The following is a 55,053-nucleotide window of genomic DNA, read 5'->3' on the forward strand; positions in this document are numbered from 1 at the left end:
CGTGTTCAAATCCGGCTTCGGCATGCGACGCCATCCGATCCTCGGTTTTGCGCGCATGCATACGGGCGTCGATTGGGCTGCGCCCCGCGGCACGCCGATCATCTCCGCCGGCAACGGCATTGTCGAAAAGGCCGGCTGGGATTCAAGCGGCTTCGGCAATCAGACGCTGATCCGTCATGCCAATGGCTACGTCTCCTCCTATAACCATCAGAGCGCCATCGCCAAGGGCATCGTGCCGGGCGCGAAGGTGGTTCAAGGACAAGTCATCGGCTTCATCGGCTCGACCGGCCTCGCGACCGGCCCGCACCTCCACTATGAACTGATCGTCAACGGGACGAAGGTCGACCCGCTGCGCATCCGCCTTCCCGGCGGCAAGTCCCTCGAGGGCGAGGCTCTCGCCAAATTCCAGGAAGAGCGCAAGCGCATCGATACGCTGCTCAGCGACGACAAGTCGAAACAGGTCGCAAGCAAGTAGCCCTGAAGGCTGGGACATCCCCGTCAGCGGGCAACCAGTTAGGCTCGAACAGATCCCATCCGAACAACCAGTTCCGCCATGAGCTCATCCACCGCCTTGAAAGCCGTATCGACGACGATAGGCCCCGAGCTCCAGCTATCATAGTTTCGCGTAACGACCTCGTCCCAGGTCGGGTTCACAAGGCCTTCGATATCGGCCTCGCGCGTTTCCACGCGCCGGCGATGCTCGGTCCTGTCGGAACAGATGACCTCCACCTCGATTGACGGCACACCCGCCCGCTGCGCGACGTGCCTCCAGGCTTCGCGCGTCACCGAAATGGGATTGACTGTATCCGCAATCACGGTTCTCCCCAGTTTCAGATTGTCTTCGGCGACCCCATAGGCAACCATATATCCGGCAGGTCCGACATCAGCTCTCAACATACCGGAATTCCGCAACGCCTGCTCGATCGTGTCGAGCCGGACGTGCACACCGCCCAACCGCTGCGCCAGCGCGCGCGCAATGGTGGTTTTTCCGCTGCCCGGCAGGCCACCGAAGATAACAAGCATGGTTTCCTCCGTCCCTCTCCAAACCCGCGCCAGCATCACAGAGGAGGCAAGGTCAGGCAAGCAGGCTCTCAAAAGCAAGATGGCGGCCGAAAGGCCGCCATCCGCATTTCATCAAACATTCTCGACCTTATGCCGCCTCGTTCACCGCATGGCGCGGGCGGAACAACAGCCTGTCGGAACCGCTGGTGACCTTGACCAGCGAGCCATCCGGAATCTGCCCGGAGAGGATCTGTTCGGCGAGCGGATCCTGGACATATTTCTGGATCACCCGCTTCAGCGGCCTTGCACCATAGGCGGGGTCGTAGCCCTTGTTGGCGAGCCAGTTGCGGGCATCGTCGTCGAGCTCGAGCGTGATCTTGCGTTCCGACAAAAGCTTCAGCAGCCGCTCCAGCTGGATATCGACGATCGCGCCCATCTCCTCGCGCTTCAGGCGATGGAACAGGATGATCTCGTCGACACGGTTCAGGAATTCCGGGCGGAAATGCGACCGCACCACATCCATCACCTGTTCGCGCACCAGATCGCTGTCATCGCCTTCCTTCAGCTGGGTCAGATATTCGGCGCCCAGGTTGGAGGTCATGATGATCATGGTGTTGCGGAAGTCGACCGTGCGGCCCTGGCCATCCGTCAAACGCCCGTCGTCCAGAACCTGGAGCAGGACGTTGAAGACATCGGGATGCGCCTTCTCGATCTCGTCGAACAACACGACCTGATAGGGTCGGCGACGGACGGCTTCGGTCAGCGCACCGCCTTCCTCATAGCCGACATAGCCGGGAGGGGCGCCGATCAGCCGGGCCACGGAGTGCTTCTCCATGTACTCGGACATATCCATGCGCACCATGGCCGTATCGTCATCGAAGAGGAAGCGGGCGAGCGCCTTAGTCAGCTCCGTCTTGCCGACGCCGGTGGGGCCGAGGAAGATGAACGAGCCGATCGGCCGGTTCGGATCCTGCAGCCCGGCGCGCGACCGGCGGACGGCACGCGATACCGCTTGAACGGCATCGCCCTGGCCGACGACCCACTTCGCCAGTTCGTCTTCCATCCGGAGCAGCTTGTCGCGTTCACCTTCCAGCATCTTGTCGACCGGAATCCCGGTCCAGCGGGAAACGATCTGGGCGATATTGTCGGCGGTGACCACTTCCTGCACCATGGAATCGCGGGCACTGTCCCGCTCTTCCGCAGTTTGCAGCTCCTTCTCCAGCTTCGGGATCACGCCGTAGGCGAGCTCGCCGGCACGCTGGAATTCACCCTTGCGTTGGGCGGTTGCCAGCTCGTTGCGGGCTTCGTCAAGCTGCTTCTTCAGATCGGCGGCAAGACCCAGCTTCTGCTTTTCGGCTTGCCAGCGCGCCGTGAGCGCATCGGCTTCCTCTTCCAGCGAGATAAGCTCGGTCTCCAGCCGCTTCAGCCGGTCGGCCGAGGCCTGGTCGGTTTCCTTCTTCAGCGCTTCACGCTCGATCTTCAGCTGGATGATGCGGCGATCGAGTTCGTCGAGTTCTTCCGGCTTCGAGTCCACCTGCATGCGCAGGCGGGCCGCAGCTTCGTCCATCAGGTCGATGGCCTTGTCCGGCAGGAAACGATCGGTGATATAGCGGTTCGACAGCATGGCGGCGGCCACCAGGGCGGCATCGGCGATGCGGACCTTGTGGTGCTGCTCATACTTTTCCTTCAAGCCGCGCAGGATCGAAATCGTATCCTCGACTGTGGGCTCCTCGACCATGACGGGCTGGAAGCGTCGTGCGAGAGCCGGATCCTTTTCGACATGCTTGCGATATTCGTCGAGCGTGGTCGCGCCGACGCAATGCAGCTCACCGCGGGCGAGCGCAGGCTTCAACAGGTTGGAAGCATCCATGGCGCCATCCGCCTTGCCCGCGCCGACCAGCGTGTGCATTTCGTCGATGAACAGGATGATCTCGCCGTTTTCCGACTGGACCTCGTTGAGCACGGCCTTCAGCCGCTCTTCGAACTCGCCGCGGAATTTCGCGCCGGCGATCAAGGCGCCCATGTCGAGCGCCATCAGCTTTTTGTCTTTCAGCGATTCAGGCACGTCGCCATTGACGATGCGGAGCGCCAGGCCCTCGACGATCGCCGTCTTGCCGACGCCGGGCTCGCCGATCAGCACGGGGTTGTTTTTCGTGCGGCGGGAAAGAACCTGAATGGTGCGGCGAATTTCGTCGTCACGGCCGATGACCGGGTCGAGCCTGCCTTCGCGAGCCTCGGCGGTGAGGTCGCGTGCATATTTCTTCAGTGAATCGAAGCCCTGCTCCGCATTGGCGGAATCGGCGGTACGACCCTTGCGGATATCATTGATGACTTGATTGAGTGTAACAGGCGTCACGCCGGCTTTCTTCAGCGTCGCGGAAGTGGAAGCGGACGACTCGATCGCCAGTGCCTGCAAGAGGCGCTCGACGGTGACGAAGCTGTCGCCCGCCTTCTTTGCCGCATCCTCGGCGGTGGCAAATACCTTGGCGAGCGGCTGTGCGAGATAGACCTGGCCATCGCCGCCGGAAACCTTCGGCAACTTGGCAAGCGCGGCGTCATTGGCAAGACGGGCAGCCTTGGCATCGCCGCCGGCGCGTTCGATCAACGACGCGGCCATGCCTTGGTCGTCGTCCAAAAGCACTTTCAGAACATGTTCGGGTGTGAACTGCTGATTACCCTGCGCAAGCGCATAGGTTTGGGCGGATTGCAGGAAACCGCGCACCCGCTCGGAGTATTTTTCAATATTCATACTGGACCTCCATGGATCGGCCTGCCCTAACCGGCGCAGATCGATGATTGAGATTGAGCCCCCTCAAGAGGCGGACCCCGCCTTGTCGCTGTTGGGATTTGCAGCAAGGCAACTGAGGAGAATATGGGAGGGTATCTGAGGAGTTTAAAGGGCGGCAAAAGCGAAAAAAGTGAGGGATTTGCCGGGTTGAGCCGCGTTGACCCAAAGGCGGAAGATTGCAGCGACGTCGGCCTCTGCAAAGCAGGAAGGACATGTCATCCGCGAACGATGGCGCGGATTCCCATACCCGCGTTGCTCTCATCGGCAAAACGGGCAACCACGTGCAAATGAACATGAAACACGTGCTGCCCTGCAACGGCTCCGACATTCCAGCCGAGAGTGAAGCCATCCGGGTCGCAATGTTCCAGGTGAGCCTTTGCCATTGTCAGCATTTCGCCCAACCCGGCCCACTCCTCGGAGCGGATATCGAAAGGGCTTTCCGCATGCCGACGCAGGATGATCATGACGGCATGCGGCATTTCCGGACCGATACTGCCAAGCATATAGAAGGAGCGGTTGCCACCCAGAGGCTCATCGGCGAGCAATTCATTCCCCAGACAGAAACGGCAGCCGGCTTTATCAGTCGAAAGCATCAAATTTCTCCACTCGATAGGCCGGAGAAGGACAAGTTCCGTTTCGGAAGCGAATGATAACGGCTCCGGAAACTTCTGGCCGTACTCTGAGAAAAAAAGGAACCGAAAGCAGAAATGGGAACGGCGGCACTTTCAGCACCGCCGTTCCCATTTCAGTATTTTGACCGGCTTCCCCTGACGGGAGGTCGTCTTATTCCGATGCAGCGTCGGCCAAAGCCGGGGCGTCGCCCGCGGCGGCCTCGTCCTTCCCTTCCGCATCAGCCGCGCGGCGGGGCTGGCGACGCGGGCGGTTTCCGGCATTGCGGCGGCGCGGCTGGCGCTCGGCGGCTCCGCCGGGAGGCGTCTCTTCCTCGATTGCCACCTCGGCCGGGATGCCTTCAATCACCGGCTGCGGGCCGGTGCCGTCGATAACCTCGGGTTCGGGAGCCGGAGCGGGCGCAACGACGGGAGCATGCTGACGAACCGGAGGCGGAGCCATCTGCGGCTGGTCGTCCATGTCGTTTCCGTCGATATCGTCCATATCACGGTCGCCCGCATCGCGGTCGTTATAATTATTCTGATCGTCGCGCTGAAAGCGCTCCTGCATCTGCGCCTGGGCGCTGGCGATAATCCGATTGTAATGCTCGGCATGCTGAAGGTAGTTTTCAGCCATGACGCGGTCGCCGGAGCTGTGTGCGTCGCGAGCCAGAGCCGCGTACTTCTCGGCGATATGCTGAGCGGTTCCGCGAATCTTCACATCGGGACCGGAGCTGTCATAAGTCCTGGTCAGCGGATTCGAGCCTTTGCGGTTGAAGTTGTTATTGTTGTTGTTATTTCCGCCGCCGCCGCCGTTGTTGTTACCACGCCCCCGACCGCGCTTGTTCTGCTGTCCTGGCCTCATAGATCCTTCACCTGAATTCTCTTCGTTGGGATAAAATCATACACGACACCTGCCGCCGCGGCTCGGATACTTCCGAGCCAGGGCCTGCGTGCCGCAAGCAAACTGCGCTTTAGCGCCGGTCTGCCGCTCGACTACGTCAGATTAACTGATCACGCATTGGGTTATCTTCAACCTTTGACACTCTTACCAAAGAGCGGATCCCCGAGGCCTGTCCAAGATAGACGAATCGTCCCGTCTATTCCCAGCCGCCCAACGCGTGAGCGCAACCTATATCGCTTCCTCAGGAAATCCAAGCTTTTTATTTGCGATAACAACAGGGGGCCTACAAACCTGCAGCAACGTGTCGCGTTACCGATGAAATTGAAACACAAGCACCCGGTCGTTCTGGCCGTAGTCACGAACCGCCTCGACAAGGAGAAATCCTGCTCCTTCAAAAACCGAAGTCACCGTTTCACGCTGATCGTAACCGATCTCTACCCCTATCTTGCCGTCCGGGTATAGAAACCGCGCCGCATCCTTTGCGATCGCCCTATATGCATCCAGCCCATCAAGGCCCCCGTCAAGGGCCCCGGGAGGATCGAAATCCTTTACTTCTGGAGCGAGAGTAGAAACGACACTGGACGCAATATAGGGCGGATTTGAGACAATCACGTGAAATCGTTCGTGGATGGCACCAAACCAGCTTCCTTGCGCAGTCTCGAACCGCGCCGCCAAGCCATTTCGCTCCGCGTTCCCGCGGGCAGTCTCCAGCGCCTCAGCGGAGATATCGGAACCGACGCCCGTCGCTTGCGGGCATTCACGCAGCAGGGCCAGACAAATGGCCCCCGTTCCCGTTCCCAGATCCAAAATGTGGACATTCCCAAGCTCGGATTGAAGGCACCGCACATGCGGCAGCATGGTATCGACGAGGATTTCGGTGTCGGGACGCGGCTCGAGCGTGGCGGGCGACAACCGCAACGGCAGACCGTAGAATTCCCGCTCACCGAGGATTCGGTAAACCGGCTCATGGTTCAAACGGCGGGCGACCGCCGCCCGCGCCGTCGTCACATCATCCGGCAGCACCGCCTCGGAACCCCGTGTCACAAGCTCCGTCGATGAAAGGCGGAGAAGCCCTCCGACCAGGATGCGCGCCTCGGTGGCGGGATCATCGAGGGTGGCCGCCGCAAAGCTGGCGCGCACCTCCTGCAGGAGCCCGGCTACGGTCGACCCCTGCCCGCCGCTCATGCCTGTTCGCCAAGCTGGGCGAGCTGGCTCGCCTGGTAATCCGCCAGAAGCGCATCGACCACCTCGTCGATCTCGCCTTCCATCATCCGGTCGAGCTTGTAGAGCGTCAGGTTGATGCGGTGATCGGTAACCCGTCCCTGCGGGAAATTATAGGTGCGGATGCGTTCGGATCGGTCGCCGGAGCCGACCTGACTCTTGCGATCGGCCGAGCGTTCGCTGTCGGCGCGCTGGCGCTCCATGTCGAAGAGACGCGAGCGCAGCACCTGCATCGCCTTGGCGCGGTTCTGATGCTGCGACTTTTCCGAGCTCGTTACCACGATGCCGGAGGGAATATGAGTGATGCGCACCGCCGAGTCCGTGGTGTTGACGTGCTGGCCGCCGGCACCCGAAGAGCGCATCGTGTCGATGCGGATATCCTCGGCGCGGATCTCGATATCGATTTCCTCGGCTTCCGGCAGCACGGCGACGGTTGCCGCCGAGGTATGAATTCGGCCGCCCGCTTCGGTCTCCGGCACGCGCTGCACGCGATGCACGCCGGATTCGAACTTCAGCCGCGAGAACACGCCCTTGCCGCTGATGGTCGCGATGATTTCCTTGTAGCCGCCCGCCTCGCCTTCGCTCGCCGAGAGAACTTCGACTTTCCAGCCATTGTTCGCGGCGAAGCGCTCATACATGCGGAAGAGATCGCCGCCGAAAAGCGCGGCTTCCGAGCCGCCGGTCCCGGCGCGGATTTCTAGGATCGCGCTCTTCTCGTCGGCGGCGTCCTTCGGCAGCAGCAGGATCTGGATTTCCTGTTCCAGCACCTCGATCCGCTCCTTGACCTCGGGCAATTCCATATCGGCAAGATCGCGCATCTCGCGGTCGACGGACTTGTCGGTGAGCATGGCTTCCAGATCCGAAGCCTCGGCAATCGCCTTCTCATAGTCGCGGATCTTGGCGACGACCGGCTGCAATTCGGAATATTCGGAAGCAAGCTTCACATAGACATCCGCGGCGGGACCGGCGGACATGCGCGCCTCGATTTCACCGAAACGGCGCTCCAGCTCGCGCATTTTTTCAACGGGAAGCTTGGCCACCCTAGACTCCAATTCTTCTTATTATATCTGCTGTGATGTGATGCGCATGATCTCGTCCGGACACCGCTTACGGTCTTTCGGGATCACACGCTAAAGCGGAATATTGTGACTTTCGGCGAAACGCACAAGGATATCGCGCATCGAGGTCGTCGGACGCTTATCGTTCAGTGCCTCCTCCATGACGGTCGAGAGGGCCTGAAGATCGAGCCCCAGAAGCATCGCCTTGACCGGACCGATCGAGGCCGGCGACATCGATACCGAACGGAAGCCGAGGCCGAGCAGTGCCATGGCCGAAATCGTCTTGCCGGCCAGTTCGCCGCAAAGCGTCACCGGCGTCTTGTTGCGCTCGCCGGCCCGCACGATATCCCGAAGAATACGCAGGAACGGCCGGTCGAGCGGATCGAAGCGATCCGACACGCGGGCATTGCCGCGATCCACCGCCATCGAGAACTGGAACAGATCGTTGGAACCGACCGAGACGAAATCGACTTCCGCCATCAGCTCGTCCAGTTGCCAGAGCAGCGCCGGCACTTCCAGCATGGCGCCGAACTGCAGCTTGCGCGGCAGGCTATGCCCGAAACGGGAGAGATGCTGCACTTCCTTCTGCAACAGCTCGCGCACCGCCTTGATCTCGGAGACCTCCGTGACCATCGGCACCATCAACTTCAACTCGCCGTCGGCCGCCGCCTTCAGCATGGCCCGCAGCTGCATGCGCAGCAAGCCCGGGCGATCCAGGGAGAGACGAATGGCGCGCCAGCCGAGAGCCGGATTCTCTTCCTCATGCGCGCGGAAATAGGACACGACCTTGTCGCCGCCGATATCAAGCGTTCTGAAGGTGACGACGCGCCCGTCCGCCTGCTTTAACACATTGCGGTAGAACGCCTCCTGCTCATCCGCCTTCGGCATGGTGGAAGCGATCATGAACTGCAGTTCCGTGCGGAACAGGCCGATGCCTTCGGCACCGGATTCGGCAAGCTGCGGCAGATCGACCAGCAGGCCGGCATTCATCTGCAATGAAATGCGCTGTCCGTCCTTGGTGACCGGCTCGACCGAGCGCAACGCGCGGAACTGCTCCTGCCGACGGGCGCGAAAACGCACCTTTTCCTCGTAGGAACGCTGATGATCGGCCATCGGCCGGAGATGCACATGGCCACCATCGCCATCGATGATGACCGAATCGCCGTTTTCCGCAAGGGCGACGATCCCGGTCGCCTGGCCGATGACTGGAATGCCCATGGCACGGGCGACGATGACGACGTGGCTCGTGACGGCGCCCTCTTCGAGCACCAGGCCGCGAATATTGGCACGGGGATAGTCGAGCAGCTCGGCAGCACCCATGGCGCGCGCGAAGATGATCGCATCGTTCGGGAAACCTTCGGCGCTTGTGCGGCCCGAATGGCCGATAAGCTGCCTGAGCAGCCGATTCGCCAGGTCCTCGAAATCGTGCATGCGCTCGCGCAGATAAGGATCGGTCAGGCGCATCATGCGCGCCTTGGTATCGCTCTGCACTTTTTCGACAGCGGCTTCCGCCGTCAGGCCGTTGCGCACGGCTTCTTCGAGCTTGCGCACCCAGCCCTGGTCATGCGCGAACATGCGATAGGTTTCGAGCACCTCGCGATGCTCGCCCTCCATCGAGACGTCGCGGCGCGACAGCATGTCGTCGATCGAAATACGCAGCGAACCGAGCGCTTCGGCCAGCCGGCGGATTTCCTTGTCGGCATCCTCGTTCAAGAGGTTGGTGACGACGATGCGCGGCTCGTGCAGCACGACATAGCCGAGGCCGATGCCTTCATTGTAGCAGTCGCCGTCGATGGTGACCGAGCGGGTGAGATCGAGTTCCAGTCCCGGTTTGGTGATCTTCTTCAGCTCGCCGGTGGCGATCATTTCGGCGAGCACCATCGCCGTGGTTTCGAGCGCTTCCAGCTCTTCTTCGCGATAGTTCCGGCTTGCCTTGTTCTGAACGACGAGAACGCCGAGCGACCGGCCGGTGCGCAGGATCGGCACGCCGAGGAAGGAATGGTAGATCTCTTCGCCCGTTTCCGGCAGGTAGCGGAAGGCGGGATGCGATTGCGCGTCGGACAGGTTGAGCGGCTGGGCGGAGGCGGCGATCGTGCCGACCAGGCCTTGCCCCATCTTCAGTTGCGAAAGGTGGACGGCTTCCTTGTTGAGGCCCTCTGTAGCATAGAGCTCGAGTACCCCGTCGGCGCGCAGCACATAGACCGAGCAGACTTCGGCGACCATGTTGCTGGCGATCTGGCGAACGATCCGGTCAAGACGCTCCTGCGGCTCCAGCGGCTCCGCCATCAATTCGCGCAGCCGCTTGAGCAGAACGCGTGGACCGCCGGATAGGTCTCTCATTGCGTCTCTAGCTCCCGAATCAAGATGTCATGCCATTCTTGCCCGCGTCTGAGCCGGCCGAAGCTTGCCTCCGTCGCGGTCCGTCGTCAGCAGTCCTGTATCAACTCTTATCCAGACCGTAGCAGGAATGCAAAGTCCTGACTGCCAGTTCCGCATAAGGACCGTCGATCAGAATGGAAATCTTGATTTCTGACGTCGTAATGGCCTTGATGTTGATACCTTTTTCGGCAAGTGCCCGGAAAGCGGTCGCGGCAACGCCAGCGTGCGAACGCATGCCGACGCCGATGACCGAAACCTTGACCAGACCTGATTCGTTTTGGATCACGTCGTAGCCGATCTTTTCCTTGTTCTCGCCGAGAACGCGCAGCGCCTTGTCGACATCGCCCGAGGGAACCGTGAAGGTCATGTCGGTCTTGGAGCCGTCCTCGGAAATATTCTGGACGATCATGTCGACATTGATGTGGTTTTCGGCCAGCGGCCCGAAGATGGCGGCGGAAACGCCCGGCCGGTCGGCAAGACGGCGCAGCGAGATCTGGGCCTCATCCTTGGCATAGGCAATGCCGGTGACTACTTCCTGTTCCACGATTTCTTCCTCGTCACAAATCAGCGTTCCGGGCGGGTTCAAGAGATCGCCCATGCCCGGAGCATCGGGATCTTCAAAAGAGGAGCGCACGAAGGTGCGAACCTTAAAGACCATTGCCAGCTCGACCGAGCGCACTTGCAGCACCTTGGCGCCGAGCGAGGCCATTTCGAGCATTTCCTCGAAGGCGATCTTCTTCAGGCGGCGTGCCTTCGGCTCGATGCGCGGATCGGTCGTGTAGACGCCGTCGACATCGGTATAGATATCACAGCGATCGGCCTTGACGGCAGCGGCGATCGCCACCGCCGATGTATCGGAACCGCCGCGGCCGAGCGTCGAGAGGCGGTTGTCCGGGCCAAGCCCCTGGAAGCCGGCGACGACAGCCACCTGGCCTTCTCCCATGCGGCGGATCATTTCGCCGCCGTCGATTTCGAGAATGCGCGCCGCGCCATGCGCATTGTCGGTGCGGATCGGGATCTGCCAGCCCTGCCAGGAGCGGGCGTTGATGCCCATGGCCTGCAGCGCGATCGCCAGCAGGCCCGATGTCACCTGCTCGCCGGAAGCCACCACCGCGTCATATTCGCGCGCATCATAGATCGAATGATCGGCACCGGCGACCTTCGGCATGTTCTGGACCCAGCCGACCAGCTCGTTGGTCTTACCGGACATGGCGGAAACGACGACCGCGACCTCATGGCCGGCGTCGACTTCACGTTTCACATGGCGTGCGACATTCTTGATACGGTCCAGATCCGCGACGGACGTTCCGCCGAATTTCATCACGATGCGTGCCATGTGCCTCTACCAGTACCCGGCGCCGGGCGGCCGAAATGCGATAAGCCCGGCATGCAAAATCGCCCTTCCGGTTTGGTAGCCGGAAAAGCTTGATCTCAATGGGGGCGTCTCTTAGCGAGTTTGGCAGGCGGGTGCAATAGCTTGGCACGGCCGGCGCCCCTAAAACTAATCCCTAATACTCCACTTTTAAGCTCGACCACATCTTGTCGAGGATAGTCCCTTCCTTGGGGATATTTTCCTTGTTGGAGAAGGTGGCAACGAGTACGCCGCCATCCGGACGCCCTGTAGCCACGATCTCATACTCCATGACATCATTTTCCGTTGAGGTTTCCGCCTTGACGCCTTTCAGCACGACCCCGCCGGTAATTGAGCGCTGCGTGGCCTGCTTCGTCATCTTGGCACCGGCGTTGATGCTTTCCTGAACCATCTGCTGCAGCACGAAATCCGTGATGCTTGAAGGATTGAGTCCCTTGTATTCCTGCACGATGATGCCGGTGCCAATCGGCGTTATCAGCGCATATTGCTGCACGGTGCCGCCAAGGTCAGTCTTGGCGACAGAGAACTGGCCATCGTGATCGAAAGAGAATTTGGTACCGGTGAACGTCACCGTTTCGCTGCGCTGCAGCGCCACCGAGAGCTTGCGTCCATCCTTCATCGTCATGTCGAGCGTGTCGCCGGGATTGATTCCCACTTCGACGCCATCGATGGTCAGGCGATAACCCTTCCCGTCTCCGGCCTTCGCCGGCGCGACCGCGAGACAGGCAATTGCAATTGCCGCCGCAAAACATAGTGGTCTCATAAGGAACTCCTCCATAAGTCGGCCGATCGAAATCGATCCGGCTCTGCAAGTCCATTTGACAGCCCCGGCGATTGATCGGCCATGCGACGGTTCACTGTCAACCACCGTCCAGCCGCTCTCACCGATCGGGACAGCCGGCGGACAGCATCTAAGGCCCGGCCCTTGACATCGGCCGCCGATCGTCCGACTTCACATCCGACAGATTATTCCTCGCAACCGTCCGAACGAGTGGCGCGGCACAGACCAGGGAGTGAGCCATGACCGAAGCGGCGAAAAGCACGATCGACCAGAGCGAAGTGGACCGTTTCTCCGCCATGGCGGCCGAATGGTGGAGCCCGACCGGCAAGTTCAAGCCGCTGCACAAATTCAATCCTGTTCGCCTTGCCTATATCCGCGATAACGCTTGCGAAAACTTCGGCCGTGATCCGAAGAGCGGCCGGCCTCTGGAGGGCCTGCGCGTGCTCGATATCGGTTGCGGCGGCGGATTGCTGTCGGAGCCGATGGCGCGCATGGGTGCCTCCGTCGTCGGCGCCGACCCCTCCGAAAAGAATATCGGCATCGCCTCGACTCATGCGAAGTCCTCCGGCGTTGCCGTCGACTATCGCGCCGTCACCGCCGAGCAGCTGGCCGAAGCCGGCGAGACCTTCGATGTCGTGCTGAACATGGAAGTGGTCGAGCATGTTGCCGACGTCGAGTTCTTCCTGTCGACCTGCGCGAAAATGGTGCGGCCCGGCGGCCTGATGTTCGTCGCCACCATCAACCGTACGATGAAGGCGGCAGCGCTTGCGATCTTCGCCGCCGAAAACGTCCTGCGCTGGCTGCCGCGCGGCACGCACCAGTATGAAAAGCTCGTTCGCCCGGAGGAGATCGAAAAGCCGCTCGCCGCCGATGGGATGGACATCATAGCCCGCACCGGCGTGTTCTATTCGCCGCTGCAGGACCGATGGAACCTGTCGAAGGACATGGATGTGAACTACATGCTGCTGGCGAAGCGGCCGGGCTAAAGCCACTATCTGCCGAAAGCAGGCAATTTGGCCTAGACTTTCAGCGCCCTGACATGCGCCAGCAGGTCGCCCTGGCCTATGGCATTCAGGGCAGCGATTTCCTTCACCCGGCCACGGTCGATCTCTGCGGGATGGCCGTCAGGGCCGTAGGGGTGCTTGAACGAGAAGGCGCGAGCGCTCGGCCCGTTGTCGTGAAGTTGTTCCAGCCGCTCGACACCGTCTTTCCATGCCGGAACCGTATCGGCATCCAACCACCAGAGAACCAGCGGCGGCCAGCTTTGCCTGACATTCCAATGCCGAGCATGTTTCAAGGCATCCGCATGCACACCGCTATAGCTAAACGCCATCAGCGATTCGATATCCGCCCAGAGCGATAGCGACGACGGAGCGGTCGCAAAGCCGCTACCTGCGATGAAGCGCGGAAAGATCTGTTCGCCCCAACAGGCTATGCCAGGCTCACCTGCATAACCGGAGCGGCCGATGAAGCCATAGGCCCGAGCCACCGCCTCGAAATTCGCCGCTTCCCGCAGGCGAAATCCTTCCACGGCGGGACTTTCATAAGCCGCGACATGCAGCCCGAAATTATACATGGCGAGATGCCTGCGGCCGTCTGCCGGCATCAATTGGTATCGTCGGGCAGGACGGGGATGGCGGCGATTTCGATACCCTCGTCGACAAGAGCCTTCGCCTCGTCCGGCGTCGCCTTGCCGATAATCCCGCGTGCATCCGCCTCACCATAATGGATCTTGCGGGCCTCTTCGGGAAATTTCGTGCCGACATCCTCGGCATTGGCTTTGATGGCTTCGACCGCTTCCTTGAGCTTGGCCATCGCTTCCTTACGGGCAGCATCCATGGCAAGCGTCTGCGTCTCGGTCTTCTTGCGCGCGGTGGATACAGACGGCGCCATCAGTAGCTTTGAAATCGCGGCCGAGTTGCAGACCGGGCACGTCAGGAAACCGCTTTCGACCTGCCGGTCGAAATCGGCACTTTCCGAAAACCAGCCCTCGAACTCGTGGGCATTGTCACAACTAAGGGAGTAGCGGATCAAGCAGCGACGCCTCCAGCCGCCGGCGTCGCGATCTTTTCCAGCGAAAATTCACGCGCATTCTTCAGGTTTGGAATTTTGTCATGCGCTGCTTTCACCGCCGCGATATCGATCTCGGCGATAACCACCGCCTCGCCTGTGCCGCCGGCGGATGCCAGCACCTTGCCCCAGGGGTCGATGATCATCGAGTGACCGAAGGTCTCACGGCCGTCCTCATGCTTGCCGGCCTGCGCGGCGGCGATGACGAACATGCCGTTCTCGATGGCGCGGGCGCGCAAGAGGATTTCCCAATGCGCCTCGCCGGTCTGCCTGGTGAAAGCGGCGGGGACCGTCATTACTTCGGCGCCGGCAACAGCCTGGGCGCGGAAGAGCTGCGGAAAGCGCACGTCGTAGCAGATGGAAAAGCCGAGCTCGGCAAAGGGCAACGACGTGATCCGTGCCTCCGATCCAGGCCGATAGACCGCGCTCTCGCGCCAGCTTTCGCCATTGTCGAGATCGACGTCGAACATATGGATCTTGTCGTAACGGTTGACGAGCTTGCCGTCAGGACCGAAGAGGAAGCCGCGATTGGCGATCTTGCCGTCGTCGAGCGCGATGGCTGTCGAGCCGATGTGGAGGTAGATGCCGAGTTCCTTCGCCAACTCGGCGGCCGTCTTGACGATGATGTCGCCTGCCTCATCGCGCAATACGGCGCGCAGACCGGGTCGGTCCTTCTGCACGGCGCCCGTCATCTCCGGCGTCTGCACATAGACAGCGCCCTGCGAAGCGCCTTCACGGACCAGACGCGCCATGTCGGCTGCGTTCTTCACCGGATCGACACCGGAGCACATCTGAATGGCGGCGGCTTTGAAGGTCATCGTCGTCTCCCTTGCGAAGCGGTTCAGGCGGCGAGCATCGGATCGAGCTTGCCGGCCCGATCGAGCGCATGGATGTCGTCGCAGCCGCCGACATGCTCGTCATTGATGAAGATCTGCGGGAAGGTCGAGCGGCCGTTTGCCTTTGATATCATCTCCTGGCGCAGCTCGGGCGAATAGGTTGCGTTGCGCTCGACATAATCGACGCCCTTGGATTCGAGCAGCGATTTCGCCCGGGCGCAATAGCCGCAGAATTCACGCGTATAGATAACGACGGATGTCATGATCCACTCCGGAAAAGTACAGGTTCACAGTCATATAAGATGGCCGACGACCCTTGCAAAGGTCAAAACCGTCACATCCGCCGCACCGGCTTTCTTCAGGGCGCGTGTCGCCGCCGCCACCGTCGCGCCGGTGGTGTAGACATCGTCGACAAGCACGACGCGCCGGCCGAACACATCGCCCGCGCGATGCTCTGACACCGCGAACGCCCCGCGCGCATTGTCCTGCCGCGCCTTGGCGCCAAGACCGACCTGCTGGCTCGTGCGCTTGACGCGCAGCAGCGTCGCCGGAAGCAGCGGCTTGCCCGAAAGGCGGGCAAGATGGCGGGCGAGTTCGGCTGCCTGGTTGTATTTGCGCGCAAACAACCGCGCCCGATGCAGCGGCACTGGGATTATGACGTCGCAAGCGGTGACCATGCCGTCGCTGGCGCGCAGCATCCAGCCGGCCATCATCGGCGCCAGATCGGTACGATCGCGATATTTCAAGCTGAGAACGAGGTCGCGCACGATGCCGTCGTGAACCGCGGCGGAACGCAGCCGGTCGAAAACCGGCGGGTCGGCGATCGCCTCGGCGCTGAGGATCCCAGCGCCGAGATCATGGGAAAACGGGCTGCCCAGGATCTCGCAATAGGGCCGCTCGATGAACCGGATACCGGACCAGCAGGCGGGACAAAGGCCGCGATGCGCGCCAACCGAAACCCCGCAACCGGGACAGGCAGGCGGATAGACCAGATCGGCCAGAGCCAGCCAGGGCCTTATCAGCCCGGACCGCAATTTCGTTAGCGTGATTTCGCGCGCCATCATCCCCATATGATTGACACTAGCTTTTTCCCGCAGGCTTTGCGAAGGGAAAACGCGCGTGCTCGCCACGCCCCGCCGAAGTGATGATATTGCAGGAAACCGCCATGGAAATCGTGTTCGACCAATCGCTGCTCGCTGCCCGCAAACACCGGGCGCTGCGACAGGGCGACGCCAAGGCTGCGTTTCTTCTCGACATCGCGGCGAGCGAACTGGCGGAGCGACTTGGTGTCATCGAACGGCATTTCGACGAAGCGGTGGAGCTTCACGGCGCGACCGGCATCGCGGCGCGCCTCGCGCTGGCGACCGGCAAGATCGGCCATCTCAGCAGGATCGAAAGCGAGACGGGCTTTGCCGCACCCGGCGAGACCTTGATCGCGGCGCCGCTCGAGGAATTGCCGCTCGAAGCCGAGTCGGTCAATCTTGTCCTCTCTCCCCTCAGCTTGCATGTCACCAACGATACGCCTGGCGTTTTCATCCAGGTCCGCCGCGCGCTGAAGGCCGACGGCCTTTTCCTGGCGGCGATCCCGGGCTTGGGAACCCTGCAGGAATTGCGCGATGTGCTGCTGGCAACCGAGATCGAACTGACGGGTGGAGCCAGCCCGCGCGTCATCCCCTTCGCCGATGTCCGCGATGTCGGCGGCCTTTTGCAGCGTGCCGGTTTTACTCTGCCCGTCATAGACGCCGAGACCTATACAGTGCGCTACGACAATCTGTTCGCGCTGATGCGCGACCTGCGCGCCATGGGCATGACAAATCCGCTTGCCGATCGCAGCCGCAAGCCGCTGACACGTGCCTTTTTCCTGCGCGCCGCCGAACTCTACTCTGAGCGCTATTCCGATGCCGACGGCAGGATTCGGGCCACCTTCTCGATCATCTATGCATCCGGCTGGACGCCGCATGAAAGCCAGCAGAAGCCGCTTCAGCCGGGTTCGGCCAAGGCACGCCTGGCCGATGCGCTCAAGGTCGAGGAGCACAAGCTCAAACAATAGTCCGTCAGTCGAGGCGAATGGAGCGGGCGGCCGCTTCAATTCCCGGAGGCAGACGAATTCTGAATCGTGTTGGACAATATATTGAAGGCGCTCGCAAGGCTCCCGCCGAAAGCGCCGACACCACTGATGATCGCCGCGGACATGAGGGCAGCGATGAGGCCGTACTCGATGACCGTTGCACCGGTCTTGTCATTGAAAAAACGCCGTACAGAACGCATACGCTCAAAGCTCCCAGCCCCAGCATTGGACATCAACATCTCGTGAATCCGATGCTCGTCATGGCATCTGGCAGGCTATGCGTAAGCTCTATTGGCAGCCGCTGTCGGCTCCGTACCCCTGAACGATGCAGACCGAACCCGGCTCATGCTGCAGCACGCTGCGGCGGATGGTATAACGCTTGCCGTTTTCAGTCTGTGGGATCGAACCGGTGGTAATATTGTCGAGATCCGGTGCACTTGCAAGCACACGCGACTTGGATTTGTCGGAGAGCATTGGCGTCAGGATAAGCGAAAGCGCGACCGCCGCCGTACCGAACAGCAAAGCGATATTCAACGCGCCCGTCTTGCGCGACGTGGAATAGGACTGCTCTTTTTCCTGAACAGCTTTCCAGAAATCGTCGTCCATTGTGTCAAGCCTTCTCTAACGCACCCAACAACCGCTTGATTGAGAGCATTGAATGCCAGAAGGTCATAAACGATCCCTTAATATCCACATGCAAATTAATGAGGCGTAATATTCCGGGACAGCGCCCGATTCGGGCTATAGGCCTGATATTAAATGGCTAATTTCTGTTAACCATACTTGCCGGATGCCGTCTCTGAGCGCGCCAAATATGTGCGCTGCAAACTCAAACAAGACCCGGTGCGTCATCAGGCGACAAACTCCTCTTAGAATAGCACGCCAAAGAATAGTTATAAATAGATTACACCAATAGATTGATGTTGACGCCCACTCGCGCGAATGCGACGCATGACAAAGATACTATTCTCATAAGTTGTGGCGGAGCTGACATATGGTGGGGTTGTTCAAAGCGGTCGGCGGCCTCGTTGTCGCCTTCGCGATCGTGTTGGCCGTCTCGATGCTTTTCATCGGTGGCATCGGCGGCTTTGTCGCGGGGCTGGCCGCGGCGCTTTTCTATGCATTTTGCGGTGCCGTGATTTTTACCTTCGGATTGATGCTCGAGCATCTAGAGGCAATCCGCCGGGATTCAGCCAGACAATCGGAAGTGCTGACGGAGTTGCTCCGGAGAACACAGAAGACAGAGCCTTCCCATCGAGAGGCTACGGCGAATAATCTCGATCAGCTCGCTCAGTCGAACTTCCGCTTCAAGGAAATCTAGGCCCTGTTGACAAAGTCCGTGGTGATAGTGCGATAAGATCGCTCCATGGCGGAGGTTTTTGATGTCCACACTTGATCGAGAAATAAGACTTCGACTTAGTGTGCAACACGCGTTGCTTGGGGCAGTATCGTCGGCGCTAGCCGCTGTTACGTGCGGCTGGAATGGCAACGAGATTGTCCTCGAATTCTTGATTGACTCGGACTTCAATGATGAAGATCGAGAACGTATGGAGGTAGTCGCATCTGAGGTCGTCGCGGATTTCGGTGATGAAGCGATAACGACTATCTTCACGTCACTACCTTCAGAAGGGCCGAAGATCCCAGTCGCTAAGCGATGGTGGGCTTACAAGCGATTTCAGCCAAACGCCATGTCAGTTGATCGAAAACTGGAGTGGCCCATCGTTGTGCAGATACTCGCGCTTGTCGACAGGCTCTTTCAAGAGAAAGCGTCCTGGCCGGAACTCATCAAGCAAATAAGAGGTGCAGCCGACGTGGATATTTTGACGGCGGAAAAGATTGCGCTTTCCCACAATGGATGGCGACGATTGTGTAACTATCGGATCAATCATGATCCTGAATGCAAGAAACAGGCGTCACGGCACATGAAAATCCATGGGCCAAGCTCACTGATTTCATCAATCGGCGGACGCTTTGCCGTCGCAGGGCCAGAGTTGAACTAAAGGCGTTCCGTGAAGTGCGGCAGCCAGATTTTTGCGGCGGCCAGTGAAAGGAACGCTTCGAAGGAAGTTCGCGTTTTGTCGTAACGGGTGGCAACCCTGCGGAACTGCTTGAGCCGATTGAACATTCGCTCGATTCTGTTGCGGTCTTTATATGTTTGAAAGTCGCAGGATGGCGGGTTTTTGCGGTTCGCTTTCGGCGGGATAACTGGACGAACACCGTGGATAAGCAGCTCTTCACGAATGGCGTCGCCGTCGTAGCCCTTGTCGGCGAGAAATGACCTGGGTTTGCCGACGGGCATGGCGAGAAGCGCGGGAACGGCGCTGTAGTCGGAGGTCTGGCCACCTGTCAGGACAAAGCCAAGAGGGCGTCCCTGACCGTCTGCGCGGGCATGGATTTTCGTCGTAAAGCCGCCGCGTGATCGACCAAAACCCTCCTTGTGAGTCCCCCTTTAGCGCCCGCAGCCTGCGAATGGCCGCGAACCGTGGTGCTGTCGATCATATGTTGCCAGTCGTCAGTCAGCCCAAGTTCGACAAGCGTTTCCAGAAGTGCGTCCCATACGCCTTGTTCGGCCCAGCGACGGAAACGAACATAGACCGAATTCCATTTGCCATATCGCTCGTGCATATCTCGCCACGGACAGCCAACGCGCAGAACATGGAGCATGCCATTGAAAAAGCGGCGATTGTCATGCGACGGCCGAGACTTGCGGCCACGCTCGGTCGGCAACAGCGGTTCGACGACCCGCCATTCCTCATCACTCAAATCGCCTCGCGCCATGGCTGCCTCCTAAAAAGCAGTCTTGAATCACGCCTCAGCCGATTTGGGAATGCACTTTGTCAACAGGACCTAACCCTAAAGCAGATCCTGCAGGAATGGGATCAGCGGCTCATCGGCCGGCGGCATCGGATAGTCGCGCAGGGCCTGCGGCCGCACCCATTTGATCGCCTGCCCTTCCCGGCCATGCGGGATGCCTTCGTAACGCCGGCAGATATAGAGCGGCATCAGCAGATGGAAGGTTTCATAGGTGTGGCTGGCGAAAGTCAGCGGTGCCAGGCAGGCAATCTTGGTCTGGATACCGAGCTCTTCCTCAAGCTCGCGCACCAATGTCTCCTCCGGCGTCTCGCCGGTCTCGACCTTGCCGCCGGGGAATTCCCAGAGACCGGCCAGCGACTTGCCCTCGGGCCGCTGCGCCAGAAGAATCCGGCCATCCGTATCGATGAGCGCACAGGCGGCAACGAGAACGATCTTGCGGCCAGCTTCGCTCATGCTTCCTCCGAAGATTGCCAATAGCAATAGCGATAGGCCTCGCGGAATCCGAAGCGGGCATAAAGCGCCAGGGCCGGCTCGTTGTCGGCGGCGACCTGAAGCCAGGCCGTCTTGGCGCTGCGCATCCGCGCCCAACGCAACGCCGACGTCAGGATTTCGGCACCCAACCCCTTGCGCCGATGCTGCGCCGAAACGGAAACCGACAGAATACCGGCAAGATCATTATCCTGTACGCAAAGTGTCGTCGCCACGGGTCCGGCATCGTCATTTTCGATGACGAAGAGACCCGACGGCGGCTTAATGCTGCTCACCACCTCGGCCAGCGCGGGCTTCAGGGCCGGATCAGCCCCATCAACCAGCAGGCTCGCATCGACGTAGCGGCCGACGTCATGGCTCGGAAGGTGATCGAGCATATCCGGCAGCTCCAGATCGACCAGATCGGCGATCATGACGAGCGTCTCGTCGAACCGCGTCCAGCCGCGCTTCTGCAGGAGATCGATGAGCTGCGACGAGGCGAGCGGCGTCTCGCGCACCACCATCGGCCTGCCATAAGCTTCGAACTTCCGCCGCGCCTTCGCCAGCCGGATTTCGAGATCGCGATGATCGGAGGGGTCGAGCGGCACCACCGAATTGAGCCGCTTCGACGGATGACCCGCCGTCAGCCGCACCTGCCAGCTGCCATCATACTGCACGGACGAAGCAGGCCATGCCCGAAAGCCAACTGCTTCGAGCCTGCGCACCAAGGGCAGCTTGTTTATCGTGGACTGCGCATGCATCAGCGAGATATCAGCTCCGGTAGTCGCCATTGATGGCAACATATTCCTTGGTGAGGTCGCAGGTCCAGACCGTCGCGCGGCCATTGCCGAGGCCGAGATCGACCTTCACGGGAATATCCTGCCGCTTCATCACGTTCGACGCCGCCTCCTCCGAATAGGAAGCGTCGCGCTCGCCGTTGACGGCAACGCGGACATCGCCGAACCAGATGGCGAGCTTGTCGCGATCCGCCATCTCGCCGGCCTTGCCGACCGCCATGACGACGCGGCCCCAATTGGCGTCTTCGCCGGCGGCCGCTGTTTTGACCAGCGGCGAATTGGCGATGGAAAGCGCAATGCGCTTCGCGGCAGCGTCATTTTCGGCGCCGGTCACGGTGATCTCGAGCATCTTGGTGGCGCCTTCGCCGTCCCGGACGACCTGGATGGCGAGGTCCTTGAGGAGTTCGTTGAGTGCCGTGCGGAACGCCGCGAGCTTCGGGTCATCGGCGCGGTCGATGCGCGCCTGTCCGTCAGCCGCGGCAGCGCCGGTGGCAAACAGCATCAGCGTATCCGAGGTCGAGGTATCGCTGTCGACCGTCATGGAATTGAAGCTCGGACCGACACCATCGGACAGCAGCGCCTGCAGCGCGGAAGAGGAAATATCGGCATCCGTCACGACGAAGGAAAGCATCGTCGCCATATCGGGGGCGATCATGCCCGCACCCTTGGCGATGCCGTTGATGGTGACCTTGACGCCATCGATCTCGGCGCTGCGGGTCGCAACCTTCGGATAGGTATCCGTGGTCATGATCGCCTTGGCCGCTTCGAACCAGAAATCGCTGACGGCATCCTTCGCCATGGTGTCGAGCACGCCGGCAAATTTGGTCGCGTCCAGAGGCTCGCCGATGACGCCTGTCGAGGCGAGATAGACTTCGTTTTCACCGCAACCGACGGCAGAGGCAGCGGACTTGGCGGTCAGTTCTGTCGCCTGGCGGCCCTTCAGCCCGGTAAAGGCATTGGCATTGCCGGAATTGACGACGACGGCGCGAGCGCTGCCATGCGCCAGGTTCGCCCGGCAGAAATCGACGGGAGCCGAGGGGCACTTCGAGCGTGTGAAAACGCCTGCGACGGCTGCCGGCTTGTCGAAGACCATCAGCAGGACGTCGGTCCGGTTCTTATACTTGATGCCGGCGGAGGCCGTGGTCATGCGCACGCCGCGAAGGGCAGGCATGGAAGCGAAGGTTCTGGGTGCAAGCGGAGAGACGGAACCGGACATGAGAGCCACCTGATAGTGAAAGGCCCGGAAAATCCGGGCCCGATGATCTTGCTTGCGACTGCTTACTGCTGCGGCTGGGCGTCAGGAGAGACGGCGTCGTCCGCCGGTGCTGCGTCCTGCTGCTTCTGCGCATCCTCATAGGCCTTGCTGAGAGCCGGGTCGCTGATGGCGACCTTGCTGTCCTGCTTGGCCTTGTTCAGGAGTTCAAGATACTTGTCGCGCATGACGAGCTGACGAACCTGGTCCTTGACCTGATCGAACGGCGGTGGCGGAGCCACGCGCTTGTCTTCGACCTTGATGACATGCCAGCCGAAATCGCTCTTGACCGGAGTCTTCGTATAAGTGCCAACCGGCAGGGCAAAGGCAGCGTCTTCGAATTCCTTGACCATGCGGCCATGGCCGAAATAGCCGAGATCGCCGCCGTCGGCCTTGTTCGGATCGGTGGACTTTTCCTTGGCGAGTTCGGCGAAATCCTTGCCGCCGTCGAGTTCCTTGATGACTGCCTTGGCTTCATCCTCGGTCTTCACCAGGATATGGCGGGCATGCACTTCTTCCTGCTTCGGAAGGGCGGCGACTTCCTTGTCGTAGCGGGCCTTGACTTCGGCATCCGTGATGGCGTCGGCAACATGCGCCTTGAAATAGGCATTGTGCAGCTCGCGGTCGCGCAGATAGGCCATGTGAGCCTGGAAGTCCGGAGTCTGATCGAGCTTCTCGGCGGCGGCCTTCTGCGAAAGCAGCTTCACGTCGATCGAAGCCGAAAGCGCGGCGACCTTCTTCTGGTCGTCCGGAAGCTGGCCGAGCTGCGGATCAAGATTGGCGATCGCCAGATTGAGTTCGGACTGATGGATTTCAACGTCGCCGACCTTGGCGACAACGGGATCCTGGGCATCAGCCGCAAAGACAGGCGCCTGGAAGGTGATGATTGTTGCGAAAGCAACCGCAGCAAGTTTGTTGTACTTCAACATAAAATAACCCTTCGGTGGTCTCGACCGGCTCGACAGTTATGATTCCGGCGTGAAAAAGCCTTCAGCAGGAGAATGTGGCCTTTGTGTATCGGCCAAATCCCGTTGACATCAATCGACCCCCCTCTTATCTGTCACGCAACCTCGCGTCCAGAACAGTTTCCGGCCGTTTTGTGCTAAACTCCCGTTTTTTTGGGAATGGATAAAGCAGGATACGGCAGGATGAAATCTCAGAAAGGACCAGTAACATGGTCAGCCTAGGTGGAATTGCCCGCAAGTTGTTCGGCTCGTCCAACGACCGCCGCGTGAAGTCGTTCCAGCCGAATGTCGTTGCCATCAATGCGCTCGAGCAAGAGATGCGCGCGCTGTCCGATGAAGCTTTGACCGCCAAGACGGTTGAGTTCCGCCAGCAGCTCGCCGATGGCAAGACCCTCGACGACCTCCTCGTTCCCGCCTTTGCGGTGGCCCGCGAGGCGTCGCGCCGCGTTCTCGGCATGCGACCTTTTGACGTACAGCTCGTCGGCGGCATGATCCTTCATTCCAATGCCATTGCCGAAATGAAGACCGGCGAAGGCAAGACGCTCGTGGCGACCCTGCCGGTCTACCTGAATGCGCTGGCCGGCAAGGGCGTGCATGTCGTCACGGTCAACGACTACTTGGCACAGCGCGACAGCGCCACCATGGGCCGCCTCTATGGCTTCCTAGGCATGACCACGGGCGTCATCGTCCACGGCATGTCCGACGACGAGCGGCGCGACGCCTATGCCTGCGACATCACCTACGGCACCAACAACGAGCTCGGCTTCGACTATCTTCGCGACAATATGAAATACGAGCGCGGGCAGATGGTCCAGCGCGGCCATCCCTTCGCCATCGTCGACGAAGTGGACTCCATCCTGATCGACGAAGCGCGCACGCCGTTGATCATTTCAGGCCCGCTCGACGACCGTTCCGATCTCTACACGACGATCGACGCCTTCATCCCGCGCCTTTCGAAGGAAGATTACGAAATCGACGAAAAGCAGCGCTCGGCCAACTTCTCCGAAGAAGGCACCGAGAAGCTGGAAAACATGCTGAGCGAGGCCGGCCTGCTCAAGGGTGAATCTCTTTATGACGTCGAGAACGTCGCGATCGTCCACCACATCAACAACGCGCTCAAGGCCCACAAGCTCTTCCAGCGCGACAAGGACTATATCGTGCGCAACGATGAAGTCGTCATCATCGACGAGTTCACCGGCCGCATGATGCCGGGCCGCCGCTATTCGGACGGCCAGCACCAGGCTCTGGAAGCCAAGGAACGGGTGCAGATCCAGCCGGAAAACCAGACGCTGGCGCAGATCACCTTCCAGAACTATTTCCGCATGTACGGCAAGCTCGCCGGTATGACCGGCACGGCGTCGACGGAAGCGGAAGAATTCGGCAACATCTACGGCCTCGACGTGATCGAAGTGCCGACCAACCTGCCGATCCAGCGTATCGACGAGGACGACGAGGTCTATCGTACGCATGAAGAGAAATTCAAGGCAATCATCGCCGAGATCCTGGATGCGCACAAGCGCGACCAGCCGGTGCTCGTCGGTACCACATCGATCGAAAAGTCGGAACTTCTCGCCGACCTCATGCGCAAGCAGGGCTTCAACAACTTCCAGGTCCTGAACGCCCGCTACCATGAGCAGGAAGCCTACATCGTCGCCCAGGCCGGCGTTCCCGGCGCGGTGACGATCGCCACCAACATGGCCGGCCGCGGCACCGACATCCAGCTCGGCGGCAACCTCGAAATGCGCGTCGAGCGCGACCTGCACGATGTCGAGCCCGGTCCGGAGCGCGACGCTGCGATCGCCAGGATCGCCGAGGAGATCCAAGTACTCAAGCAGCGGTCGATCGCCGCCGGCGGTCTCTACGTCATCGCCAGCGAGCGCCATGAAAGCCGCCGCATCGACAATCAGCTGCGTGGCCGTTCCGGCCGTCAGGGCGACCCCGGCCGCTCGAAATTCTACCTGTCGCTGCAGGATGACCTGATGCGCATCTTCGGCTCCGACCGCATGGACGGCATGCTGCAGAAGCTCGGCCTCAAGGAAGGCGAAGCCATCGTCCATCCCTGGATCAACAAGGCGCTGGAACGCGCCCAGAAGAAGGTCGAAGCCCGCAACTTCGACATCCGCAAGAACGTTCTGAAGTATGACGACGTGCTGAACGACCAGCGCAAGGTCATCTTCGAGCAGCGCGTCGAGCTGATGGACGCGACGGATCTCACCGAAACCGTCGGCGACATGCGCCACGACGTCATCGAGGATCTCGTCGCCAAGCATATTCCTGAACGCGCCTATGCCGAGCAGTGGGACGCCGATGGCCTGAAGGCGGCGGTCGCCAACTTTTTCGACATCGACCTCCCGATCCACGACTGGGTCAAGGAAGAGGGTATCGCCGAGGACGACATTCGCGCACGCCTGACGGAAATCACCGAAAAGGCGGCCACCGAAAAGGCTGAGCGTTTCGGCCCCGAGATCATGACCTATGTCGAGCGCTCCATCGTCCTGCAGACGCTGGACAATCTTTGGCGTGAGCATATCGTCAACCTCGACCATCTGCGTTCGGTCATCGGCTTCCGCGGCTATGCCCAGCGCGACCCGCTGCAGGAATACAAGGCCGAGGCTTTCGAGCTGTTCCAGGCACTCTTGAACAACCTGCGCCAGGCCGTGACAGCCCAGCTCTCACGCGTCGAGCTCGTGCAGCAGCCGGCCGAACCGCAGACCCCGCCGATGCAGGCACGCCATATCGACGCCACGACAGGCGAAGACGAGTTCGCGCCGTTTAGCCTCGCAAGCGAAAGCTTCGTGTCTCCGGAAAGTCGCGACCCGCAAAACCCGGCAACCTGGGGCCGCGTCGGCCGCAACGAGGCATGCCCCTGCGGCTCCGGCAAGAAATACAAGCATTGCCATGGCGCCTTCGAGAGCACCGAAGTCGTCTGACATATCGTTGCTTTTGAAAATCAACAGGATGCCGCCTTCGGGCGGCATTTTTTGTTGCGGTGAGCCGCCATCGCTTATGTCGCTTTCAAAGGTTATAAAGAACTGATTCTTAACTCTCCTCTGCCAAGACTATCGCAGGTTGATGTCATATTTAAAGTATTGCGTATCGATGATGGCGGTCTTTCAAACAGCAGAGAGAATGCTGCCGTCCGCATTGCGGACTGCGCTATCGCCATATCTGCATAAACTTGCCGACCTTCTCACGGGCCACGACGAAAAGTCCGTTTCGCAGCGCATGGCACTGATCGCCTTCGCCATCCGCATTGCCGGCGCAGCACTCGCCTTCGTCTCGCAGATCGTCCTCGCCCGCCTGATGGGCAGATTCGAGTATGGCGTCTTCGTCTTCGTCTGGGTGCTGATGATCCTCTTCGGCAACCTCGCCTGCTTGGGCTTCCCCACCGCCGTCATCCGTTTCCTGCCGCAATATGAAGCCAGCGGCAATCATGACGCCGTCCGCGGCCTGAATGCGACGGCGCGCCTGTTCGTCGTCGCGGTCTCCGGCGCCCTGGCGCTGATCGGCGCGATCCTGCTTTATGCCTTCAGCGGCAAGATCGAGCACTACTACGTCATGCCTGTTTTCCTCGGGCTGATTGCCGTGCCGATGATCGCGCTCGGTGACGTTCTGGATGGCACGGCGCGCGCCAAACACTGGCCGATCATGGCCTTGAGCCCGACCTTCCTGATCCGTCCGACGCTGATCCTGCTCTTCATGCTCGCCGCTGTCCTTGCAGGCGCACCTCACGATGCGGTCACGGCCATGGCAGCGGCGCTGGCAGGCGCGTTTACGAGCGTCCTCCTGCAATACCTCGCCGTGACTTTGCGCCTGCGCCGCCATTATCCGAGCGGCGCGAAAGCCACCGAGTTCAATGCCTGGCTGGCGGTCGCCTTTCCGATATTCCTGGTCGAAGGCGTCGGCTATCTCCTTACCAATTCGGACGTCATCGTCGTCGGGATCTTTCTTGATCCGGAGGAGGTCGCCGTCTATTTCGCCGCCGCCAAGACCATGGCTCTGGTTCATTTCGTCTATTTCGCCGTCAAGGCAGCCATCGGCCCGCGCTTTGCCGCCATCATCGCCGAAAACGACCGGTCCAAGCTCGCCGCCTTCGCCACCGAAGCGACGCGCTGGACCTTCTTCCCGGCGCTGGCCGTCGGCCTTGCCGTCCTGGCGGCCGGGCAGTTCCTTCTGTCGCTTTTCGGCGCTGCCTTCGCCGAAGGCCAGGTGGTGATGGCCATCCTGCTTGCCGGCATCCTCGTCAAGGCACTGGTCGGTCCCGCCGAAGTGCTGCTGACGATGGCGGACAAGCAGATGCTCTGCGTCTATCTCTATGCTGCCGCGCTCGTCGCCAATATCAGCCTCAACGTCATCCTCATTCCGCATTTCGGCATCGAGGGTGCGGCCATTGCCGGTGCCGCCGCCATGGCGGTCGAGGCCCTGCTTCTGCATCTTGCCGTGCGCCATGCGCTCGGCATCACGCTATTCGCGCTCATCCGCCGCCCGGCGGCACTCGCAACGACGAACGGGGCTCTCTGATCATGGCGCGCCCTCCCTTTACCGAAAGTACCGACAGCCAAGTGAATGCCCTGACGCATACGCTTGCATCGCTGCATTTCGAAACGCCGAAGGCCGAGGCCCGCGCCGAAGTCGGCCGGGCCGGGCGTGAACTCTGCCTCTATCCCGGCAAGCTCGGTTATGAGCTGCAGGACGAGTTGGACTTCCTGTCCAATCGCGCCATGGAGCCGAACGTCTTCTTCTCCGGACGCTTCCTGGCGCCTGCCATGCCGCGGCTCGAAGACCGGCAGGTACGGCTCGCCCTGATGCGCGACAACAGCAGTACGCGCAGCCGCATGCGCCTGCTGATGCCCTTTACGGTCGACAAGCCGGGCTTTGCGCTCGGCCCCTCGATCATCCGCGTCTGGTCGAATTCGTTCGGCCCGCTCGGCACACCGCTGGTCGATGCGGAGGATGCCGGCGAAACGCTCGACAATCTCTTCGAAGCGCTGGCCCGACAGGAACTGCACCTGCCGACCACGCTCGTACTTCCTGATATCCGCCTGAACGGCCGTTTCGCGCAGATGGCAAAGGTTATTGCCATCGGCCGAAATCTGCCCATTGCGGTCGCAAACCCCTTCCAGCGCCCGATACTCGACAGCAAGGACGATGCGCTCGCCTATCTGAAGCGGACGATCTCGAACGCGCATCTGCGCGAAATGCGCCGGCAGTGGCGTCTCTTGGAAAACCAGGGCGAGGTCACCTATAGCGTCGCCCGCCAGCCTCGCGACGTTCACCAGCGCATGGAAGAATACCTGGCGCTCGAGGCAAGCGGCTGGAAGGGCAAAAAACGTTCGGCTCTGGTCACCGATCGCCATCATGCCGCCTTTGCCCGCGAAGCGATCTCCAACCTCGCGGCCGTCGACGCCGTGCGTATCCACACCATCGATCTCAACGGCAAGGCCATCGCCTCGATGATCGTGCTGATCATGGGCGGCGAGGCCTATACCTGGAAGACGGCCTATGACGAGGCCTATGCCCGCTATTCGCCGGGCAAGCTGCTGATGGCCGAGTTGACGGAGTGGCATCTCGACGATGCCAACGTCGTCCGCTCCGATTCCTGCGCGGTGCCGGATCATCCGATCATGAGCCGTTTCTGGCATGAGCGCGAAGAGATGGGCACGCTGATCATCGGCCTCGCCCAAAACGGCGACCGCGACGTCCGGCAGGTGGCCACGCAATTGCACATGTATCGCAGCACCCGCAACATGGCGAAACTGCTGCGCGAAAAGATCCTGTCGCTTACGAAGCGCTAAAGCAATTCCAGCAGAAGTGCGCAGCGGTTCTGCGTCCGGAATTGCTTGAAAACAAAGAGATAGGGCATTTCCGTGACTCCGTCTAAGACGGAAATGCTCTATCTTCGGCGGTCGCCCGCTCGCGCAGCAGGCGACGGATCACCTTGCCCGAGGTCGTCAGCGGCAGCGCGTCGACGAACTCGATCTCGCGCGGATATTCATGCATGGAAAGCCGCGTCTTCACCCACTCGCGGATCTCCACTGCCAGCGCCTCGCTCGGCTCGCGGCCGGGCACCAGGACGACATAGGCCTTGACGATCTCGGTCCGCACCGCATCCGGCTTGCCGACGGCCGCGGCAAGCTGCACCGCCGGATGGCCGCCAAGGCAATCCTCGATCTCGCTTGGGCCGATACGATAGCCGGAAGAGGTGATGACATCGTCGTCGCGGCCGACGAAGGAAACATAGCCCTCGGTATCCTGCCGGCCGATATCGCCGGTCAGCAGCCAGTCACCGGCGAACTTCGCTTCCGTCGCCTTCTCATCCCGCCAATAGCCAAGAAACATCACCGGATCAGGTCGCCTTATCGCGATCTGCCCGCTTTCGCCCAAGGCGACCTCGACGCCATCGGCATCGACGACCGCAATCCGATGTCCGGGCACCGGCTTTCCCGTCGCGCCGGGGCGGCTGACACCGAAGGCCGCACTGGACGACAGCACGAAATTGCACTCCGTCTGGCCGAAGAATTCGTTGACGCTGATGCCGAGCGCCGAGCGCGCCCATTCGAAGGTCTCGCGGCCGAGCGCCTCGCCGGCCGAGCCGATGGTGCGCAGCTTGAGATCGTAATGCGCCCGGGGATCATCGACGGCTTTCAGCAGTCTTAGCGCCGTCGGCGGGATGAAGGCGTTGCGCACGCCCATTTCGGCCATGATGCGGAAAGCCGTGTGCGGGTCGAACTTCTGAGCCGGAGAGGAGACGACGGGCACGCCGAGCATCAGGCTCGGCAGCAGGGCGTTCAACAGGCCGCCGGCCCAGGCCCAGTCGGATGGCGTCCAGAGCTTGTCGCCGGCTTGCGGAAAGCCCTCATGAGCGAACTGCATGCCGGGAATATGCCCCGGCAGGACGCGATGGCCGTGCAGCGCGCCCTTCGGCGGCCCGGTCGTGCCCGACGTGAAGATCATCAATGCCGGATCGTCCGGGCCTGTATCGGCCAGCTCGAAGAGCGGCGGATGTGCGGCCACCAGATCGGCAAAGCCTGCGACATCTTTCTCCGCACCGTCGATGCTGATCACCTGAACCAGCTCCGGCAGCCGGTCGCGGATCGGCCGTAGCCGCTCGAGGCCGAACTGGTTGGTGACGATCGCGGATGCACCCGAGACCTTCAGCCGATATTCCAGCGCCTCGGCACCGAACAGCAGCGCCAGCGGCAGGGCGATCGCCCCCATCTTGTAGATCGCCACATGCGCCACGACCGTCTCGAAACTTTGCGGCAAGAGCAGCGCCACCCGGTCGCCGGCGCGGACCCCGAGTGCCGAAAGCGCATTGGCGAACGCGGCGGAGCGATCCCGCAACGCGCCATAGGTCATGGAGAGATGATCGCCGTCCGGATTGAAATGCTGCAGGCAGATCCGATCCGGCTCGCCTTCGGCCCAGGCATCGCAAACGGCGTGCCCAATGTTGAACTTCGCCGGAATTTCCCAACGAAAATCGCGATAGAGGGCTTCGTAAGTATCACGCGGGGGCAATTTCATGCGGAATTCCGAAAATGGTGCGGTGCAGCTAACACCTGTCGCCCTAGGGGTTCAAGGAAACATTTGAAATTCCCGTCTTCCCCGCCGCGCGAATTGCCTTATTTATTGAGTAATATTTCGAAGCTCTTCACGAACAGATACACTGATCGGCGGCTTTGCTCCGCTGGCTTACCCTTGGTGACGCATCCACTTTGCCTGCCCCTCGGCGGCAGAGCGTTGTTGCGCCGGATACTTGAACGGACGGAGAATATCGATGGAATACGTAAAGCTTGGCAGGACCGGTCTTGAAGTCTCGCGCATCTGCCTGGGTTGCATGACCTATGGCGACCCTGACAAGGGCACGCACGCCTGGTCCCTGAACGAGGAACACAGCCGTCCGCTGCTGCGGCAGGCGATCGAGGCCGGCATCAATTTCCTCGATACGGCCAACACCTATTCCAACGGCTCGTCCGAGGAAATCGTCGGCCGCGCCATCAAGGATTTCGCGCGCCGCGACGACATCGTGCTCGCCACCAAGGTTTTCAACCGCATGCGCCCGGGTCCGAACGGCGCCGGCCTTTCACGCAAGGCGATCTTCGACGAGATCGACAACAGCCTGCGCCGCCTCGGCACCGACTATGTCGACCTCTACCAGATCCATCGCTGGGACTATACGACGCCGATCGAGGAAACGCTGGAAGCGCTGCACGACGTCGTCAAGGCCGGCAAGGCTCGCTATATCGGCGCCTCCTCCATGTATTCCTGGCAGTTCGCCAAGGCGATCTACACCTCGCGCCTCAACGGCTGGACCGAATTCGTCAGCATGCAGAACCATCTGAACCTGCTCTATCGCGAGGAGGAGCGCGAGATGCTGCCCTTTTGCGAGGACCAGAAGATCGCCGTCGTCCCCTGGAGTCCGCTTGCCCGCGGCCGCCTCACCCGCGATTGGGACGAAGCGACGGCACGCACGGAATCGGACGAATTCGGCAAGACGCTCTACACCCAGGCTGTCGACGCCGATCACAAGATCGTCGACGCCGTCGGCGCCATCGCCAAGGCCCGCGGCATCGCCCGCGCGCAGGTCGCCACCGCCTGGATCCTGCAGAAGAGCGCCGTCACCGCGCCGATCATCGGCGCTTCCAAGCCCGGCCACATCACGGACGCCGTCGCTTCGCTGGCCGTCAAATTGACGCCGGAAGAGATCGAGGCACTGGAATCGCCCTATATCCCGCATGGTGTTGCCGGGTTTAAGTGACCGGAGATTTTGGAGCTGGTCAGGCGCAAACGCCTACGGGCATGCTGGTGCAGCAAGCTCCTTCTCCCCGAGGGGAGAAGGGGTTCCGCCGCAACGGTACCGTTGAGCCCGCGGCAAATCGCGCAAAAGTTATTTCACGCGCCGGTCACAATTGAGTCATAACGGGATGAGGTACCCCTTGCCCCCCGAGGACCGCTCATGACCACAGTTCCCTTCATAGCGCGGCGCTTTCAATCGACGGCGGCCTATTACCTGCGCTATCGCATCTCCTATCCCGACAGGCTGATTGACCGCGTCGCCGAGCGCAGCGGCCTGAAGCCCGGCGACCATGTGCTCGACCTCGGCTGCGGCCCCGGCCAACTCGGCATCGCTTTCGCGCGGCTGCAGGGCGCGGCTGTCACCGCAATGGATCCAGAACCGGAAATGCTCGCCGCCGCCGAAGCCGGCGCTCAGGATGCCGGCGTCGAAATCACCGTACGCCAGGGCTCCTCCTACGATCTCGGACCTGATATCGACAAGCTGCATCTCTGCGTCATGGGCCGCTCCTTCCACTGGATGGACAGGCCGGCAACGCTTGCCGCGCTGGACAAGCTGATCGAGCCTGATGGTGCGGTCGTCCTGTTCCACGATAAAAGCATCCTCGCGGAACCGGACTGGCGCGGGATCGTCGAGCCGCTGGCGGAAGCCTATTCGCCCGAACGCAACGCCGACCGCCTGCTGCGCAAGAGCAAGGCCTGGGCGCCGCATGAAGTCATGCTGCTGGCCTCGCCCTTCCGCAATCTCGAACGCATCGGCATCGTCATGGAATATACAAGGGATATCGAAGACATCGTCGGCCGTGTCTTCTCGATGTCGTCTACCTCGCCGCAGGCGCTGGGCGACAAGGCGGCGGAATTCGAAGCGGCGCTCCGCGCGGAACTGCTTGCGGCCGCACCCGACGGCAAGTTCAAGGAGATCGTCGAGGCGAACGGGCTGCTCGCCTTCCGCGACTAGAGCAATTCCAGGAAAAGTGCGTAGCGGTTTTCCGTCTGGAATGCTATATAGTCAGCCCTCGTCTTTACCAGGCGGAGGCGTCAGCTCCTGCCGGGTTGCCGACAGGAATTCCTGCGACAGCGCCGGATCGTCCATCGCCCGCGCCAGGATGACGGCGCCGACCATGGCCGAAAGGCTGGCAAAGGCCTTGCGGCGGCGGTCCTCCGGCGCTTCGCCGGGAACGATCTGCTCGAGGACATCAACCAGTCCCATCAGGCCGCCGGTAAAGGTCGATTGCATTTCGGGGCCATGACGGCTGACCTCCTGCGTCAGTGCCGCGAAGACACAGCCGGTCGCATGCTCGACGACGTTGCGATGCGAGAGGTAATGGGCAAGCAGCGCTTCGAGCGGCTGCTCCGGCGAGCTTGCCGCCACTTCCTTCCAGCGCTCGAGCGAGCGCGACACCAGCGCCTTGCTCGCCTCGCAGGCCAGCTCGTCCTTCGATTCGAAATGACCGTAGAAGCCGCCATGCGTCAGGCCGGCGGCCTTCATGATCTCGGCGACGCCGATGCCGTCAAAGCCTTTTTCGCGAAAAAGCTCTCCCGCGACCGCAAGAATCTTCTCGCGGTTCTCGGCGAATTTTTCCCGGCTCACTCTCATCAAAAAACTCCATCAGAGCTTCAATAAATATGAATTGACAATTTATATGATGGCCATCATCAATACGCAACAAATATGATTGCAATCATGTAAATGCCTTTACACGAACGTTCAAGCCGGGAGAACGGCATGGCGCTACAAGCGAAAACGGCACCCCCGGTCTTTCGCCGAAAAGCGCTCCCACCGCTCGCCCATCCTGACGCCAAGACACGAAACTTTATTGGAACGCACCCATGGTCTCCACTGCTCTTGCTTCGACGCTCGCCCGGCGTAACATCCATTATGGATGGGTGGTCGTCGGCGCCACCTTCCTAACCATGCTCGTCACGGCCGGCGCCATGGGCGCGCCCGGCGTGCTCATCAAGCCGCTGCAGGACGAGTTCGGCTGGAGCACGTCGTCGATCTCCTCGGCGCTCGCCGTCCGGCTGTTGCTGTTCGGCCTGATGGGGCCTTTCGCCGCCGCCTTCATGAATTATTTCGGCGTTCGCAAGGTCATCGTTTTCGCGCTTGCGACCATCAGCGTCGGCTTCATCGGCTCGCTGTTCATGACGCAGGTCTGGCAGCTGCTGCTCTGCTGGGGCATCATCGTCGGCTTCGGCACCGGGCTGACCGCCATGGTGCTGGCGGCGACCGTTTCGACCCGCTGGTTCACCAAGCATCGCGGCCTGGTCATCGGCATGCTGTCGGCGAGCTCCGCCACGGGACAGCTCGTCTTCCTGCCGCTGATGGCCGAGCTGACGACGCGCTACGGCTGGCGCGCGACCGTGATCTTCGTCTGCGGCATGATCGTCGTTGCCGCCTTCATCGTACTGCTTTTGATGCGTGACCGTCCTTCGGACGTCAATCTGCCGCTGGTTGGCGAGATCCACGTCACGCCTGCGCCGCCCGCCACCAAGAACCTGAAGGCCGCACTCGCCTCGCCCCTGTCGGTCCTGAGGGAGGTATCCACGACCTCCACCTTCTGGATCCTGTTTGCCACCTTCTTCATCTGCGGCCTGTCGACCAACGGCCTGATCCAGACGCATTTCGTCACGCTCTGCGGCGATTTCGGCATCGTCCCGGTCGCAGCCGCCAGCATGCTCGCCGTCATGGGCATCTTCGATTTCTTCGGCACGATCGGCTCCGGCTGGCTGTCCGACCGCTTCGACAATCGCTGGCTGCTCTTCTGGTATTACGGCCTGCGCGGCCTGTCGCTGGTCTACCTGCCCTTCAGCAACTTCACCTTCTACGGACTGTCGATCTTCGCCGTCTTCTATGGCCTCGACTGGATCGCCACCGTGCCGCCGACCGTCAAGATCGCTGCCGATCGCTTCGGCCGCGAAAAGGCCGGCCTCGTCTTCGGCTGGGTCTTTACCGGCCACCAGCTGGGCGCCGCAACCGCCGCCTATGGCGCCGGCCTCACCCGCACCGAACTCAACACCTACCTGCCGGCCTTCTTCGTCGCCGGCGCCTTCTGCCTGCTTGCCGCGATCCTCGCGATCACGCTGCAAAAGTCCGGCTCCGCCACGAGGGGCCCGGCCCTGGCCCACTAGGCTCCGCAACGCAAAAGCCCATGGCGTCCACCCACGCCATGGGCCAAACCGCAACCCTGCGGAAACACTCGCAATATCTGCCGCACCCGGCTTGCGCGCCCCGCCGATCACATGCTAGACAGCCGCCTCGTCAGGATCCGTTGCCCCATTGGCGGAATTGGTAGACGCGCTCGACTCAAAATCGAGTTTCGAAAGAAGTGCTGGTTCGACTCCGGCATGGGGCACCATCTTTCAGGCAATGCAAGCTGCCTTCACACTGGTACACGCGCAGCGCTTCAACAAAAACTCCCGTTCGGCTGCCCAGATTACTGCACGAACCCTTGTTCGGCCATGCATCCTTTAAATGTCTCGTTTGAGGCAAAAGCACCGGCAATCCAGTACCTGCCGGCAATTACCTGCGTGTCGGAAGCTCGACCACTACAGATTGCTTTTGCCCGCTCAATTTGCCCTTGCTCTGTAGATGAAACGCGGTGCCAACCATTAGATGCGCTGCCGTTGCATCCGGCGAAGATCGCCCCCATAATTACGATATAAATTGCGCGCATTGATACCTCCCGAGATTCTTGACCTGAGGTTTCTATTCATTCTTTCTAAAACACGCAAAACGGGAGATTCGCGCAGTCTTCCCACGAAAGCAAGATGGCGGTATCTTTGAACGCCAAACTCCCCACCATCACGAAAAATTTTGATTTTGTGCGGCTTCCGTCACCCGGCGACCATTTACAGCCATAATCCTGCCCCCTAAAGGTTTGCAACGCAGCAACAGGGGACCTCATGCTTCGAAGACTTTACGACTGGACCATGTCGCTCGCCGGCCGCAAATCGGCGGAAATCTGGTTGGCTGTTATCGCCTTCGTCGAGAGCTCCATCTTTCTCGTGCCCGCGGACGTGCTGTTCCTGCCGATGTCGCTCGCCAAGCCCGAGCGCGCCTGGCGTTATGCGCTGACGGCAACGGTCGCCTCGGTACTCGGCGGCATTGCCGGCTGGGCGCTCGGCTATTTTGCCTTCGAGGCCATCGCCAAGCCGATCCTGGAATTCTACGGCAAGCTCGACGCCTTCAACCAGATGAGCGCCGGCGTCACCTATGGATGGGTGGTGCTGCTGCTGATCACCTCTGGCCTTGCGCATCTGCCGCCGATCAAGGTGGTGACCATCCTGTCCGGCGTCGCCCATATCGATCTCGGCCTGTTCATCGTCTCGGCGATCGTTGCCCGCGGCGCGCGCTTCTTCTTCCTGGCCTTCCTGCTGCGCCGCTATGGCGAATCCATCCGCCATTTCATCGAGAAGCGCCTCGGTCAGATCACCATGGCCGCCGCTGCCGTGCTGATCATCCTCTACCTCATCTTCCATTATGCCCTGGCGCGCTGACCAAGGAGCCCCCACGCATGTCCACGACCTCGCCTTCCCGACGCGCCGGCCTTAGCTATAGCGTGCTGCTGACGCTCGGCATGATCGTCGTCATCGGCACGGCCCTCGGCTTCCAGCATATCGGCGGCTACATTCCCTGCGCCCTCTGCCTGGACCAGCGCCAGCCCTATTACTATGGCATTCCGGTCGCCATCGCCGCCGCGCTGTCGGCCGTCGCCGGCATGCCCTCCTGGATCACGCGAGGGCTGCTGGCCATCGCTGGCCTGATGATGATTGTCGGCGGCGGTATCGGCGTCTATCACGCGGGCGTCGAATGGCATTTCTGGGCAGGACCGACGACCTGCTCGACGACGGCCAGCAGCATGACGCAGAATGCCGGCGACCTCTTGAACGAGCTCAGCACCGTCAAGGGGCCTTCCTGCACGGAAGCCGCCCTGCGCATCCTCGGCCTGTCGATGGCCGGATGGAATGTGATCGCCAGCATCATCCTGGCCGCAATCGCCTTTGTCGGCGTGAAGAAGGCGGCCTGATCTGGCCGATCGGCAGCATCTTTCGTATGCCGTTCCTCCGATACCCCCTCTGTCATTGTCGTGACAAAGGGGGGTGACGCGCTCCGCGAAAACGCCCACGAAAGAGGCGTCATCCCTTACGGCTGCAGTTCCGAATCCCAGTAGAGATAGTCGAGCCAGCTGTCGTGCAGGTAGTTCGGCGGGAACAGGCGGCCGTTGTTGTGCAGGTCCTGCACGGTCGGCTGATAGGGCTTCTGCGCCGGGAACATGCCGGCCTGCTTCGGCAGCTTGCTGCCCTTGCGCAGATTGCACGGCGAGCAGGCGGCCACCACGTTCTCCCAGGTCGTCTCGCCGCCATGGGCGCGCGGGATGACGTGATCGAAGGTCAGGTCGTCATGCGAGCCGCAATACTGACATTCGAACCGGTCACGCAGGAAAACGTTGAACCGGGTGAAGGCGGGATTGCGGGATGGCTGCACGTATGTCTTGAGGCAGACGACGCTCGGCACCCGCATCGAGAAGCTCGGCGACGATACGCAGTGGTCGTATTCAGCAATGATATTCACACGGTCAAGGAAAACCGCCTTGATCGCGTCCTGCCAGGACCAGAGCGACAAGGGGTAATAACTCAGCGGCCTATAGTCAGCGTTCAGGACGAGCGCCGGTAAGGACTGCGGGGAGACTGCAATCGTCAAGGAACCCTCCTGATCGATTCGGCATCTGCACCTGTATATTAGGCCGGTTGTTACAGGATTGTGAAGTCCAATAAATTCAGCGCATAAAGGCAAAACCAAGGAAACGCAGGTTAAACGATAGGCAGCGCATCCCGCCGGGTTTTCGCGGCGTAATAGGCCCAGAAAAGCCGGGCCGCGACCGAGCGCCAGGGCGCCCAAACTGCCGCTTCCAGGGCCAGAGCCTTGGCCGGCGGCCGTTCTTTATAGCCGAAAGCCATGCCGACGGCGGCCTGCAGCGCCACATCGCCGACCGGAAACACATCTGCGTGACCAGCACAAAACATCAGGTAGACCCCGGCCGTCCAGGGGCCGATTCCCTTGATGGTCATCAGCTCGGAGAGCGCCTTCTCCGGTGATTCGTCGCAGAGCGCATGCAGATCGAGGCCGCCTCCAACGACGGCATCGGCCACGCGCGCCAAGGTATCATGCTTGATTCGCGACAGGCCGAAGGCTCGCCAGGCGTCCGGCTCAAGGCCGGCATAGCCATCGGCGGTCACGCTTCCCAGCCGTGCCGTCATCCGCCCCCAGATCGCATCGGCGCTGGCGCGCGATACGACCTGCGAGACGATGATATGGGCAAGCCCCTCGAAGCCCGGCTCGCGCAGCCGCAGCGGCACCGCGCCCGCCTCTGCGGCAACGGGCCGCAGGCGCGGATCGAGCTCCAGCAGGGCGGCCAATCCCCGTTCGATATCGCCATCGTCGCGAATGATCTGCATGGCGTCTCGTAGTCTCCGGTTCAAATTCGTGGCAGAAGAAAGCATGATCGAGATATCCCGTCAAAAGCCGAAATTCCGCTTTGCCCCGAGCCCGAACGGCCCGCTGCACCTCGGTCATGCGCTGTCGGCCATCCTCAATCACGAGATGGCGGCCAAGGCCGGCGGCGATTTCCTGCTGCGTATCGAAGACATAGATCGGGGCCGCTGCACACCCGATTTCGAAGCCGGCATCTTCGCCGATCTCGCCTGGCTCGGTCTTCGCTGGCAGGAGCCGGTGCGCCGGCAGTCCGAACATTTTCCGGCTTACCAGGAGGCCCTGCAGGCACTCATCGGGCGCGGCCTCGTCTATCCCGCCTTTCTGACGCGCGGCGAAGTCAAGGCCAGGGTGACAGCCTTCGAGGCGGGCGGCGGGCCCTGGCCCCGCGATCCGGACGGCACACCGCTCTATCCCCCTGACGATCGCGAGCGCGACGATGCGGAGCGGCAGCGCCTGCTGGAGGCCGGCCTCAGGCATGCCTGGCGTCTCGATATGGAAAAGGCCATGGCGACGACGAATGGGCCGCTCCACTGGCGGGAAAGCGGCGATGGCGAGAGAGGCGATATAGCGGCCGATCCGGCAGCCTGGGGCGACGTCGTGCTGTCACGTTCCGACGCGCCGTCGAGCTACCATCTTTCCGTTGTCGTCGATGACGCCGTGCAGGGCATTACCCATGTCGTGCGCGGTCTCGACCTTTTCCACGCCACATCGATCCACCGCCTGTTGCAGACCCTGCTCGGCCTGCCCGAACCGCTCTATCACCATCATCGCCTGGTCCTCGACAGCGACGGCCGGAAGCTTTCCAAGAGCATGGGCGATACCGGCATTGCCGAATGGCGCAGGCAGGGCCTGTCACCGGCGGAGCTTCGCCGCCGCATCGGCCTCTGACGACGCCTTTTCCGCTGCGCGGCTTGCTGCCGCCTTGCCGAAGAGCAGGCGCCGCACCCGGAACTTCATCAGCGCGGCGTTGATCTCCGCCCCCATGATGAAGATCACGGCGAGCATATAGAGGAAGATCAGCACGATCATGACAGATGCCAGACCGGCATAGGTGGCGGTATAATTGGCGAAGGTCGAAAGATAATAGGCAAAGAGCAACGCGCCGATCGACCAGAAAACCATCGTCAGCACCACGCCGGGAATGACGTCGAGCAGGCGGCGCCGACCGGCCGCCAGCCACAGATGCAAGATCAGCAACCCGGCCAGCAGCAGGAAAATGGTGCCGTAGATTCGCCAGCTGAAGACGATATCAAGGATATCGGCCAGCGCCGGTACCCATTGCCTGGCATAGTTGACCGCCAGCGGCACGGCGACGAGCAGGATGCTCAGGATCGCAAAGATCAGCACCGCGATCAGCACATAGCCGAGACTGGCAAGACGATTGAAATACCAGGGCCGCGTCTCCAGCACGCGGTACGCACGGTTAAGGGATATGCGCAGCGCCTCGACGCCGTTCGAGGCGAAATAGGCGGCCGCAAGCACCGAGATCGTCAAAAGGCCGCCGCGCGGGATCGTCAGCACCTGCACCACCTGATCCGCCACGGGCTTGGCGATCGCCTCCGGCCAGGTATCGAAGATGAGATGCACGGCCGTGGACGAAAACTGGCTCGCGCCGAGAAAGCTTGCCAGCGCCGTGCCGAAGATCAGAAAGGGGAAAACCGCCAGCAGCGTCGAAAGCGCCACATGGCTTGCCATGGCGAAGCCGTCATCCTCGACGAAATGAAACACCGCATCGTAAACCACCTTGTAAACCGTCCGCAGGACTGTCGGCATTCCATCTCCACTTGACCTCGGCATTCACCCGCCGGTTGTCGATTGTGTCGGCCCCCCAAATATGGGAAACGAGTTTCTGTTTGTACAGGAAACATCCTATGACAGAACAACGCATTATCCTGCTAACTGGTTGCTCGTCCGGAATCGGCGCTCACTGTGCCCGGGCGTTGCAGACCGACGGATGGCGCGTTTTTGCAACCGTGCGCAGAGAGGAAGACCTCGGCCCGCTCGAAGCCGACGGCATTGAAGCGCTGCTCATGGATTATACGCGACCCGAGACGATTTCGTCCGTCGTGGCAACGCTGCGTGAACGGACGGGCGACCGCATCGACGCTCTCTTCAACAACGGCGCATACGGTCAGCCAGGGGCCGTCGAGGATCTCACAACCGAAGTTCTGCGCGAGCAGTTCGAGACCAACTTCTTCGGCTGGCACGAACTGACGCGCCAGGTCATTCCGCTGATGCGCAGGCAGGGGCATGGCCGCATCGTCAACTGCTCGTCCATTCTCGGGCTCATTCCCTATCGCTTCCGTGGTGCCTACACGGCCTCGAAATTCGCGCTGGAAGGTCTGACGATCACGCTCCGGATGGAGCTGCAGGACAGCGGCATCCATGTCAGCCTGATCGAACCCGGCCCGATCGCGACGCGCTTCACCGCCAATGCGCTCGCAAAGATCCGCGAGCATATCGACCTCGAAGGCTCGGCTCATGCCGCTGAATACCGCCGGCAGCTGCGGCGGCTTGATGGCTCGGGTCCGATCAGTAAACATAAATTGGGGCCCGAAGCGGTCTACGATGTGTTAAAATTGGCTTTGAATGTGAAAAATCCGCGTCCACATTATCTTGTAACCACCCCTGCCAAGCAGGGCGTCCTCTTGAAAAGGCTATTGCCGGCTAACCTTTTCTATCGTCTGATGCGCCGGCTGGATTAGAGCAATCCCAGGAAAAGCGCTGAGCGGTTTTCCGTCCGGAATTGCGGAAGAATAATGAGAAAGAGCGGATCGGAGAGCCCAGGAAAGGCTGAACTGCTCTGAAGACAAGGATGGAGGAGCCATGTCGACCATTACTTATATCGCCGCCGTCATCGTCATGGGCCTCGTCGCGATCGTTCTCGTTCGCGGCCTGCTGAACATGATGAAAGGCGATAATCCCAACCGTTCGAACCGGCTGATGCAGCTGCGCGTCCTGCTGCAGGCGATCGCAGTCATTCTGATCATGCTCACGCTCTGGCTGACGGGCGGCGGGCGCCCCGCCTGACAACAGGAAGACGATGGTCAAGCTCAACAAGATCTACACCAAGACCGGCGATGACGGCACGACTGGCCTCGTCGCCGGCCCGAGGCGGCTGAAGCACGATCTGCGCGTCGAAAGCTACGGCACCGTCGACGAAACCAATTCCGCGATCGGCGTCGCCCGGCTACACACGGCCGATATGCCCGATCTCGACGCCATGCTGATGCGCATCCAGAACGATCTCTTCGATCTCGGCGCCGATCTTTCGACGCCGGAAACGGATGAGCCGCCGGCCTACGAACCGCTGCGCATTGTCGATCATCAGGTCGAACGCCTCGAACACGACATAGATGCACTCAACGCCGATCTCGAGCCGCTGAAGTCCTTCGTTCTCCCCGCCGGCCGCCCTGCGTCCGCCCATCTGCACCTCGCCCGCACAATCGCGCGGCGCGCCGAACGCCTCCTGGTAGAGCTGTCCCGCAGCGAGGGCGAGCGCGTCAGCCCGGCGGCGCTGAAATATGTCAACCGGCTGTCCGATTTCCTCTTCGTTGCCGCGCGTCATGCCAACGACCATGGGCGGGCCGATGTGCTCTGGGTTCCCGGCAAGAATCGGTAGCGGGACGTTTCCCACACTCGGGGCGCATTTTTATTGACGTTAACGTAAACGTTATTTACACCCCTAAAGCAATTTGCCTGTCTGCGGCATGGAAGCGTTGTAATTGGGAAAAAAACGCGTATCCATGTCGCCATTCGACAAACGGAGCGGCGCTGAACAGGCCATGGTCTGGAGCGCAGTGTTGAAGGAAGGACCTCATGAAGATTCTCGTCCCCGTGAAGCGGGTAGTTGATTACAACGTCAAGATTCGCGTGAAGCCGGATGGTTCTGGCGTTGAGCTGTCGAACGTGAAGATGTCGATGAACCCGTTCGACGAGATCTCGGTCGAGGAGGCGCTGCGCCTGAAGGAAGCCGGCAAGGCCGAGGAAGTGGTGGTCGTGTCGATCGGGCCTGCCAAGGCTGAAGAGACGCTGCGCACGGCGCTTGCCATGGGGGCCGATCGCGCCATCCTGGTCGAGACCGACGATGCCGTCGAGCCGCTCGCCGTTGCCAAGATCCTGAAAGGTGTCGCGGATGCGGAGCAGCCCGGCCTGATCATCGTCGGCAAGCAGGCGATCGATGACGATTCGAACCAGACCGGCCAAATGCTGGCTGCCCTTCTCGGCACGGCGCAGGCGACCTTCGCCTCGAAGATCGAGATCGGCGACGGCAAGGCCCAGGTCACCCGCGAAGTCGATGGCGGCCTGCAGACCATCGAGATCAAGCTTCCGGCTGTTGTCACCACGGACCTGCGCCTCAATGAGCCGCGCTATGCCTCGCTGCCGAACATCATGAAGGCCAAGAAAAAGCCGCTCGACAAGAAGACGCCGGCCGATTTCGGCGTGTCGACCGAGCCGCGCCTGAAGGTGCTGAAGACGGAAGAGCCTGGTGGCCGCAAGGCGGGCGTCAAGGTCAAGTCGGTCGCCGAGCTCGTCGAGAAGCTCAAGACCGAAGCCGGCGTCCTGTAAACCAGTCCGAACGAGGAGTTAGACATCATGGCCATTCTTCTTCTGGCTGATCACGACAATGCACACCTCTCCGACCAGACAGCCAAGACACTGACGGCAGCGACCAAGATCGGCGGTGACGTCCACGTGCTCGTCGCCGGCTCGGGCGCCAAGGCTGCCGGCGAGCAGGCTGCCAAGCTTTCAGGCGTCTCCAAGGTACTGGTTGCCGAGGATGCGTCGCTTGCCAACAATCTCGCCGAACCTCTGGCAGCGCTGATCGTTTCGCTGGCCGGTTCCTACGACACCATCATCGGTGCGGCCACCTCGGTCGGCAAGAACGTCCTGCCGCGCGTTGCCGCCCTGCTTGATGTCGCCCAGGTCTCCGAGATCATCGAAGTGGTCTCTTCCGATACCTTCAAGCGGCCGATCTATGCCGGCAATGCCATCCAGACCGTGCAGTCGACCGACGCGAAGAAGGTGATCACCGTGCGCACGGCCTCCTTTGCCGCAGCTGACGCAAGCGGCAATGCCGCGATCGAAAGCATTTCGGCAGCTGCAAACCCCGGTCTTTCCAGCTTCGTTGGCGATGCGCTGTCGAGTTCCGACCGTCCGGAGCTGACGTCTGCCAAGATCATCATCTCCGGCGGCCGCGCGCTAGGCTCGGCCGAGAAGTTCCGCGAAGTCATCCTGCCGGTTGCCGACAAGCTCGGTGCCGCCGTCGGCGCATCGCGCGCCGCCGTCGATGCCGGCTACGCGCCGAACGACTGGCAGGTGGGCCAGACCGGCAAGGTGGTTGCGCCGCAGCTCTACATCGCCTGCGGCATTTCCGGCGCCATCCAGCATCTGGCCGGCATGAAGGACTCGAAGGTCATCGTCGCCATCAACAAGGACGAGGAAGCCCCGATCTTCCAGATCGCCGACTACGGCCTCGTCGCCGACCTCTTCGAAGCACTGCCGGAACTCGAAAAGGCGCTTTGAACGCGCCTATCGATCTTCTCGCAGTTGCGAGAGACTGGAAAATCGTCTCTTATAGGTCTATCAATCTTGCCGGGCTAGAAATAGCCCGGCAAATTTGTGATGTAAAACATAGCGCACCGCCAAGAGCGCGCCGCCGGGGAGTTGGCAATGAGTTCGCTGAAGACGATCGGTATTATCGGCGCCGGCCAGATGGGTTGCGGCATCGCCCACGTATCCGCCATGGCCGGCTACAAGGTTCATATTTACGATCTGTCGCAGGATCGCATCGAAAGCGGACTTGCCACCATCAACGGCAATCTTGCCCGACAGGTCACCTCCGGCAAGACCAGCGATGAGGACCGTAAGGCCGCACTTGCCCGCATCACCGGATCGAACGACCTCAACGATCTCGCCCAGGTCGATCTCGCCATAGAGGCTGCGACCGAGGACGAAAGCGTCAAGCGCAAGATCTACGCGCAGATCTGCCCAATCCTGAAGCCCGAGGCACTCCTCGCCACCAACACCTCGTCGCTGTCGATCACACGCCTCGCCTCCGCCACCGACCGGCCCGAACGCTTCATGGGCATTCACTTCATGAACCCGGTTCCGGTGATGAAGCTGGTGGAATTGGTGCGCGGTATCGCCACCGACGAATCGACGTTCTCTGCCGCCAGGGAATATGTCACCTCGCTGGAAAAGACGATCACCGTAGCCGAGGACTTCCCGGCCTTCATCGTCAACCGCATCCTGCTGCCGATGATCAACGAGGCGATCTACACGCTCTATGAAGGCGTCGGCACCGTCGATGCCATCGACACCGCCATGCGGCTCGGCGCCAATCACCCGATGGGGCCGTTGCAGCTCGCCGACTTCATCGGCCTCGACACCTGCCTGTCGATCATGCAGGTGCTGCATGACGGTCTCGCCGATTCGAAATACCGCCCCTGCCCGCTGCTGGTGAAATATGTCGAAGCCGGCTGGCTCGGCCGCAAATCCGGCCGCGGCTTCTACGACTATCGCGGCGAAGTGCCGGTTCCGACGCGGTAAAACACCCTCGCCCCAACGGGGAGAGGGTCGCGCGATAGCGCGGGGTGAGGGGGCGTTACCGGGAATGCCACGGTCCCCCCAGTAGATGAATATGAATGCGACGCACGGCCTCCTCATCCACCCTTACGGGCCCCTTCTCCCCGAGGGGAGAAGGGGGGAACATCAAATTCCGGCCGCCGCCTTCACCAGCTTCTTCGCATCGTCGCTATCCCATACCGCCGGCCCGTTCATCGCCGATAGCAGGCAGCCCTTGTCGTCGATCAGCAGCGTCACCGGCAGGCCGAAGGCCAATCCCTGCTTCTTCAGCACATTGAACACGCCCATCGTGTTGTCACGGTAATAGCCGAGCTTGTCGATGGCATATTCCGTGCGGAACGCTTTCGGCTTTTCCTCATCGCCCGTGTCGATGTTGACGGCGACCACCTCGAACTTGTCGTTGCCGACGCTCTTCTCCAGCGCATTCAGCGCCGGCATCTCCTCGCGGCACGGCACGCACCAGGTCGCCCACACGTTCAGCAGCACGGTCTTGCCGGCAAAACTGCCGATCGAGAGCGGCTGCCCGTCGGAACCCTTGAAGGATACATCCTTCAGCGAGATCGGCGCCGGCGGCACGCTCATGGCGGCAACCTGCCCCCTGGTGAAGGGCGTCAGAGCGGCGGCGCGATCCTTGGCAGTCCCGCATTGATCGGCTGCGGCCGTTTCACCAATGCCATTGCCATACCCTGCCTCCTTCACGTATACCGCTGCCGCACCGGCGATAACCCCAGCGACGGCGGCAAGCATAACGAGTTTCATGGACGGCAGACCGAACGGCTTCTTTGCTGTCATTTCATTCTCCAGGTGGGCATCTCATGACTGACGGCACGGACACCAAATCCTCCAACCAGATGTGGGGCGGGCGTTTCGCCTCCGGCCCCGCGGCGATCATGGAGGAGATAAATGCCTCGATCGGTTTCGACAAGAAGCTGTTTGCACAGGATATCCGCGGCTCAATCGCGCATGCCGGCATGCTCGCCCATCAAGGCATCATTTCCACCGAGGATAAAGACAAGATCGTTCACGGTCTGAACACGATCCTGTCAGAGATTGAAAGCGGCAATTTCGAATTCTCCCGCCGCCTCGAAGACATCCACATGAACGTCGAGGCACGGCTTGCCACCTTGATCGGCCCGGCTGCCGGCCGGCTGCACACGGCCCGTTCGCGCAACGACCAGGTGGCGCTCGATTTCCGCCTCTGGGTGAAGGAAGAGCTGCAGAAGTGCGAGCAGGCGCTGACTGGTTTGATCGCAGCCTTCCTCGACCGCGCCGAAGAACATGCCGATAGTGTCATGCCCGGCTTCACGCATCTGCAGACGGCGCAGCCCGTCACCTTCGGCCATCACTGCATGGCCTATGTGGAAATGTTCGGCCGCGACCGCTCGCGCGTGCGCCACGCCATCGAACACATGGACGAATCGCCGATCGGCGCCGCAGCGCTTGCCGGCACCGGCTTCCCGATCGATCGCCACATGACGGCCAAGGCGCTCGGCTTCCGCGAGCCCACCCGCAACTCGATCGACACCGTCTCCGACCGCGATTTCGCCATCGAATTCCTGTCGATCGCCGCCATATCAGGCATGCACCTATCGCGCCTTGCCGAGGAAATCGTCATCTGGTCGACGCCGCAATTCGGCTTCGTGCGCCTGTCCGACGCCTTCTCCACCGGCTCCTCCATCATGCCGCAGAAGAAGAACCCGGATGCGGCGGAGCTGGTGCGCGCCAAGACCGGCCGCATCAACGGCTCGCTGGTGGCACTTCTGACAATCATGAAGGGTCTGCCGCTCGCCTATTCCAAGGACATGCAGGAAGACAAGGAACAGGTCTTCGACGCCGCCGAAAGCCTGGAACTGGCGATCGCCGCCATGACCGGCATGGTGCGCGACCTGACGATCAACACCGCCCGCATGAAGGCCGCCGCCGGCTCCGGCTATTCGACCGCGACCGACCTCGCCGATTGGCTGGTGCGCGAAGCAGGCCTGCCTTTCCGCGATGCCCATCATGTGACGGGACGCGCCGTGGCGCTTGCCGAAAGCAAATCCTGCGAACTCGCCGAACTGTCGCTGGAAGAACTGCAAGGAATCCATCCCTCGATCACCGACAAGATCTTCGACGTGCTGACGGTCGAAGCCTCGGTTGCCAGCCGCAAGAGCTTCGGCGGCACGGCGCCTTCGGAAGTGCGCAAGCAGATCGCCTTCTGGCGTGCCCGCAACTGAAAAGACTGACGAAAACGCACCCAAACAATCAGGGTGCACAAACGCGGGAAACTTCGCTAAGAAGGGTGACTTTCGCGTTTGTCGCCCAAGAGGATTTCGATGCAGATCAACATGCCGCATATCATCCGCCTGACCGTCGTGCTTTCGGTCGTCGGCCTTGCCGTCGTCGGATGTGGCCGCAAAGGCGATCTCGACCCGCCGAGTGCTCACGCGACCAAGGGCGGCGACGTCTCCAAGCCGACCAAAGAGCCCAGCCCGGACAAGAAGTTCTTCCTTGATCCGCTTCTCTAAATAGGCACCGATCGTGAACCATTTTCAGTATCGCGACGGCATCCTCTATGCCGAGGATGTTCCGGTTCCCGAGATCGCCAAGGCGGTCGGCACCCCTTTCTATGTCTATTCGACGGCAACGCTCGAGCGCCACTATCGCGTCTTCTCCGAAGCCTTCAGCGATGTCGATGCCATGGTGTGCTACGCCATGAAGGCCAATTCCAACCAGGCGGTGCTGAAGACGCTCGGCCGCCTCGGCGCCGGTGTTGACGTCGTCTCCGTCGGCGAGCTGCGCCGCGCCCTGGCTGCGGGAATCCCGGCAAACCGCATCATGTTCTCCGGCGTCGGCAAGACGGCGCAGGAAATGGACGTCGCGCTCGAAGCCGGCATCTACTGCTTCAACGTCGAGTCCGAGCCCGAGCTGGAAGTTTTGAACCAGCGCGCCGTCCGCGCCGGCAAGATCGCGCCCGTTTCCTTCCGTATCAACCCCGATGTCGATGCCCGCACGCATGCGAAGATCTCGACCGGCAAGAAGGAAAACAAGTTCGGCATCTCCTGGGAGCGCGCCCGCGCCGTCTATGCCCGCGCCGCCAGCCTGCCCGGCATCAATGCCACCGGCATCGACATGCATATCGGCAGCCAGATCACCGAGCTGCAGCCTTTCGACGATGCCTTCAAGCTGCTGCGCGATCTTGTGGAAACGCTGCGCGGCGACGGCCACGATATCCATCATGTCGACATCGGCGGCGGCCTCGGCATCCCCTATCGCGACGACAACGATCCGCCGCCTTTGCCCGATGCCTATGCGCAAATCGTCAAGAACCAGCTGCGCGGCCTCAACTGCAAGATCGTCACCGAGCCCGGCCGTCTCATCGTCGGCAATGCCGGCATTCTGGTGACGGAAGTCATCTATGTGAAGGATGGCGGCGACAAGAGCTTCGTCATCGTCGACGGCGCGATGAACGATCTGATCCGCCCGACGCTTTACGAGGCCTATCACGAGATCCGGCCGGTCGCGATCACCGCTGCCAATGCTCCACGCATCAAGGCCGATGTCGTCGGCCCGGTCTGCGAGACCGGCGATTATCTGGCGCTCGACCGCGAAATGGCGATGCCGAAGCCCGGCGATCTCCTCGCCGTCAGCTCCGGCGGTGCCTATGGCGCCGTGCAGGCCGGCACCTACAACAGCCGGCTTCTGGTTCCCGAAGTGCTGGTCAAGGGCGGCGAATTCCATATCATCCGCCCGCGCGGCACCTATGAGGAGCTGATCGGGCTGGATTCCATCCCGGCCTGGCTCGAGGGATAATCGGCTTTGCTCGGGATTTCGGGCAGCAAGGGCAGACCCATCCGTCCCTGTCCGATCGATCACGTTTCAGCGAAGTCCGATGAAAAAGCAGCCTTTGGCACCGCTTGCCCTCGTCTTCGCCACAAAGAATGTTATCTTTGTTCGAATGGCGTCTCGCCGGGCGCCGCGAGCGCGGGCGTGTGGGATGCCCGGCCATTTCCAACGGGCAACTAGCCATCAACGTCAGATCGGGAGAAAACCGGACCGATGACCAGCCCCAGCAACCCTAAGAAGGGCGCTTTCGCCACCCGCCCGGCGCTGGCGCGCATGGTTGCGGTCAAGCGTCTGTTTGCTCGGCTCGTGCTGGTTTCCGAGCAGCTGCTGCCGGGGCTGCTGCTGCCGGCGTCCATTATTGCTCTCTTCCTTTCAGCCGCCTGGTTCGGCATTTTCCGCATCGCGCCCGATGTCCTGCGCTTCCTGCTGCTCGCCGTCTTCGCCGTCGGTTTCGCCATCTCCCTCTATCCGCTGCGCCGCCTGCGCTGGCCGAGTGTCAGAGAGGCCGACCGCCTGCTGGAGGAACGCAACGGCCTGGCGCACCAGCCGGTCGCCGTGCAGGAGGACGAGCCGGCTTTCGACACGCCCTTTGCCCGCGCACTTTGGCGCGAGCATCAGACCCGCATGGCGCAGCGTATCGCCGCATTGGATGCGGGCCTGCCGAGGCCGGATATCGCGCGTTACGACCGCTTCGCACTACGTGCCATTCCGGCCTTGCTGCTGGTGACCGCCTTCAGCTTTTCCGGATCCAATGGCGGCGGCTCGCTGAGCGATGCCTTCACGGCATCGACCTCCACATCAAGCAATCCGGATGTCCGCGTCGATGCCTGGGTCACTCCGCCCTATTACACCGGCCAGGCGCCGATCTATCTCACAGGCAACGTCGCCAATGCCAGTGACAATCTCAACGTGCCGCAATTCTCCGAACTCACGGTGCGGGTTACGGGCGCCTCCACGGATGAAAAAGTGTTGTTCCAGGCAACTGGCGCCGACAAGGGCACCGAGGTTCCGGAACAGGTCGCCGATGCCGGCAATCAAGCCCCTGCCGGTAGCGGACCGGCGGCCCCGCCCGTCGCGCAGCCGGTGGTCAATAACGCCGCCAACGCGTCCAGCACCGATGCAATGATTGCGCGCACCCATGTTCTCAAGCTCGAAAAGGGTGGCGAACTGACGGTCAACGGCAAGTCCTGGTCGTTCAAGGTGATCTCCGACAAGCCGCCGGAAATCACGTTTGACGGCATTCCGCACGCGACCGCCAACGGCGCGTTGGAACTCGGCTTCAGGGTCAAGGACGATTACGGCGTCGAGGAAGCCCATGCGGAGATCGTGCCCGTCGATTCCGATCCCTCAGCGACGCCGCTCTATGACCTGCCGGAATTCAAGCTGGACATTCCGCGCCGAGACCGCCGAAATGGCAAGGGTCTGGCGAGCCACGATCTGACGCAGGATCCGCTTGCCGGCAAGCGTGTTCGCATAGCCCTGGTCGCCAAGGACGGCGCCGGGCAGACCGGGCGCAGCGCGCCCTATGAGATGGTGCTGCGGCCGCGCAATTTCAGCCAGCCGCTTGCCGCTGCCGTCGCCGAGGAACGCCAGGTCTTCGCGCTCGATACCCGCAAGATGCCGGAGGCGATCGAACTCAATAAATCGCTGACCGTCCGGCCGGAAGAGACCATTTCCGATCTCGGCAACTATCTGGCGATCAGATCGGCCCTGACGCGCATGAAGCTCGCCAGCAGCGAAGCCTCGCTGAAGGATACGGCCGACTATCTCTGGCAGATCGCGCTCGGCATGGAAGACGCGCAGCTGACCGATGCGGAAAAAGCGCTGCGGGATGCCCAGCAGAAGCTCTCCGACGCCTTGCAGCGCAATGCCTCCGATGACGAGATCAAGAAGCTGACGGCCGAGCTGCGCAAGGCGATGGACGCCTACATGAAGGAACTGGCCGAACGCATGCGCAACATGCCCGCCCAGCCCAACCAGCGTTCAGCCAATATTCTGCGCCAGCAGGACCTGCAGCGCATGATGGACCAGATCGAAAACCTCGCCCGCTCCGGCAATCGCCAGGCAGCGCAGCAGATGCTATCCGAGCTGCAGCAGCTGATGAACAGCCTCCAGGCCGGCAAGCCGCAACCTGGGCAGCAGCAACAGAACCAAGCAAATGACAAGATGCGAGAGCAGATGGACAAGCTCGGCCGCATCATGCGCGATCAACAGAAGCTGATGGATCAGACCTTCAAGTTCGATCAGGCTATGCGCGACCGCATGCAGCGCGGCGACTCCAACGAGGACGGCGATGGCCTGATGGACCAGCCACTGCCCAATCTCGGTGACCAGATGCGCCCGGACATGGGGCAGCGAAATCAGGATCAGCAACAGGGCCAGAACCAGCAAGGCAAGAAGGACAGCGACCCCACCGACGGCATGACGGCCGACCAACTGCGCGATGCCTTGAAGCAGCTGCGCCAGCAGCAGGACGACCTCGCCAAGCAACTCGGCGAACTCCAGAAAAACTTGGGTTCAATGGGGATGAAGCCGAACCAGAATTATGGCAAGGCTCAGCAGGAGATGAAGGGCGCATCCGGCCAGCTGACCGAAGGCAACGGCGAAGGCGCCGTACAGGGCCAAGCCCGTGCGCTGGACGCCTTGCGCAAGGGCACCCGTGACATGATGAACCAGCTTATGGCGCAGATGCAGCAGCAGGGGCAGGGCCAAGGCCAATTGCAGGGGCAACCGGGCCAGGGTAATCAGAACGGCCGCGATCCGCTTGGCCGATCGCGCAACAACGACGGCAACTTTATGGACAATCCGGACGGAGACATGGTGCCGAAGATTATCGACGCCCAACGCGCCCGCGAAATCCTCGATGCCATTCGCGAGCGGCTGAGCAACAATCCTTCGCTAAGCGAGGAACGGCGTTATCTGGAGCGTTTGCTGAATCTGGGGCAATAAGACAGGCAGCGCAGATCAAGCAGCCAATGCGCGGGCGACGGCCTTGCGGATATCCGGCAGCGCAAAGGGCTTGGCCACGACATCTACGATCTTTTCCATAAGGTCGTCGGCGCGCTCGCGCTGCTCGGCATAACCGGTCATCAGCAGGATCTTCATTCCAGGCCAGGTCGAATGCGCCTGATGCGCGAGCTCGATGCCGTCCATGACCGGCATGCGGATATCCGAGAGAAGCAGGTCGAAACCGCCCTGCTTGAGCTTTTCCAGACCTTCGGCGCCGTCGGCCGCTTCTTCGGTCTCGTGGCCGTCCAAGCGCAAGGCGCGGGCGACAAAGGTGCGAAGAGAGTCCTCGTCTTCCGTAATCAGAATTTTTGCCATGGTCTGTGCTCCGTGGTCCATCATGTTCCGCGACAGAAATCACCAGAATTCCGTTTGCGATAGGTAAACGACGGGGGGATGATTAGGCTCTGTGGTTAATGAGTCGTCATCGCCGGAGCAGAATGGGACAGCCGGGCCGACTGCCCCCATTAACGCAGATTACGGGGTGGCGTCGCCCAGGACCACGCCGACGAAGGGCAGTTCGCGGAAGGCATAGGCAACGTCCATACCGTAGCCGACAACGAAATAGTCGGGGCATTCGAAGCCGACATAATCGGCCTCCAGCTCCTCCTGGCGCTTGACGCTCTTGTCCAGCAGGACGGCGAGCGTCACATTGCGGGCGCCGCGCTCATAGAGCAGTTCCTTGGCAAAACGCAGCGTACGGCCCGATTCCAGAATATCGTCGATCAGCAGCACGTCGCGATCCCTCACATCGCTGTCGATGTCCTTGACGATGCGCACGCCCTGGGAGACCGTGCCCGCGCCATAGCTCGAAAGGGTGATGAACTCGACCTCCGGCGCCAGCCCCGTCTCGTGCAGCGCGCGCAACAGGTCGGCGGCAAAAATGAACGAACCCTTGAGGATCGCGATGACGAGGAGATCCTTCGTCGGTCCGCTGGCGATTTCCTTCGCCATGGCATGATTGCGCTCGGCAATCTGCTCGGCAGTGAAAAGCGGCTCGATGTTCTTCCCGCGTACGACAGGCATTGATTGGCATGCTCCATGGCTGCTGCGGCGCTCGGCCGCCGATCAAGCACAAGCCCGTAGCACAATCGGCAAGCCTGACACACCCCCTAGAGCCGGATGATTTTAGGTCGAATCGACCTAAAATCTGAATCCGCTCTCGAATCAAACAGGTAGAGCGTGATGTCGCCCGAAAACAGCTTACACTTTTCGGCATCACTCCCTAGGGCATGAAGGAAAGACGAACATCCGGCGTTTTTCCACCAGGATGCTGCAATCGTGTGGAAAATCCGCGGCTTTCATGCGGCCCGAGACGGTTCATCGGCGCATTGACGACGACGCTTCGCACCAGCTGGTCGCCGGCAAAGAGATCGGCGCGCATCGACGGTATCGACAGGGTGGCACCGCTCGCATTCTCGATGATGCCATTCAGTGTCAGGACGCGCATGCCGTTCTCGTCGCGCGGCGTCAGCGTCACATGCGAGAATTGCAGCGGTTCGCCCGCCGCCTCGTTCGGTGCGCCGGACAATCCGGAAAATCCACCGGCAAGTCCGAAGACGAGCACGGCAAGGGCGACGATGAGCGCCACGAAGCAGCGCCGCGATGCCTGCTGCAAAACGCCTTCGGCAAAACGCAAAGCGGATAGGGTTCGCGAGAGGACATTCCCACGCTTCGGCCGTGACGGCGCTTTCGATCCGGAGGGACCGTCGTGGCGCATGTTGACGCCCGAAGCGCTCCTGCCGCGGCCGCCAATGACGGTCACGAATTCGGCATCGATGATATCCTGCTTCGGCACGAAACGGTGCGACTGACCCGAACCAGACCCAGGTTCGGGCGGAATGAGGTCATAAACCAGCCCCGCCTGCTGCTGCCGGTGGCGAAAAGCGCCCATGATGACCTCCCTTTGCGGTGATCCACATGGTTTCGACGCCCATTGCTAATCTGGGCATTGAAACGAATCCTGCCCAGTCGTAAATTTTAATGGTTAATGCTTCGCAAAGATCGCCATGAATGGGGCGCCTTTCCAGAAAAATTTACCGGCTGTTAATGCCATTGGTTAACAAGTCGCCTGATTGAACCCTGCGGAAGACTGGACTGCCCGTTGATTCACTTTGAGAACGTCGGTTTGCGCTACGGCATGGGTCCGGAAATCCTCCGCGACCTGAGCTTCGACATTCCGAGAAAATCGTTCCAGTTCCTGACCGGACCTTCCGGTGCCGGTAAGACGACTCTGCTGCGGCTGCTCTTCATGTCGCTGCAGCCGACCCGTGGGCTGATCCGCATGTTCGACCGGGAGATTTCCTCGATCCCGCGCAACGAGCTGCCGCTCCTGCGCCGGCGCGTCGGCATCGTCTTTCAGGATTTCCGGCTGCTCGACCATCTGACGACCTACGAGAATGTCGCCCTTCCGCTGCGTGTGCGCGGCAAGGATGAAAGTTCCTATCGTACCGATGTGTTGGAACTGCTGAAATGGGTCGGCCTCGGCGAGCGCATCAACGTACTGCCGCCGGTTCTGTCAGGCGGCGAAAAGCAACGCGCCGCCATTGCGCGCGCCCTCATCGACCGCCCGGAAATCCTGCTCGCCGACGAGCCGACAGGCAATGTCGATCCGCCGATGGCACGACGGCTGCTCAACCTGTTCCTGGAGCTCAATCGCCTCGGCACTGCGGTCGTCATCGCCACGCACGACCTCGGCCTGATGGACCAGATCGAGGCTAGGCGCATGATTCTGTCGGGAGGGCATCTCGATATCTATGACTGAGCCCGCGCCCCGCAGGAAAGCCCCGAATGCCAAAGCTGCGCAGTCGCAGCAAACACCCCCCGCTCCTCCGCCGGAGCGGAAGCGGCCGGAAATGCGCGTGCGCCCCACCGGGCCGATCGTGCCGTCCTCCAATATTCAGGGCAACGCGCTAATCGTCGTCATCGCCATCATGGCCTTCCTCGCCTGCCTCACGCTCGGCGC

At 61.3% G+C, this 55,053-nt stretch carries 57 protein-coding genes and 1 tRNA gene (2 of these 58 only partly in view); 27 read left to right on the forward strand and 31 right to left on the reverse strand.

Going from position 1 to position 55,053, the window contains the following annotated elements; genetic code table 11:
• A protein-coding gene (locus AB8B29_RS14200) for a M23 family metallopeptidase (RefSeq protein ID WP_113118677.1) crosses the window boundary here: on the forward strand, positions 1-475 show its final stretch. The gene continues 1,466 nt to the left of window position 1, outside the view; the window shows 475 of its 1,941 coding nt (coding positions 1,467-1,941); its start codon lies off the left edge, out of view; the stop codon is at positions 473-475.
• Positions 476-513: 38 nt separating this feature from the next.
• Here the strand turns inward: AB8B29_RS14200 and AB8B29_RS14205 are convergent, their stop codons facing one another.
• The 9 genes from AB8B29_RS14205 to AB8B29_RS14245 all read right to left on the reverse strand — a co-directional run bounded on the left by AB8B29_RS14205 (position 514) and on the right by AB8B29_RS14245 (position 12,095).
• Positions 514-1,023: an AAA family ATPase gene (locus AB8B29_RS14205; RefSeq protein ID WP_092573242.1), complete on the reverse strand. Its 510-nt coding sequence runs from the start codon at positions 1,021-1,023 to the stop codon at positions 514-516.
• 127 nt (positions 1,024-1,150) lie between these two features.
• On the reverse strand, positions 1,151-3,751 hold the full coding sequence (gene clpB / locus AB8B29_RS14210) for an ATP-dependent chaperone ClpB (RefSeq protein WP_037196631.1): 2,601 nt from the start codon (positions 3,749-3,751) through the stop codon (positions 1,151-1,153).
• Positions 3,752-4,005: 254 nt separating this feature from the next.
• Complete coding sequence (locus AB8B29_RS14215) at positions 4,006-4,383, reverse strand: HIT domain-containing protein (RefSeq protein WP_113118678.1); 378 nt, start codon at positions 4,381-4,383, stop codon at positions 4,006-4,008.
• A gap of 190 nt (positions 4,384-4,573) precedes the next feature.
• A complete protein-coding gene (locus AB8B29_RS14220) occupies positions 4,574-5,263 on the reverse strand; it encodes a DUF4167 domain-containing protein (protein ID WP_047553414.1) in 690 nt (229 codons plus the stop codon).
• Between the two features lie 348 nt (positions 5,264-5,611).
• Positions 5,612-6,487: a peptide chain release factor N(5)-glutamine methyltransferase gene (gene prmC, locus AB8B29_RS14225; RefSeq protein WP_113118679.1), complete on the reverse strand. Its 876-nt coding sequence runs from the start codon at positions 6,485-6,487 to the stop codon at positions 5,612-5,614.
• Positions 6,484-7,563, reverse strand: a complete 1,080-nt coding sequence (gene prfA / locus AB8B29_RS14230; RefSeq protein ID WP_037196636.1) for a peptide chain release factor 1 — start codon at positions 7,561-7,563, stop codon at positions 6,484-6,486. The genes prmC and prfA overlap by 4 nt, the downstream gene beginning before the upstream one ends.
• A gap of 90 nt (positions 7,564-7,653) precedes the next feature.
• The gene (ptsP, locus tag AB8B29_RS14235) at positions 7,654-9,921 is read right to left on the reverse strand and encodes a phosphoenolpyruvate--protein phosphotransferase (RefSeq protein WP_037196639.1); all 2,268 of its coding nucleotides are present in this window, start codon (positions 9,919-9,921) and stop codon (positions 7,654-7,656) included.
• Positions 9,922-10,021: 100 nt separating this feature from the next.
• Entirely contained in the window at positions 10,022-11,296 is a 1,275-nt protein-coding gene (locus tag AB8B29_RS14240) for an aspartate kinase (protein ID WP_037196641.1), read from the reverse strand.
• A 172-nt stretch (positions 11,297-11,468) separates the two neighbouring features.
• A complete protein-coding gene (locus AB8B29_RS14245; protein WP_113118680.1) occupies positions 11,469-12,095 on the reverse strand; it encodes a hypothetical protein in 627 nt (208 codons plus the stop codon).
• A gap of 257 nt (positions 12,096-12,352) precedes the next feature.
• On the opposite strand from AB8B29_RS14245, the gene ubiG reads away from it, so the two are divergent.
• Positions 12,353-13,099 carry a bifunctional 2-polyprenyl-6-hydroxyphenol methylase/3-demethylubiquinol 3-O-methyltransferase UbiG gene (ubiG, locus tag AB8B29_RS14250; protein WP_113118681.1) on the forward strand — a complete coding sequence of 249 codons (747 nt, stop codon included), beginning with the start codon at positions 12,353-12,355 and terminating at the stop codon, positions 13,097-13,099.
• Positions 13,100-13,131: 32 nt separating this feature from the next.
• Here ubiG and AB8B29_RS14255 read toward each other — a convergent pair whose 3' ends face one another.
• From AB8B29_RS14255 to AB8B29_RS14275, 5 genes are read right to left on the reverse strand one after another with little or no spacing between them, the layout of a single operon-like run.
• A complete protein-coding gene (locus tag AB8B29_RS14255; protein ID WP_113118682.1) occupies positions 13,132-13,719 on the reverse strand; it encodes a DUF3291 domain-containing protein in 588 nt (195 codons plus the stop codon).
• On the reverse strand, positions 13,719-14,147 hold the full coding sequence (locus AB8B29_RS14260; protein WP_113118683.1) for a DUF1178 family protein: 429 nt from the start codon (positions 14,145-14,147) through the stop codon (positions 13,719-13,721). The genes AB8B29_RS14255 and AB8B29_RS14260 overlap by 1 nt, the downstream gene beginning before the upstream one ends.
• Positions 14,144-15,001 carry a carbon-nitrogen hydrolase family protein gene (locus AB8B29_RS14265; protein ID WP_037196648.1) on the reverse strand — a complete coding sequence of 286 codons (858 nt, stop codon included), beginning with the start codon at positions 14,999-15,001 and terminating at the stop codon, positions 14,144-14,146. The genes AB8B29_RS14260 and AB8B29_RS14265 overlap by 4 nt, the downstream gene beginning before the upstream one ends.
• A 23-nt stretch (positions 15,002-15,024) precedes the next feature.
• Complete coding sequence (gene grxC / locus AB8B29_RS14270; RefSeq protein WP_092573237.1) at positions 15,025-15,282, reverse strand: glutaredoxin 3; 258 nt, start codon at positions 15,280-15,282, stop codon at positions 15,025-15,027.
• A 30-nt stretch (positions 15,283-15,312) separates the two neighbouring features.
• A complete protein-coding gene (locus AB8B29_RS14275; RefSeq protein WP_113118684.1) occupies positions 15,313-16,089 on the reverse strand; it encodes a ComF family protein in 777 nt (258 codons plus the stop codon).
• Positions 16,090-16,184: 95 nt separating this feature from the next.
• Between AB8B29_RS14275 and AB8B29_RS14280 the strand changes: the two genes are divergently transcribed.
• Complete coding sequence (locus AB8B29_RS14280; protein WP_037196913.1) at positions 16,185-17,069, forward strand: class I SAM-dependent methyltransferase; 885 nt, start codon at positions 16,185-16,187, stop codon at positions 17,067-17,069.
• A gap of 35 nt (positions 17,070-17,104) precedes the next feature.
• On the opposite strand, the gene AB8B29_RS14285 is transcribed toward AB8B29_RS14280, so the two are convergent.
• Together AB8B29_RS14285 and AB8B29_RS14290 are read right to left on the reverse strand one after the other, a co-directional pair.
• Positions 17,105-17,320: a Flp family type IVb pilin gene (locus AB8B29_RS14285; protein WP_376774240.1), complete on the reverse strand. Its 216-nt coding sequence runs from the start codon at positions 17,318-17,320 to the stop codon at positions 17,105-17,107.
• 55 nt (positions 17,321-17,375) lie between these two features.
• A complete protein-coding gene (locus tag AB8B29_RS14290) occupies positions 17,376-17,693 on the reverse strand; it encodes a hypothetical protein (protein WP_034481918.1) in 318 nt (105 codons plus the stop codon).
• A 388-nt stretch (positions 17,694-18,081) separates the two neighbouring features.
• Between AB8B29_RS14290 and AB8B29_RS14295 the strand changes: the two genes are divergently transcribed.
• Positions 18,082-18,408, forward strand: a complete 327-nt coding sequence (locus tag AB8B29_RS14295) for a hypothetical protein (protein ID WP_113118685.1) — start codon at positions 18,082-18,084, stop codon at positions 18,406-18,408.
• A gap of 61 nt (positions 18,409-18,469) precedes the next feature.
• The gene (locus AB8B29_RS14300; protein ID WP_439006581.1) at positions 18,470-19,087 is read left to right on the forward strand and encodes a hypothetical protein; all 618 of its coding nucleotides are present in this window, start codon (positions 18,470-18,472) and stop codon (positions 19,085-19,087) included.
• Here AB8B29_RS14300 and AB8B29_RS14305 read toward each other — a convergent pair.
• From AB8B29_RS14305 to AB8B29_RS14325, 5 genes are all read right to left on the reverse strand, one after another.
• Positions 19,084-19,865 (reverse strand): IS5 family transposase gene (locus AB8B29_RS14305; protein ID WP_439006582.1). Its coding sequence is split into 2 segments (ribosomal slippage): positions 19,084-19,535 and positions 19,535-19,865, totalling 783 coding nucleotides; the frame shifts between segments, so codons are not numbered across the junction. The two genes, AB8B29_RS14300 and AB8B29_RS14305, sit on opposite strands and share 4 nt — an antisense overlap.
• Before the next feature lie 75 nt (positions 19,866-19,940).
• A complete protein-coding gene (gene mutT, locus AB8B29_RS14310; protein WP_092573235.1) occupies positions 19,941-20,354 on the reverse strand; it encodes an 8-oxo-dGTP diphosphatase MutT in 414 nt (137 codons plus the stop codon).
• Entirely contained in the window at positions 20,351-21,160 is an 810-nt protein-coding gene (locus tag AB8B29_RS14315; protein ID WP_047553440.1) for a GNAT family N-acetyltransferase, read from the reverse strand. The genes mutT and AB8B29_RS14315 overlap by 4 nt, the downstream gene beginning before the upstream one ends.
• Positions 21,141-22,382, reverse strand: coding sequence for a bifunctional glutamate N-acetyltransferase/amino-acid acetyltransferase ArgJ (gene argJ / locus AB8B29_RS14320; RefSeq protein ID WP_113118686.1), 1,242 nt, complete (start codon positions 22,380-22,382; stop codon positions 21,141-21,143). The genes AB8B29_RS14315 and argJ overlap by 20 nt, the downstream gene beginning before the upstream one ends.
• A 62-nt stretch (positions 22,383-22,444) precedes the next feature.
• Positions 22,445-23,347, reverse strand: coding sequence for a peptidylprolyl isomerase (locus AB8B29_RS14325; protein ID WP_092573233.1), 903 nt, complete (start codon positions 23,345-23,347; stop codon positions 22,445-22,447).
• A gap of 245 nt (positions 23,348-23,592) precedes the next feature.
• Between AB8B29_RS14325 and secA the strand changes: the two genes are divergently transcribed.
• From secA to AB8B29_RS14340, 3 genes are all read left to right on the forward strand, one after another.
• Positions 23,593-26,313 carry a preprotein translocase subunit SecA gene (gene secA / locus AB8B29_RS14330; RefSeq protein ID WP_037196663.1) on the forward strand — a complete coding sequence of 907 codons (2,721 nt, stop codon included), beginning with the start codon at positions 23,593-23,595 and terminating at the stop codon, positions 26,311-26,313.
• Between the two features lie 172 nt (positions 26,314-26,485).
• Positions 26,486-27,904 carry a lipopolysaccharide biosynthesis protein gene (locus AB8B29_RS14335; RefSeq protein WP_047554338.1) on the forward strand — a complete coding sequence of 473 codons (1,419 nt, stop codon included), beginning with the start codon at positions 26,486-26,488 and terminating at the stop codon, positions 27,902-27,904.
• Between the two features lie 2 nt (positions 27,905-27,906).
• Complete coding sequence (locus AB8B29_RS14340) at positions 27,907-29,178, forward strand: GNAT family N-acetyltransferase (protein WP_037196670.1); 1,272 nt, start codon at positions 27,907-27,909, stop codon at positions 29,176-29,178.
• Positions 29,179-29,260: 82 nt separating this feature from the next.
• Here AB8B29_RS14340 and AB8B29_RS14345 read toward each other — a convergent pair whose 3' ends face one another.
• Positions 29,261-30,907 carry an AMP-binding protein gene (locus AB8B29_RS14345; protein ID WP_047553448.1) on the reverse strand — a complete coding sequence of 549 codons (1,647 nt, stop codon included), beginning with the start codon at positions 30,905-30,907 and terminating at the stop codon, positions 29,261-29,263.
• 253 nt (positions 30,908-31,160) lie between these two features.
• On the opposite strand from AB8B29_RS14345, the gene AB8B29_RS14350 reads away from it, so the two are divergent.
• Positions 31,161-32,141 (forward strand): aldo/keto reductase, encoded by a 981-nt coding sequence (locus AB8B29_RS14350; RefSeq protein WP_037196674.1) that lies wholly within the window; start codon positions 31,161-31,163, stop codon positions 32,139-32,141.
• A gap of 198 nt (positions 32,142-32,339) precedes the next feature.
• Positions 32,340-33,134 (forward strand): methyltransferase domain-containing protein, encoded by a 795-nt coding sequence (locus tag AB8B29_RS14355; RefSeq protein ID WP_047640859.1) that lies wholly within the window; start codon positions 32,340-32,342, stop codon positions 33,132-33,134.
• 51 nt (positions 33,135-33,185) lie between these two features.
• On the opposite strand, the gene AB8B29_RS14360 is transcribed toward AB8B29_RS14355, so the two are convergent.
• Positions 33,186-33,773, reverse strand: coding sequence for a TetR/AcrR family transcriptional regulator (locus tag AB8B29_RS14360; RefSeq protein ID WP_047553457.1), 588 nt, complete (start codon positions 33,771-33,773; stop codon positions 33,186-33,188).
• 233 nt (positions 33,774-34,006) lie between these two features.
• Here AB8B29_RS14360 and AB8B29_RS14365 point away from each other — a divergent pair, with 233 nt between their 5' ends.
• Positions 34,007-35,305, forward strand: a complete 1,299-nt coding sequence (locus tag AB8B29_RS14365; protein ID WP_047640860.1) for an MFS transporter — start codon at positions 34,007-34,009, stop codon at positions 35,303-35,305.
• 142 nt (positions 35,306-35,447) lie between these two features.
• A tRNA-Leu gene (locus AB8B29_RS14370) sits at positions 35,448-35,532 on the forward strand.
• 78 nt (positions 35,533-35,610) lie between these two features.
• Here AB8B29_RS14370 and AB8B29_RS14375 read toward each other — a convergent pair.
• Complete coding sequence (locus tag AB8B29_RS14375; RefSeq protein WP_081938725.1) at positions 35,611-35,850, reverse strand: hypothetical protein; 240 nt, start codon at positions 35,848-35,850, stop codon at positions 35,611-35,613.
• A gap of 229 nt (positions 35,851-36,079) precedes the next feature.
• Between AB8B29_RS14375 and AB8B29_RS14380 the strand changes: the two genes are divergently transcribed.
• Positions 36,080-36,673, forward strand: coding sequence for a YqaA family protein (locus AB8B29_RS14380; RefSeq protein ID WP_037196680.1), 594 nt, complete (start codon positions 36,080-36,082; stop codon positions 36,671-36,673).
• A 17-nt stretch (positions 36,674-36,690) separates the two neighbouring features.
• Positions 36,691-37,203: a disulfide bond formation protein B gene (locus AB8B29_RS14385; protein WP_037196681.1), complete on the forward strand. Its 513-nt coding sequence runs from the start codon at positions 36,691-36,693 to the stop codon at positions 37,201-37,203.
• Positions 37,204-37,319: 116 nt separating this feature from the next.
• Here AB8B29_RS14385 and AB8B29_RS14390 read toward each other — a convergent pair whose 3' ends face one another.
• Both AB8B29_RS14390 and AB8B29_RS14395 read right to left on the reverse strand, forming a co-directional pair.
• Complete coding sequence (locus AB8B29_RS14390; RefSeq protein WP_037196682.1) at positions 37,320-37,877, reverse strand: HNH endonuclease; 558 nt, start codon at positions 37,875-37,877, stop codon at positions 37,320-37,322.
• Between the two features lie 110 nt (positions 37,878-37,987).
• A complete protein-coding gene (locus AB8B29_RS14395) occupies positions 37,988-38,632 on the reverse strand; it encodes a DNA-3-methyladenine glycosylase family protein (protein ID WP_037196683.1) in 645 nt (214 codons plus the stop codon).
• Between the two features lie 43 nt (positions 38,633-38,675).
• Here AB8B29_RS14395 and gluQRS point away from each other — a divergent pair, with 43 nt between their 5' ends.
• Positions 38,676-39,557: a tRNA glutamyl-Q(34) synthetase GluQRS gene (gene gluQRS, locus AB8B29_RS14400; protein WP_047640866.1), complete on the forward strand. Its 882-nt coding sequence runs from the start codon at positions 38,676-38,678 to the stop codon at positions 39,555-39,557.
• Here gluQRS and AB8B29_RS14405 read toward each other — a convergent pair.
• Entirely contained in the window at positions 39,522-40,442 is a 921-nt protein-coding gene (locus AB8B29_RS14405; RefSeq protein ID WP_037196685.1) for a YihY/virulence factor BrkB family protein, read from the reverse strand. The genes gluQRS and AB8B29_RS14405 overlap by 36 nt on opposite strands.
• Positions 40,443-40,540: 98 nt before the next feature.
• Here AB8B29_RS14405 and AB8B29_RS14410 point away from each other — a divergent pair, with 98 nt between their 5' ends.
• The 6 genes from AB8B29_RS14410 (at position 40,541) to AB8B29_RS14435 (ending at position 45,221) form a co-directional block, all read left to right on the forward strand.
• On the forward strand, positions 40,541-41,374 hold the full coding sequence (locus AB8B29_RS14410; protein ID WP_047553471.1) for an SDR family oxidoreductase: 834 nt from the start codon (positions 40,541-40,543) through the stop codon (positions 41,372-41,374).
• A 121-nt stretch (positions 41,375-41,495) separates the two neighbouring features.
• A complete protein-coding gene (locus AB8B29_RS14415; protein WP_047640861.1) occupies positions 41,496-41,699 on the forward strand; it encodes a twin transmembrane helix small protein in 204 nt (67 codons plus the stop codon).
• Positions 41,700-41,712: 13 nt separating this feature from the next.
• Positions 41,713-42,291 carry a cob(I)yrinic acid a,c-diamide adenosyltransferase gene (locus AB8B29_RS14420; protein ID WP_047640862.1) on the forward strand — a complete coding sequence of 193 codons (579 nt, stop codon included), beginning with the start codon at positions 41,713-41,715 and terminating at the stop codon, positions 42,289-42,291.
• Between the two features lie 197 nt (positions 42,292-42,488).
• Positions 42,489-43,238 carry an electron transfer flavoprotein subunit beta/FixA family protein gene (locus tag AB8B29_RS14425; protein ID WP_113118687.1) on the forward strand — a complete coding sequence of 250 codons (750 nt, stop codon included), beginning with the start codon at positions 42,489-42,491 and terminating at the stop codon, positions 43,236-43,238.
• Positions 43,239-43,265: 27 nt separating this feature from the next.
• Positions 43,266-44,195, forward strand: coding sequence for an electron transfer flavoprotein subunit alpha/FixB family protein (locus AB8B29_RS14430; protein ID WP_037196690.1), 930 nt, complete (start codon positions 43,266-43,268; stop codon positions 44,193-44,195).
• Positions 44,196-44,342: 147 nt separating this feature from the next.
• Positions 44,343-45,221 carry a 3-hydroxybutyryl-CoA dehydrogenase gene (locus AB8B29_RS14435; RefSeq protein ID WP_034511539.1) on the forward strand — a complete coding sequence of 293 codons (879 nt, stop codon included), beginning with the start codon at positions 44,343-44,345 and terminating at the stop codon, positions 45,219-45,221.
• Positions 45,222-45,383: 162 nt separating this feature from the next.
• On the opposite strand, the gene tlpA is transcribed toward AB8B29_RS14435, so the two are convergent.
• Positions 45,384-46,049: a thiol:disulfide interchange protein TlpA gene (gene tlpA, locus AB8B29_RS14440; protein WP_047553479.1), complete on the reverse strand. Its 666-nt coding sequence runs from the start codon at positions 46,047-46,049 to the stop codon at positions 45,384-45,386.
• 23 nt (positions 46,050-46,072) lie between these two features.
• Between tlpA and argH the strand changes: the two genes are divergently transcribed.
• The 4 genes from argH (at position 46,073) to AB8B29_RS14460 (ending at position 52,031) form a co-directional block, all read left to right on the forward strand.
• The gene (gene argH, locus AB8B29_RS14445) at positions 46,073-47,473 is read left to right on the forward strand and encodes an argininosuccinate lyase (protein WP_047553481.1); all 1,401 of its coding nucleotides are present in this window, start codon (positions 46,073-46,075) and stop codon (positions 47,471-47,473) included.
• Positions 47,474-47,572: 99 nt separating this feature from the next.
• A complete protein-coding gene (gene lptM / locus AB8B29_RS14450; protein ID WP_037196915.1) occupies positions 47,573-47,764 on the forward strand; it encodes an LPS translocon maturation chaperone LptM in 192 nt (63 codons plus the stop codon).
• Positions 47,765-47,777: 13 nt separating this feature from the next.
• Positions 47,778-49,049 (forward strand): diaminopimelate decarboxylase, encoded by a 1,272-nt coding sequence (lysA, locus tag AB8B29_RS14455; RefSeq protein ID WP_037196694.1) that lies wholly within the window; start codon positions 47,778-47,780, stop codon positions 49,047-49,049.
• A gap of 246 nt (positions 49,050-49,295) precedes the next feature.
• Positions 49,296-52,031, forward strand: a complete 2,736-nt coding sequence (locus tag AB8B29_RS14460) for a TIGR02302 family protein (protein WP_113118688.1) — start codon at positions 49,296-49,298, stop codon at positions 52,029-52,031.
• Positions 52,032-52,046: 15 nt separating this feature from the next.
• Here the strand turns inward: AB8B29_RS14460 and AB8B29_RS14465 are convergent, their stop codons facing one another.
• The 3 genes from AB8B29_RS14465 to AB8B29_RS14475 all read right to left on the reverse strand — a co-directional run bounded on the left by AB8B29_RS14465 (position 52,047) and on the right by AB8B29_RS14475 (position 53,982).
• Positions 52,047-52,406, reverse strand: coding sequence for a response regulator (locus tag AB8B29_RS14465; RefSeq protein ID WP_037196697.1), 360 nt, complete (start codon positions 52,404-52,406; stop codon positions 52,047-52,049).
• 159 nt (positions 52,407-52,565) lie between these two features.
• Complete coding sequence (gene hpt, locus AB8B29_RS14470; RefSeq protein ID WP_037196699.1) at positions 52,566-53,114, reverse strand: hypoxanthine phosphoribosyltransferase; 549 nt, start codon at positions 53,112-53,114, stop codon at positions 52,566-52,568.
• A 199-nt stretch (positions 53,115-53,313) separates the two neighbouring features.
• On the reverse strand, positions 53,314-53,982 hold the full coding sequence (locus AB8B29_RS14475; protein WP_037196700.1) for a hypothetical protein: 669 nt from the start codon (positions 53,980-53,982) through the stop codon (positions 53,314-53,316).
• A 210-nt stretch (positions 53,983-54,192) separates the two neighbouring features.
• On the opposite strand from AB8B29_RS14475, the gene ftsE reads away from it, so the two are divergent.
• Together ftsE and AB8B29_RS14485 are read left to right on the forward strand one after the other, a co-directional pair.
• Positions 54,193-54,852 carry a cell division ATP-binding protein FtsE gene (ftsE, locus tag AB8B29_RS14480; protein WP_034511554.1) on the forward strand — a complete coding sequence of 220 codons (660 nt, stop codon included), beginning with the start codon at positions 54,193-54,195 and terminating at the stop codon, positions 54,850-54,852.
• On the forward strand, positions 54,845-55,053 hold the beginning of the coding sequence (locus AB8B29_RS14485; RefSeq protein WP_439006583.1) for a cell division protein FtsX. Its footprint extends 838 nt past the window's final position; the window shows 209 of its 1,047 coding nt (coding positions 1-209); the start codon lies at positions 54,845-54,847; its stop codon lies beyond the right edge, outside the window. Before ftsE ends, AB8B29_RS14485 begins: the two co-directional genes overlap by 8 nt.

The sequence above is a fragment of the Rhizobium sp. 11_C7_N12_5 genome, from assembly GCF_051811145.1.
Lineage (GTDB): Bacteria > Pseudomonadota > Alphaproteobacteria > Rhizobiales > Rhizobiaceae > Rhizobium > Rhizobium lusitanum.

Excerpts from the sequence above, each read along its gene's own strand:
- AB8B29_RS14360 (WP_047553457.1), bottom strand. The coding sequence starts at position 33,773 with ATGAGAGTGAGCCGGGAAAAATTCGCCGAGAACCGCGAGAAGATTCTT.
- ubiG (WP_113118681.1), top strand. The coding sequence starts at position 12,353 with ATGACCGAAGCGGCGAAAAGCACGATCGACCAGAGCGAAGTGGACCGT.
- AB8B29_RS14335 (WP_047554338.1), top strand. The coding sequence starts at position 26,486 with ATGGCGGTCTTTCAAACAGCAGAGAGAATGCTGCCGTCCGCATTGCGG.
- AB8B29_RS14395 (WP_037196683.1), bottom strand. The coding sequence starts at position 38,632 with ATGCAGATCATTCGCGACGATGGCGATATCGAACGGGGATTGGCCGCC.
- AB8B29_RS14300 (WP_439006581.1), top strand. The coding sequence starts at position 18,470 with ATGTCCACACTTGATCGAGAAATAAGACTTCGACTTAGTGTGCAACAC.
- argJ (WP_113118686.1), bottom strand. The coding sequence starts at position 22,382 with ATGTCCGGTTCCGTCTCTCCGCTTGCACCCAGAACCTTCGCTTCCATG.
- AB8B29_RS14315 (WP_047553440.1), bottom strand. The coding sequence starts at position 21,160 with ATGGCGACTACCGGAGCTGATATCTCGCTGATGCATGCGCAGTCCACG.
- AB8B29_RS14465 (WP_037196697.1), bottom strand. The coding sequence starts at position 52,406 with ATGGCAAAAATTCTGATTACGGAAGACGAGGACTCTCTTCGCACCTTT.
- clpB (WP_037196631.1), bottom strand. The coding sequence starts at position 3,751 with ATGAATATTGAAAAATACTCCGAGCGGGTGCGCGGTTTCCTGCAATCC.
- grxC (WP_092573237.1), bottom strand. The coding sequence starts at position 15,282 with ATGACATCCGTCGTTATCTATACGCGTGAATTCTGCGGCTATTGCGCC.
- AB8B29_RS14415 (WP_047640861.1), top strand. The coding sequence starts at position 41,496 with ATGTCGACCATTACTTATATCGCCGCCGTCATCGTCATGGGCCTCGTC.
- AB8B29_RS14205 (WP_092573242.1), bottom strand. The coding sequence starts at position 1,023 with ATGCTTGTTATCTTCGGTGGCCTGCCGGGCAGCGGAAAAACCACCATT.
- AB8B29_RS14245 (WP_113118680.1), bottom strand. The coding sequence starts at position 12,095 with ATGAGACCACTATGTTTTGCGGCGGCAATTGCAATTGCCTGTCTCGCG.
- AB8B29_RS14215 (WP_113118678.1), bottom strand. The coding sequence starts at position 4,383 with ATGCTTTCGACTGATAAAGCCGGCTGCCGTTTCTGTCTGGGGAATGAA.
- lptM (WP_037196915.1), top strand. The coding sequence starts at position 47,573 with ATGCAGATCAACATGCCGCATATCATCCGCCTGACCGTCGTGCTTTCG.
- AB8B29_RS14290 (WP_034481918.1), bottom strand. The coding sequence starts at position 17,693 with ATGGACGACGATTTCTGGAAAGCTGTTCAGGAAAAAGAGCAGTCCTAT.
- mutT (WP_092573235.1), bottom strand. The coding sequence starts at position 20,354 with ATGAGCGAAGCTGGCCGCAAGATCGTTCTCGTTGCCGCCTGTGCGCTC.
- AB8B29_RS14240 (WP_037196641.1), bottom strand. The coding sequence starts at position 11,296 with ATGGCACGCATCGTGATGAAATTCGGCGGAACGTCCGTCGCGGATCTG.
- AB8B29_RS14420 (WP_047640862.1), top strand. The coding sequence starts at position 41,713 with ATGGTCAAGCTCAACAAGATCTACACCAAGACCGGCGATGACGGCACG.
- ptsP (WP_037196639.1), bottom strand. The coding sequence starts at position 9,921 with ATGAGAGACCTATCCGGCGGTCCACGCGTTCTGCTCAAGCGGCTGCGC.
- AB8B29_RS14365 (WP_047640860.1), top strand. The coding sequence starts at position 34,007 with ATGGTCTCCACTGCTCTTGCTTCGACGCTCGCCCGGCGTAACATCCAT.
- AB8B29_RS14220 (WP_047553414.1), bottom strand. The coding sequence starts at position 5,263 with ATGAGGCCAGGACAGCAGAACAAGCGCGGTCGGGGGCGTGGTAACAAC.
- hpt (WP_037196699.1), bottom strand. The coding sequence starts at position 53,114 with ATGCCTGTCGTACGCGGGAAGAACATCGAGCCGCTTTTCACTGCCGAG.
- AB8B29_RS14295 (WP_113118685.1), top strand. The coding sequence starts at position 18,082 with ATGGTGGGGTTGTTCAAAGCGGTCGGCGGCCTCGTTGTCGCCTTCGCG.
- AB8B29_RS14325 (WP_092573233.1), bottom strand. The coding sequence starts at position 23,347 with ATGTTGAAGTACAACAAACTTGCTGCGGTTGCTTTCGCAACAATCATC.
- AB8B29_RS14460 (WP_113118688.1), top strand. The coding sequence starts at position 49,296 with ATGACCAGCCCCAGCAACCCTAAGAAGGGCGCTTTCGCCACCCGCCCG.
- AB8B29_RS14375 (WP_081938725.1), bottom strand. The coding sequence starts at position 35,850 with ATGCGCGCAATTTATATCGTAATTATGGGGGCGATCTTCGCCGGATGC.
- tlpA (WP_047553479.1), bottom strand. The coding sequence starts at position 46,049 with ATGACAGCAAAGAAGCCGTTCGGTCTGCCGTCCATGAAACTCGTTATG.
- AB8B29_RS14435 (WP_034511539.1), top strand. The coding sequence starts at position 44,343 with ATGAGTTCGCTGAAGACGATCGGTATTATCGGCGCCGGCCAGATGGGT.
- secA (WP_037196663.1), top strand. The coding sequence starts at position 23,593 with ATGGTCAGCCTAGGTGGAATTGCCCGCAAGTTGTTCGGCTCGTCCAAC.
- AB8B29_RS14380 (WP_037196680.1), top strand. The coding sequence starts at position 36,080 with ATGCTTCGAAGACTTTACGACTGGACCATGTCGCTCGCCGGCCGCAAA.
- AB8B29_RS14410 (WP_047553471.1), top strand. The coding sequence starts at position 40,541 with ATGACAGAACAACGCATTATCCTGCTAACTGGTTGCTCGTCCGGAATC.
- AB8B29_RS14285 (WP_376774240.1), bottom strand. The coding sequence starts at position 17,320 with ATGTCCAATGCTGGGGCTGGGAGCTTTGAGCGTATGCGTTCTGTACGG.
- gluQRS (WP_047640866.1), top strand. The coding sequence starts at position 38,676 with ATGATCGAGATATCCCGTCAAAAGCCGAAATTCCGCTTTGCCCCGAGC.
- AB8B29_RS14350 (WP_037196674.1), top strand. The coding sequence starts at position 31,161 with ATGGAATACGTAAAGCTTGGCAGGACCGGTCTTGAAGTCTCGCGCATC.
- AB8B29_RS14430 (WP_037196690.1), top strand. The coding sequence starts at position 43,266 with ATGGCCATTCTTCTTCTGGCTGATCACGACAATGCACACCTCTCCGAC.
- AB8B29_RS14405 (WP_037196685.1), bottom strand. The coding sequence starts at position 40,442 with ATGCCGACAGTCCTGCGGACGGTTTACAAGGTGGTTTACGATGCGGTG.
- AB8B29_RS14355 (WP_047640859.1), top strand. The coding sequence starts at position 32,340 with ATGACCACAGTTCCCTTCATAGCGCGGCGCTTTCAATCGACGGCGGCC.
- AB8B29_RS14345 (WP_047553448.1), bottom strand. The coding sequence starts at position 30,907 with ATGAAATTGCCCCCGCGTGATACTTACGAAGCCCTCTATCGCGATTTT.
- AB8B29_RS14425 (WP_113118687.1), top strand. The coding sequence starts at position 42,489 with ATGAAGATTCTCGTCCCCGTGAAGCGGGTAGTTGATTACAACGTCAAG.
- AB8B29_RS14275 (WP_113118684.1), bottom strand. The coding sequence starts at position 16,089 with ATGGGGATGATGGCGCGCGAAATCACGCTAACGAAATTGCGGTCCGGG.
- AB8B29_RS14475 (WP_037196700.1), bottom strand. The coding sequence starts at position 53,982 with ATGGGCGCTTTTCGCCACCGGCAGCAGCAGGCGGGGCTGGTTTATGAC.
- AB8B29_RS14265 (WP_037196648.1), bottom strand. The coding sequence starts at position 15,001 with ATGACCTTCAAAGCCGCCGCCATTCAGATGTGCTCCGGTGTCGATCCG.
- argH (WP_047553481.1), top strand. The coding sequence starts at position 46,073 with ATGACTGACGGCACGGACACCAAATCCTCCAACCAGATGTGGGGCGGG.
- AB8B29_RS14385 (WP_037196681.1), top strand. The coding sequence starts at position 36,691 with ATGTCCACGACCTCGCCTTCCCGACGCGCCGGCCTTAGCTATAGCGTG.
- AB8B29_RS14340 (WP_037196670.1), top strand. The coding sequence starts at position 27,907 with ATGGCGCGCCCTCCCTTTACCGAAAGTACCGACAGCCAAGTGAATGCC.
- AB8B29_RS14280 (WP_037196913.1), top strand. The coding sequence starts at position 16,185 with ATGGAAATCGTGTTCGACCAATCGCTGCTCGCTGCCCGCAAACACCGG.
- prmC (WP_113118679.1), bottom strand. The coding sequence starts at position 6,487 with ATGAGCGGCGGGCAGGGGTCGACCGTAGCCGGGCTCCTGCAGGAGGTG.
- AB8B29_RS14255 (WP_113118682.1), bottom strand. The coding sequence starts at position 13,719 with ATGCCGGCAGACGGCCGCAGGCATCTCGCCATGTATAATTTCGGGCTG.